This is a genomic window from Ureibacillus sp. 179-F W5.1 NHS, assembly GCF_045369345.1.
Classification (GTDB): Bacteria; Bacillota; Bacilli; order Bacillales_A; family Planococcaceae; genus Ureibacillus; species Ureibacillus halotolerans.
The window spans coordinates 115,344-173,014 of the sequence record NZ_JBIQFG010000001.1; the positions used below are offsets into that span (position 1 = coordinate 115,344).

Annotated in this window: 58 protein-coding genes, 1 tRNA gene and 1 pseudogene (2 of these 60 cut by a window edge); 7 read left to right on the plus strand and 53 right to left on the minus strand. The window is 37.1% G+C overall.

Annotated features, from left to right (window positions below; translation table 11 throughout):
• The 4 genes from smpB to secG all read right to left on the minus strand — a co-directional run.
• Positions 1-227, minus strand: the 5' portion of a protein-coding gene (smpB, locus tag ACH0B5_RS00585) for an SsrA-binding protein SmpB (protein WP_122970796.1). Its footprint begins 241 nt before the window's first position; the window shows 227 of its 468 coding nt (coding positions 1-227); the start codon lies at positions 225-227; its stop codon lies off the left edge, out of view.
• A gap of 99 nt (positions 228-326) precedes the next feature.
• Positions 327-2,696: a ribonuclease R gene (gene rnr / locus ACH0B5_RS00590; RefSeq protein WP_406927260.1), complete on the minus strand. Its 2,370-nt coding sequence runs from the start codon at positions 2,694-2,696 to the stop codon at positions 327-329.
• Positions 2,697-2,744: 48 nt separating this feature from the next.
• Positions 2,745-3,491, minus strand: coding sequence for an alpha/beta hydrolase (locus ACH0B5_RS00595; RefSeq protein ID WP_122970798.1), 747 nt, complete (start codon positions 3,489-3,491; stop codon positions 2,745-2,747).
• 163 nt (positions 3,492-3,654) lie between these two features.
• Positions 3,655-3,882, minus strand: coding sequence for a preprotein translocase subunit SecG (gene secG, locus ACH0B5_RS00600; protein WP_122970799.1), 228 nt, complete (start codon positions 3,880-3,882; stop codon positions 3,655-3,657).
• Between the two features lie 352 nt (positions 3,883-4,234).
• Between secG and ACH0B5_RS00605 the strand changes: the two genes are divergently transcribed.
• On the plus strand, positions 4,235-5,191 hold the full coding sequence (locus ACH0B5_RS00605; RefSeq protein WP_341362591.1) for a bile acid:sodium symporter family protein: 957 nt from the start codon (positions 4,235-4,237) through the stop codon (positions 5,189-5,191).
• Positions 5,192-5,233: 42 nt separating this feature from the next.
• Here the strand turns inward: ACH0B5_RS00605 and ACH0B5_RS00610 are convergent, their stop codons facing one another.
• From ACH0B5_RS00610 to ACH0B5_RS00690, 17 genes are all read right to left on the minus strand, one after another.
• Positions 5,234-5,587 carry a DMT family transporter gene (locus ACH0B5_RS00610; RefSeq protein ID WP_406927261.1) on the minus strand — a complete coding sequence of 118 codons (354 nt, stop codon included), beginning with the start codon at positions 5,585-5,587 and terminating at the stop codon, positions 5,234-5,236.
• Positions 5,584-6,174: a DMT family transporter gene (locus ACH0B5_RS00615; protein ID WP_406927262.1), complete on the minus strand. Its 591-nt coding sequence runs from the start codon at positions 6,172-6,174 to the stop codon at positions 5,584-5,586. The genes ACH0B5_RS00610 and ACH0B5_RS00615 overlap by 4 nt, the downstream gene beginning before the upstream one ends.
• 294 nt (positions 6,175-6,468) lie before the next feature.
• On the minus strand, positions 6,469-8,007 hold the full coding sequence (locus ACH0B5_RS00620) for an acyl-CoA carboxylase subunit beta (protein ID WP_406927263.1): 1,539 nt from the start codon (positions 8,005-8,007) through the stop codon (positions 6,469-6,471).
• Positions 8,008-8,034: 27 nt separating this feature from the next.
• Complete coding sequence (locus ACH0B5_RS00625; RefSeq protein ID WP_406927264.1) at positions 8,035-8,814, minus strand: enoyl-CoA hydratase; 780 nt, start codon at positions 8,812-8,814, stop codon at positions 8,035-8,037.
• Positions 8,815-8,818: 4 nt separating this feature from the next.
• Positions 8,819-9,724: a hydroxymethylglutaryl-CoA lyase gene (locus ACH0B5_RS00630; protein WP_406927265.1), complete on the minus strand. Its 906-nt coding sequence runs from the start codon at positions 9,722-9,724 to the stop codon at positions 8,819-8,821.
• Between the two features lie 12 nt (positions 9,725-9,736).
• Complete coding sequence (locus ACH0B5_RS00635) at positions 9,737-9,949, minus strand: acetyl-CoA carboxylase biotin carboxyl carrier protein subunit (RefSeq protein WP_406927266.1); 213 nt, start codon at positions 9,947-9,949, stop codon at positions 9,737-9,739.
• A gap of 63 nt (positions 9,950-10,012) precedes the next feature.
• On the minus strand, positions 10,013-11,374 hold the full coding sequence (locus tag ACH0B5_RS00640; RefSeq protein ID WP_406927267.1) for an acetyl-CoA carboxylase biotin carboxylase subunit: 1,362 nt from the start codon (positions 11,372-11,374) through the stop codon (positions 10,013-10,015).
• Positions 11,375-11,389: 15 nt separating this feature from the next.
• The gene (locus tag ACH0B5_RS00645) at positions 11,390-13,024 is read right to left on the minus strand and encodes an AMP-binding protein (protein WP_122970807.1); all 1,635 of its coding nucleotides are present in this window, start codon (positions 13,022-13,024) and stop codon (positions 11,390-11,392) included.
• A gap of 33 nt (positions 13,025-13,057) precedes the next feature.
• Positions 13,058-14,200, minus strand: a complete 1,143-nt coding sequence (locus ACH0B5_RS00650; protein WP_341362597.1) for an acyl-CoA dehydrogenase — start codon at positions 14,198-14,200, stop codon at positions 13,058-13,060.
• A 66-nt stretch (positions 14,201-14,266) separates the two neighbouring features.
• The gene (locus ACH0B5_RS00655; protein ID WP_341362598.1) at positions 14,267-14,908 is read right to left on the minus strand and encodes a TetR/AcrR family transcriptional regulator; all 642 of its coding nucleotides are present in this window, start codon (positions 14,906-14,908) and stop codon (positions 14,267-14,269) included.
• 307 nt (positions 14,909-15,215) lie between these two features.
• Complete coding sequence (gene eno / locus ACH0B5_RS00660; protein WP_122970810.1) at positions 15,216-16,508, minus strand: phosphopyruvate hydratase; 1,293 nt, start codon at positions 16,506-16,508, stop codon at positions 15,216-15,218.
• Between the two features lie 64 nt (positions 16,509-16,572).
• Entirely contained in the window at positions 16,573-18,111 is a 1,539-nt protein-coding gene (gpmI, locus tag ACH0B5_RS00665; RefSeq protein ID WP_341362599.1) for a 2,3-bisphosphoglycerate-independent phosphoglycerate mutase, read from the minus strand.
• Positions 18,104-18,865 carry a triose-phosphate isomerase gene (tpiA, locus tag ACH0B5_RS00670; protein ID WP_406927268.1) on the minus strand — a complete coding sequence of 254 codons (762 nt, stop codon included), beginning with the start codon at positions 18,863-18,865 and terminating at the stop codon, positions 18,104-18,106. Before tpiA ends, gpmI begins: the two co-directional genes overlap by 8 nt.
• Before the next feature lie 61 nt (positions 18,866-18,926).
• Positions 18,927-20,111, minus strand: a complete 1,185-nt coding sequence (locus ACH0B5_RS00675; protein WP_406927269.1) for a phosphoglycerate kinase — start codon at positions 20,109-20,111, stop codon at positions 18,927-18,929.
• A 267-nt stretch (positions 20,112-20,378) separates the two neighbouring features.
• Positions 20,379-21,377: a type I glyceraldehyde-3-phosphate dehydrogenase gene (gene gap / locus ACH0B5_RS00680; RefSeq protein ID WP_122970814.1), complete on the minus strand. Its 999-nt coding sequence runs from the start codon at positions 21,375-21,377 to the stop codon at positions 20,379-20,381.
• Between the two features lie 95 nt (positions 21,378-21,472).
• Positions 21,473-22,555 (minus strand): sugar-binding transcriptional regulator, encoded by a 1,083-nt coding sequence (locus tag ACH0B5_RS00685; RefSeq protein WP_241559261.1) that lies wholly within the window; start codon positions 22,553-22,555, stop codon positions 21,473-21,475.
• 108 nt (positions 22,556-22,663) lie between these two features.
• Positions 22,664-22,897 carry a glutaredoxin family protein gene (locus ACH0B5_RS00690; protein ID WP_122970816.1) on the minus strand — a complete coding sequence of 78 codons (234 nt, stop codon included), beginning with the start codon at positions 22,895-22,897 and terminating at the stop codon, positions 22,664-22,666.
• Positions 22,898-23,023: 126 nt separating this feature from the next.
• Here ACH0B5_RS00690 and ACH0B5_RS00695 point away from each other — a divergent pair, with 126 nt between their 5' ends.
• Positions 23,024-23,644, plus strand: coding sequence for a spore coat protein (locus tag ACH0B5_RS00695; protein ID WP_174232638.1), 621 nt, complete (start codon positions 23,024-23,026; stop codon positions 23,642-23,644).
• 47 nt (positions 23,645-23,691) lie between these two features.
• Here ACH0B5_RS00695 and ACH0B5_RS00700 read toward each other — a convergent pair whose 3' ends face one another.
• The 4 genes from ACH0B5_RS00700 to ACH0B5_RS00715 all read right to left on the minus strand — a co-directional run bounded on the left by ACH0B5_RS00700 (position 23,692) and on the right by ACH0B5_RS00715 (position 26,528).
• Positions 23,692-24,414: an amino acid ABC transporter ATP-binding protein gene (locus ACH0B5_RS00700; RefSeq protein ID WP_341362601.1), complete on the minus strand. Its 723-nt coding sequence runs from the start codon at positions 24,412-24,414 to the stop codon at positions 23,692-23,694.
• Complete coding sequence (locus ACH0B5_RS00705) at positions 24,411-25,118, minus strand: amino acid ABC transporter permease (protein ID WP_122970818.1); 708 nt, start codon at positions 25,116-25,118, stop codon at positions 24,411-24,413. Before ACH0B5_RS00705 ends, ACH0B5_RS00700 begins: the two co-directional genes overlap by 4 nt.
• Before the next feature lie 19 nt (positions 25,119-25,137).
• Complete coding sequence (locus ACH0B5_RS00710) at positions 25,138-25,938, minus strand: basic amino acid ABC transporter substrate-binding protein (RefSeq protein ID WP_122970819.1); 801 nt, start codon at positions 25,936-25,938, stop codon at positions 25,138-25,140.
• A 515-nt stretch (positions 25,939-26,453) separates the two neighbouring features.
• A tRNA-Arg gene (locus ACH0B5_RS00715) sits at positions 26,454-26,528 on the minus strand.
• Positions 26,529-26,913: 385 nt separating this feature from the next.
• On the opposite strand from ACH0B5_RS00715, the gene clpP reads away from it, so the two are divergent.
• Positions 26,914-27,510, plus strand: a complete 597-nt coding sequence (gene clpP, locus ACH0B5_RS00720; protein ID WP_122970820.1) for an ATP-dependent Clp endopeptidase proteolytic subunit ClpP — start codon at positions 26,914-26,916, stop codon at positions 27,508-27,510.
• A 121-nt stretch (positions 27,511-27,631) separates the two neighbouring features.
• Here the strand turns inward: clpP and ACH0B5_RS00725 are convergent, their stop codons facing one another.
• The 20 genes from ACH0B5_RS00725 to ACH0B5_RS00820 form a co-directional block, all read right to left on the minus strand.
• On the minus strand, positions 27,632-27,889 hold the full coding sequence (locus ACH0B5_RS00725; RefSeq protein WP_122970821.1) for an HPr family phosphocarrier protein: 258 nt from the start codon (positions 27,887-27,889) through the stop codon (positions 27,632-27,634).
• 100 nt (positions 27,890-27,989) lie between these two features.
• Positions 27,990-28,934 (minus strand): DNA-binding protein WhiA, encoded by a 945-nt coding sequence (gene whiA, locus ACH0B5_RS00730; protein ID WP_122970822.1) that lies wholly within the window; start codon positions 28,932-28,934, stop codon positions 27,990-27,992.
• 73 nt (positions 28,935-29,007) lie between these two features.
• Entirely contained in the window at positions 29,008-29,970 is a 963-nt protein-coding gene (locus ACH0B5_RS00735; RefSeq protein WP_406927270.1) for a gluconeogenesis factor YvcK family protein, read from the minus strand.
• Positions 29,971-29,974: 4 nt separating this feature from the next.
• Positions 29,975-30,859: an RNase adapter RapZ gene (gene rapZ / locus ACH0B5_RS00740; protein WP_122970824.1), complete on the minus strand. Its 885-nt coding sequence runs from the start codon at positions 30,857-30,859 to the stop codon at positions 29,975-29,977.
• A gap of 13 nt (positions 30,860-30,872) precedes the next feature.
• Entirely contained in the window at positions 30,873-31,343 is a 471-nt protein-coding gene (locus tag ACH0B5_RS00745; protein ID WP_122970825.1) for an 8-oxo-dGTP diphosphatase, read from the minus strand.
• Between the two features lie 233 nt (positions 31,344-31,576).
• On the minus strand, positions 31,577-32,524 hold the full coding sequence (gene trxB / locus ACH0B5_RS00750) for a thioredoxin-disulfide reductase (RefSeq protein WP_122970826.1): 948 nt from the start codon (positions 32,522-32,524) through the stop codon (positions 31,577-31,579).
• A 150-nt stretch (positions 32,525-32,674) separates the two neighbouring features.
• Positions 32,675-34,195, minus strand: a complete 1,521-nt coding sequence (locus ACH0B5_RS00755; RefSeq protein ID WP_406927271.1) for a tetratricopeptide repeat protein — start codon at positions 34,193-34,195, stop codon at positions 32,675-32,677.
• 184 nt (positions 34,196-34,379) lie between these two features.
• Positions 34,380-35,015, minus strand: a complete 636-nt coding sequence (hisIE, locus tag ACH0B5_RS00760) for a bifunctional phosphoribosyl-AMP cyclohydrolase/phosphoribosyl-ATP diphosphatase HisIE (RefSeq protein ID WP_122970828.1) — start codon at positions 35,013-35,015, stop codon at positions 34,380-34,382.
• A complete protein-coding gene (gene hisF / locus ACH0B5_RS00765; protein WP_122970829.1) occupies positions 35,012-35,770 on the minus strand; it encodes an imidazole glycerol phosphate synthase subunit HisF in 759 nt (252 codons plus the stop codon). The genes hisIE and hisF overlap by 4 nt, the downstream gene beginning before the upstream one ends.
• On the minus strand, positions 35,764-36,411 hold the full coding sequence (gene hisH / locus ACH0B5_RS00770; protein WP_406927272.1) for an imidazole glycerol phosphate synthase subunit HisH: 648 nt from the start codon (positions 36,409-36,411) through the stop codon (positions 35,764-35,766). Before hisH ends, hisF begins: the two co-directional genes overlap by 7 nt.
• Positions 36,408-37,007 (minus strand): imidazoleglycerol-phosphate dehydratase HisB, encoded by a 600-nt coding sequence (hisB, locus tag ACH0B5_RS00775; RefSeq protein WP_122970831.1) that lies wholly within the window; start codon positions 37,005-37,007, stop codon positions 36,408-36,410. Before hisB ends, hisH begins: the two co-directional genes overlap by 4 nt.
• A 4-nt stretch (positions 37,008-37,011) precedes the next feature.
• Entirely contained in the window at positions 37,012-38,289 is a 1,278-nt protein-coding gene (gene hisD, locus ACH0B5_RS00780; protein ID WP_122970832.1) for a histidinol dehydrogenase, read from the minus strand.
• Positions 38,290-38,304: 15 nt separating this feature from the next.
• Positions 38,305-38,928, minus strand: a complete 624-nt coding sequence (hisG, locus tag ACH0B5_RS00785; protein WP_122970833.1) for an ATP phosphoribosyltransferase — start codon at positions 38,926-38,928, stop codon at positions 38,305-38,307.
• Positions 38,929-38,933: 5 nt separating this feature from the next.
• Entirely contained in the window at positions 38,934-40,091 is a 1,158-nt protein-coding gene (locus tag ACH0B5_RS00790; protein ID WP_122970834.1) for an ATP phosphoribosyltransferase regulatory subunit, read from the minus strand.
• A 239-nt stretch (positions 40,092-40,330) separates the two neighbouring features.
• The gene (locus tag ACH0B5_RS00795) at positions 40,331-40,837 is read right to left on the minus strand and encodes an acyltransferase (protein WP_406927273.1); all 507 of its coding nucleotides are present in this window, start codon (positions 40,835-40,837) and stop codon (positions 40,331-40,333) included.
• Between the two features lie 4 nt (positions 40,838-40,841).
• A complete protein-coding gene (gene ppaX / locus ACH0B5_RS00800; RefSeq protein ID WP_406927274.1) occupies positions 40,842-41,477 on the minus strand; it encodes a pyrophosphatase PpaX in 636 nt (211 codons plus the stop codon).
• Between the two features lie 45 nt (positions 41,478-41,522).
• Positions 41,523-42,344: a prolipoprotein diacylglyceryl transferase gene (gene lgt, locus ACH0B5_RS00805; protein ID WP_122970837.1), complete on the minus strand. Its 822-nt coding sequence runs from the start codon at positions 42,342-42,344 to the stop codon at positions 41,523-41,525.
• 40 nt (positions 42,345-42,384) lie between these two features.
• A complete protein-coding gene (gene hprK, locus ACH0B5_RS00810) occupies positions 42,385-43,323 on the minus strand; it encodes an HPr(Ser) kinase/phosphatase (protein WP_122970838.1) in 939 nt (312 codons plus the stop codon).
• 157 nt (positions 43,324-43,480) lie between these two features.
• Entirely contained in the window at positions 43,481-43,849 is a 369-nt protein-coding gene (gene cccB, locus ACH0B5_RS00815) for a cytochrome c551 (RefSeq protein WP_406927275.1), read from the minus strand.
• 66 nt (positions 43,850-43,915) lie between these two features.
• Complete coding sequence (locus ACH0B5_RS00820) at positions 43,916-44,779, minus strand: YitT family protein (RefSeq protein ID WP_122970840.1); 864 nt, start codon at positions 44,777-44,779, stop codon at positions 43,916-43,918.
• 534 nt (positions 44,780-45,313) lie between these two features.
• Between ACH0B5_RS00820 and ACH0B5_RS00825 the strand changes: the two genes are divergently transcribed.
• Positions 45,314-45,577 carry an autorepressor SdpR family transcription factor gene (locus ACH0B5_RS00825; protein ID WP_406927276.1) on the plus strand — a complete coding sequence of 88 codons (264 nt, stop codon included), beginning with the start codon at positions 45,314-45,316 and terminating at the stop codon, positions 45,575-45,577.
• Between the two features lie 479 nt (positions 45,578-46,056).
• Positions 46,057-46,557 (plus strand): hypothetical protein, encoded by a 501-nt coding sequence (locus ACH0B5_RS00830; RefSeq protein ID WP_122970842.1) that lies wholly within the window; start codon positions 46,057-46,059, stop codon positions 46,555-46,557.
• A gap of 72 nt (positions 46,558-46,629) precedes the next feature.
• Here ACH0B5_RS00830 and ACH0B5_RS00835 read toward each other — a convergent pair whose 3' ends face one another.
• Positions 46,630-47,094: a sporulation delaying protein family toxin gene (locus tag ACH0B5_RS00835; protein ID WP_479680904.1), complete on the minus strand. Its 465-nt coding sequence runs from the start codon at positions 47,092-47,094 to the stop codon at positions 46,630-46,632.
• Here ACH0B5_RS00835 and ACH0B5_RS00840 point away from each other — a divergent pair.
• Both ACH0B5_RS00840 and ACH0B5_RS00845 read left to right on the plus strand, forming a co-directional pair.
• Positions 47,092-47,883 (plus strand): annotated as a pseudogene (locus ACH0B5_RS00840) (sporulation-delaying protein SdpB family protein); the annotation flags it as partial. The gene ACH0B5_RS00835 and the pseudogene ACH0B5_RS00840 sit on opposite strands and share 3 nt — an antisense overlap.
• A gap of 23 nt (positions 47,884-47,906) precedes the next feature.
• Positions 47,907-48,299, plus strand: a complete 393-nt coding sequence (locus tag ACH0B5_RS00845; protein WP_406927277.1) for a thiol-disulfide oxidoreductase DCC family protein — start codon at positions 47,907-47,909, stop codon at positions 48,297-48,299.
• A gap of 657 nt (positions 48,300-48,956) precedes the next feature.
• Here the strand turns inward: ACH0B5_RS00845 and ACH0B5_RS00850 are convergent.
• From ACH0B5_RS00850 to ACH0B5_RS00880, 7 genes are all read right to left on the minus strand, one after another.
• Positions 48,957-49,427 (minus strand): S-ribosylhomocysteine lyase, encoded by a 471-nt coding sequence (locus ACH0B5_RS00850; RefSeq protein WP_318241022.1) that lies wholly within the window; start codon positions 49,425-49,427, stop codon positions 48,957-48,959.
• Between the two features lie 142 nt (positions 49,428-49,569).
• The gene (locus tag ACH0B5_RS00855) at positions 49,570-51,561 is read right to left on the minus strand and encodes a S9 family peptidase (protein WP_122970847.1); all 1,992 of its coding nucleotides are present in this window, start codon (positions 51,559-51,561) and stop codon (positions 49,570-49,572) included.
• 157 nt (positions 51,562-51,718) lie between these two features.
• Complete coding sequence (locus ACH0B5_RS00860; RefSeq protein ID WP_406927278.1) at positions 51,719-53,269, minus strand: fatty acid--CoA ligase family protein; 1,551 nt, start codon at positions 53,267-53,269, stop codon at positions 51,719-51,721.
• A gap of 188 nt (positions 53,270-53,457) precedes the next feature.
• A complete protein-coding gene (locus tag ACH0B5_RS00865; RefSeq protein WP_122970849.1) occupies positions 53,458-55,389 on the minus strand; it encodes an FtsX-like permease family protein in 1,932 nt (643 codons plus the stop codon).
• Entirely contained in the window at positions 55,361-56,137 is a 777-nt protein-coding gene (locus ACH0B5_RS00870; protein ID WP_122970850.1) for an ABC transporter ATP-binding protein, read from the minus strand. The genes ACH0B5_RS00865 and ACH0B5_RS00870 overlap by 29 nt, the downstream gene beginning before the upstream one ends.
• A 27-nt stretch (positions 56,138-56,164) precedes the next feature.
• Positions 56,165-57,142 (minus strand): sensor histidine kinase, encoded by a 978-nt coding sequence (locus ACH0B5_RS00875; RefSeq protein ID WP_122970851.1) that lies wholly within the window; start codon positions 57,140-57,142, stop codon positions 56,165-56,167.
• A protein-coding gene (locus tag ACH0B5_RS00880) for a response regulator transcription factor (RefSeq protein WP_122970852.1) crosses the window boundary here: on the minus strand, positions 57,142-57,671 show its 3' portion. Its footprint extends 175 nt past the window's final position; only the last 530 of its 705 coding nucleotides appear in the window; its start codon lies off the right edge, out of view; it ends in the stop codon at positions 57,142-57,144. Before ACH0B5_RS00880 ends, ACH0B5_RS00875 begins: the two co-directional genes overlap by 1 nt.

Sequence of the window (57,671 nt, forward strand, 5' to 3'; positions counted from 1 at the left end):
TGGTTAAAACGGTTTCCTTGATCATATGGACTAATATGCATATTAGAAATCCATGCTTCGCCGTTTCGAATACGCACGAAGGAATCCTTTAATTGGACTTTTCCTGCGCGGATGGCTTTAATTTCCGTTCCTTGCAACACCATTCCCGCTTCATACGTTTCTTCAATAAAGTAATCATGGCCTGCTTTTTTATTTTGTGCTAATACTTTCCCAGTTCCTTTTGCCATAAAAGGACACCTCCCAATCTACCAATACCAACAAAGTATACTATCTTTTTAAACAAAATAACGTCCAAGTGCAAGCTTTCGCTTACACTTGGGCGATGTTTATCGTCTTTTTGATTTTTTCTTTTTCGATTTTTTCGCAACGCCTTCGTAAAACTTTTGTTTTTGTTTTACTTTACGTCCGGCTGAACCTTTTTCATCTTTCCCTCGGCCAGCGCCACCTTTTTCGTTGCGCTCCTTTTTACCAGGGCGATTACTTCGGCCTTCTCCATCGGCTTTTCTGCCTGCATGAATAACCTTTGGTGCGCTTTTTCGCGTTCTACCACCATAAGATTTCACCATATCGACGATTTCGAAGTCAACCGATGACTCTTCTATAATAACATTGGATACACGAACCTTCACTTCATCCCCAATACGGAATTGGCGGTTCGTATGTTCCCCAATCATCATCATCGAACGTTCATCGAAATGATAATAATCGTCGGTCATATTACTAATGTGGACAAGTCCTTCAATCGTATTTGGTAACTCGACGAAAATACCAAAGTTTGTAATGGAAGAGACAATCCCTTCAAATTCTTCACCAATTTTATCGGACATGAACTGTGCTTTTTTCAATGCATCCGTATCACGCTCTGCATCGACTGCACGGCGTTCCCGTTCGGAAGTATGATCCGCAATTTCATCCATTACTTGTGCCCATTTGAAAGTAGTTTCCTTCGATACATCCCCTTCAACTAAATACGTACGGATTAAGCGGTGAACGATTAAGTCCGGATAACGTCGGATTGGTGATGTGAAATGGGTATAGAAATCCGTCGATAAACCGAAGTGACCAATCGATTCTGGATAATATTTCGCCTGTTGCATCGAACGTAATAACATTGTTGAAATAACCGGCTCTTCTGGCATTCCTTCAATTGCCGTAATAATATCTTGTAACGCCTTTGGATGAACCGAATTTCCTGTTCCTTTAACAACTAAACCGAAATTCGTGACGAATTCAAAGAAGCGTTGTAATTTTTCTGGTTTTGGATCTTCGTGAATCCGATATAAAAACGGCACTTGCATCCAATGGAAATGTTCCGCCACCGTTTCATTCGCTGCTAACATGAACTCTTCGATTAACCGTTCAGATACTGTGCGCTCACGAATAACGATATCCGTAGGCCAGCCATCTTCATCTACTAGCACTTTCGACTCTTTAAAATCAAAGTCAATCGCACCGCGCTCCATTCGTTTGTTCCGTAAAATGGCAGCGAGATCTTTCATATCTTGAAACATCGGCACAAGCTTTTCATATCGTTTAATTAGCTCTTCGTCTTCTTCTTCCAAAATTTTATACACATCGGAATAAGTCATTCGTTCCGTCGTTTTAATGACACTTTGGAAAATTTCATGTTCAATGACTTGTCCGTTTTGGTCAATAATCATTTCACAAGACAAAGTTAAACGATCCACTTGCGGATTCAATGAACAAATACCGTTCGATAATCGGTGAGGAATCATTGGAATCACTCGGTCTGTTAAATAAACACTCGTTGCCCGTTCATAAGCTTCCGTATCGATAATGGAACCTTCTGTTACGTAATAACTAACGTCGGCAATATGAACCCCTAGTTTATACGTACCATCTTCCAACTTCGTAACGGTTACAGCATCGTCCAAGTCTTTTGCATCGGCGCCGTCAATCGTCACTATCGTTTCGTTCCGTAAATCACGACGACCGACTAAATCCGCCTCTGTAATTTCATCTGGCACTTCTCCAGCAGCCTCTACTACTTCTGGTGGAAACTCAGGTGGAATGCCATGTTTATAAAGAATCGATAAAATATCGACACCTGGATCATTTTTATGACCTAAAATTTTCGTAACCATTCCTGTTGCCGATTTAATATCATCTGGCCAATTCGTAATTTCCACAACGACTTTATGGCCATCTACAGCCCCTAAGGAATCCTCTTTCGTTACGAAAATATCCATGTTTAACTTTTTATCATCTGTTACGACAAAACCAAAGCCTCTGTTTGCTTGATATGTACCAACAAATGTCGTTTTACTACGTTCAATTACTTTTGTAACGGTACCTTCTCTTCTGTCTCCCGATGATTCTTTTAATACACGAATTAAGACGATATCTCCGTTTAATGCGCCATTGACTTCATGGGGTGGAATAAAAATATCATCCATGCCTTCTTCATCTGGCGTCACGAAACCGAAGCCTTTTGCATGACCGATGAATTTCCCTCGAAGTAAGTTCATCCGTTCTGGCAATCCGTAACGATTTGAACGGGAACGTACGATTAACCCTTCATCTTCCATGCGGACAAGCATTTTCACTAGCTCTTTAAATTCGTCCGCATCTTCTAATTCAAGCAGCTCTTCCAGTTCATCCACCTTTAGTGGTTTATAATCATCTTGCTTCATTAACTGTAATAGACGCTCTTGTAATTCATTACTTTGTGTCATATAATTTCCCTCCTTTTTGCAATACTAAATACAATGCTGGGTTTACGGTTAGTCTTCCCAATCCAGTGATTGTAAAAATTCATAAACCGTTTCGTGTAGCAACGCTTTTTCTTTATCTAATGTAATAACGTGCCCTGAATGCTCAAACCATTTGATTTCTTTTCTTAAGGATTCCACTTCATCATAAATAATATGAGCAGAATTCGGGTCAATAATTTCATCATTTTTTGATTGTACGACGAGAATCGGTGCATAAACCATATCTAACTCAGATCGAACACTTTCGACAAGTTGTTTTAGTTCCGATAACGACGGCATTCCCTGTTGACGAATCGATTCTACTTCCTGTTCGATGACTGCTTCGTCTTTTCCTTCAAAACGTTTAAAGTCGCCAGCATATTTTAAAACGCCATCAAACATTTTTTCCGTTGTTCTCATGACCATTGGCGAACACATCGTTACAATTCCCTTCACAGGTGTTGATAAACTTAATTTTAATGAAAAGACGCCACCTAATGATAAACCGACGACAGCGATTTTTTCGTAGCCTGCCTCTTTTAATGTGTTATATCCTTTTACAACATCTTGCCACCAATCCTCTGGCGATGTTTCGATTAACTGTTCAGGTGGTACGCCGTGACCTTTATAATGGGGAGCATGGCTTGTATAACCTTTCTTTTCTAAAAACCTTCCGAGCATCCGAACGTCTGAAGAACTGCCTGTAAAACCGTGTAATAATAGTACGGCCCGTTCCCCTGCTTTAAAGAAAAATGGTTTTATTTCAGCATTACGCATATGAAATCCTCCAAAAAATAGTTACGTATACATATTCTGCACATCTCATATTATAAATTAAAACGCCTAACCATGCTCGGTTAGGCGTTGGATAATGTAAATTAAATTCATTTATTTCTAATAGGATTGGCGAAAATTTCACCATTTAATCATGTACAATCGATTAAATTTTCACAATCACTAAAGCTAAAATGAAAAACAATACGGCAAGAACAATCGTTATTCTATGTAAAATTAAATCCATTCCTCTTGCTTTTTGTTTACCGAAAAGTTGCTCAGCTCCACCCGAGATGGCACCTGATAAGCCTGTACTTTTACCTGATTGTAGTAATACGATCACGATTAAAGCAACGCTTACGATAATCAATAATGTTAGTAACAAAGTATGCATAACTCCACCTCCTGAAATAGAAACTTCACAACATAGTCAGTATAGCAAAATTCCACTAAAGATACAATATTCAGACGGAAAATGGTTGGTATAATTTAGTATTCAATAGAAATCTTTCAAAACGGTGTTAGTTTTAATTTGAATGTAAATCTATGAAATTAGGATGATGCCGCCTTTATTCATATTAAGAAAACGCTTTACTGATTTCTATCATTTTTTCTCTTTTATTCTACATTTTTATACTTTTTTTCTCACTTAACGACGATTATTCTTATTTTTCAGAATTTTATTGTAATTACGAAAATATTCTTTTAGAATGATACCCATTCAATAGAAAAGGGGTAACACGAATATGAACGCTTTACAAAAAATTGGGAAATTTGCCGGAAATACTTTTGCCCTTTGGGTTTTAGTAGCTGCCGGATTAGCCCTTTGGATGCCAAATAATTTTACATGGCTTGGTAATTATATAACGCCATTACTCGGCATTGTCATGTTTGGGATGGGGATGACGTTAAAAGTTGAAGATTTTAAACTCATTATGAAGGAACCAAAAGGGGTATTAATTGGGATTGTGTCCCAGTTCGTTATTATGCCATCCTTAGCTTTTGCTTTAGCCAAACTATTCCAACTACAACCGGAAGTTGCCGTTGGAGTCATTTTAGTCGGTTGTTGTCCTGGAGGTACATCTTCCAACGTTATGACGTTCTTATCGAAAGGAAATACGGCCTTATCTGTTACGATTACTTCCTTTACAACATTATTAGCACCATTAGTCACACCTGCTTTAATTTATTTACTCGCTAGTGAATGGTTACCGGTATCATTCTCAGCTATGTTTATGTCGGTTGTACAAGTTGTCTTAATTCCGATTATTTTAGGGATTATTGCTCAATTCGTCTTTAAACCACTTGTGGCAAAAAGTGTAGACATTTTACCGACTGTTTCGGTTATTGCGATTGTATTAATTGTTGCTGCTGTCGTAAGTGGTAGCCGCGACAAAATTTTAGAAACGGGGCTACTTATTTTCGCAGTAGTCATTCTCCATAACGGGCTTGGTTATTTATTTGGCTATTTAATTGGCAAACTATTCAAAATGAAATACGAAGACAAAAAAGCGATTTCCATCGAAGTGGGAATGCAAAATTCCGGTTTAGGCGCCCAATTAGCTATGGCCCACTTTAATCCGGTTTCTGCCGTACCGAGTGCCATCTTTAGTTTCTGGCACAACATTTCCGGACCAATTTTAGCCACTTATTGGAGTTCAAGGGCTTCGAAAATGGCGAAGGAAGAAGAAAAAACAAATTAAATCAACACAAAGAAAGGGTGGAAATCATCTCCACCCTTTTTGTTATGACGATGATGTGGCCTTTTCACTAAAAGTTTCGGCGACGTTCTGTTGTTTTCTTTTTTTCAACCATTCTTCTACCCCACCAGTGCCAATTAAAACACCGATCACAATAAGGAAACATCCGATAATTTGAGAAACGTGAATTTCTTCCCCTAAAATAAGGACAGATGCGATTAAAGCGAAAATCGTACTTAAATTATTAAAAATGGCCGTTTCGGCAGTACCGATTCGTTTAATCATCGAATTAAATAAACTATGCCCTACTGCTGTCGCAAAAATAGCAGAAAATAAAAAGATTCCCCATAATGTCATATCGATCTCGGCAAAACGAATAAATCCTTTCGGTGTCGTCAACACACTAAACAAAATGAGAAAAGGGAGCCAAACGTTAACATATAAGCCGTTACAACGAGCGGTGGTATCGTTAACGTAATCCGACGAATGATGAAAAAACTAAAAGCTTGAACAATAATCGAAGCTAATACATAAAAATCACCTGCAACCAGATTCGTAACAGCTGACATGTCATCGACAACCGCAACCATTATCCCGATAAACCCGATCACAAATCCAATGAAACGTAACACCGTTAGTGAAGTCGACCTTGTCGCTACAGCAATAATCGCGGTAATTAACGGTGCTAAACCTAATATAAGCGAGGACTTGATGGCAGTCGTTTCGAATAATCCGGTCGCTAGTAATGAATGGTGGGCAATGACCCCTAGTAAACTCACTAATAAAAGGAACTTCCATGGCATTTCTTTATAAATCATTTTCTTTTTCATTACGAGTAAAATAAGAAACAGTGTTACTCCAGCAATGAAAATACGTGTTCCTTGCATAACCAACGGAGGGATTTCTACAAGGAGCAATTTTAAAAGGGATACATTAATCCCCCAAAGAAACATCGTTAACACCATAATTGAATAAACTTTAAGCACAGTACTCCCCCTTTTGAATAGAGGTTTCCCTCTTTTGCCAATCTAGGTTTCGGTTGCTAAACCTCCACCTACCTTTAACTTGAATTCTATTATAATACTCGCCTTTTAAATAGCAAGATAAAAAATAAATGGGATGAGGGATAATACTCCTTCGAAGCCTCTTTATCAACCCTATCCAGATTATAATATACTACGGTTATTTGAACTGAAATTTGTGGAAAAATCAGAAAAATTAGGAATAAAAAAGGCTGTTAGCAGAAAGTATGACAACTTTCTGAAACAGCTCTTTTACATTTATACTGGGCTTACTCCGTGTTTGCGCTCGGAGAACAGTAAATATTTTGACATATAAGCTTGTAATCTTGTTGTTAACGCTTCTCGTAATTGGTTCGGTTCAATGACATCATCAATAATTAATTCGGAAGCAAGACGATAGACATCGATTTCTTCTTTATATTCATCTCGTTTTTCTTGAATAAAGGCCGCTTGTTCTTCCTTCGGTAATTGGGCAATTTTGTTCGCGTATACAGCATTAACAGCTGCCTCTGGTCCCATGACAGCAATTTGAGCTGTCGTTAGGGCGATACAGCAATCCGGTTCAAATGCTGGACCTGCCATTGCATAAAGCCCTGCACCATATGCTTTCCGTACAATGACCGTCATTTTCGGTACGGTCGCCTCACTCATGGCAAAAATCATTTTAGCCCCGTGGCGAATGATGCCCGCTTTTTCAACTTGTGTACCAATCATAAAGCCTGGTACATCCGCTAAAAAGACGAGTGGAATATGGAAGGCATCACATAAATTAATAAATTTCGCTGCTTTATCGGCTGAATCGTGGAATAAAACGCCACCTTTTACGCGAGGCTGGTTCGCAATAATACCAACAACTTGCCCATCCATTCGAGCTAGACCAGTAATGATTTCCGCCGCGAATAATTTCTTTACTTCACAAAACGAACCTTCGTCAATAATGCGATCGATGACATCGTACATATTAAAAGGAACATTTTGATTTTCCGGGATAATATCTGCGATTGATTTTTCAAAATTAGCCGGACGCTTCGGTTCTGCCACTGCTGTTTTTTCCCGATAATTGTTTGGGAAGTAGCTTAAATAGTTACGAGCATAGTCGATTGCTTCTTGCTCCGTTTTCGCTAACACATCCCCACAACCGGAAATGGAACAGTGCATTTTTGCGCCGCCCATCGTTTCTAAGTCGACTTTCTCTCCGATAACCATTTCCGCCATACGAGGGGACCCTAAATACATCGATGCATTTCCTTCGACCATGACGACAATATCACAAAAGGCTGGGATGTACGCCCCACCAGCAGCTGAAGGACCGAATAATAAGCAAATTTGCGGGATTTTCCCGGATAATTTTACTTGATTATAAAAAATGCGCCCAGCTCCTCTTCTTCCAGGGAACATTTCAATTTGATCGGTAATCCGTGCCCCTGCTGAATCGACTAAATAAATAAGGGGACAGGCTAACTTTTCAGCCGTTTCTTGAATACGAATAATTTTTTCGACTGTTCGTTTTCCCCAAGAACCTGCTTTTACCGTTGAGTCATTTGCCATGACACAAACGGTACGCCCGAGGATTTTCCCAATACCTGTTACAACTCCATCGGCTGGTAAATCCCCTGCCATACAGTTCGCAAAGGCGCCGTCTTCCACTTGTAAATCATCATCAAACAATAATCTCAATCGATCTCGAACAAATAATTTTCCTTGTTCTGCATTTTTTTCATGATATTTTTGTTGACCACCTTGGTGAATTGTCTCTTTTAATTGGCCATGTCTATTTTCGATAATAATATCACTCATATCCGTTCCCCCTTATTTGTTGCTCGGTTATTTTCCAGAATATTGTGGTTGACGTTTTTCTTGGAACGCCAATAATCCTTCTAATCGATCTTCTGTATGGAGTAATCGATCATAGGCTAAAGATTCAATTTGTAATCCGGTCATTAAATCGACTTCCAGCCCTTTATTAATCGCTGTTTTTGCTTGAATGAGTGAAAGAGGAGCATTTTTCCCCATCTCTAAAGCAAGATGTATCGCTTTATCCATTAATTGTTCGTGCTCTACCACATGCTCCACTAACCCGATTTCGTAAGCTTCCTTCGCATCGATTCTTCTAGCTGTATAAATGAGTTCCTTTGCTTTTCCAATTCCGATTAAACGAGGTAAACGTTGAGTTCCCCCTGCTCCAGGAATAATGCCGAGGGATGTTTCCGTTAAGCCCATTTTCACGTGGCTTGCCGCAATGCGCAGATCACAAGCTAAAGCTAATTCCAAACCGCCACCGAAGGCAACGCCATTTAACACAGCAATGACTGGTTGGGGTAATGCTTCCACTTGGTTCACCGTACTGCCAATTGAGGACACGACTTCTTTTACTTGGTGCTCATTCATCCCTTTTCGCTCTTTTAAATCTGCACCCGCGCAAAATGCTTTCTCTCCATCCCCGGTTAATAACACGACACGAATTTGAGGGTTGTAATGAATTTCATGTAACGTCTCCTGTAATTCTGTAAGTAATTGAACGGACATCGCATTGGCCGCTTCTTTTCGATTTAACGTAATAATTCCAATGCCATGTTCAATCGTTTTGAATTGAACGAGCGTCATCTGCTTACCCCCTTTCCTTTCTAGCAATCTCCATTTGTTTTGATACTAGATTTCTTCCTATTTTTTGTTCGATGAAAAATCCGGCATTTATAATTGATTCCATTTGTACCCCTGTTTCGATGCCCATTTCTGAAAGTAAATAAAGCACATCTTCTGTCGCCACATTTCCCGTTGCTCCCTTTGCATATGGGCATCCACCAAGTCCACCGACAGAACTATCAAAGGTCGTGATCCCCATTTCAAGGGATTTCACAATGTTGGCAATGGCCGTTCCCCGCGTATCATGGAAATGCATCGCAAAGAGGCTTGGAGAGTAATGGTTGAATAAAAGAGTTAATAATTGTTCCACTTGTGTTGGGACCGCAACACCAATCGTATCCCCTAAGGAAACTTCCGTTACCCCCATTTCTAAAAGGGCCTCCACGACTCTTAACACTTTTTCCGGTGCAATCGGCCCTTCAAAAGGACAACCGATAACCGTCGATACATAACCTCGAACGGTTAAATTTGCTTTTTTCGCTTCTTCCACGACTTCCTTTAACACGGGAAATGTCGCATCGATCGTTTTATTAATATTGCTTTGATTATGACTTTCACTTGCTGACATAAAGACACTTGCCTCATCAATCCCTACTTCAAGGGCACGCATGAGCCCTTGGATATTCGGAATAAGGGCTGCGTATGTAACGTCCTTTTGACGTTTAATCGACTTTAGCACTTCCCCAGCATCTGCCAGTTGGGGAATCCATTTTGGATGGACGAAGGATGAGACTTCAATATAGTTCAATCCCGATTGACTTAACTGATCAATCCATTGAATTTTATCCTTCGTTTCAATTAAACCTTTTTCATTTTGTAACCCATCCCTAGGCCCTACTTCTTTAAGAACGACGTTTTGAGGAAGGTTCATCTGTAAACCTCCTTATTCCAGTTCTAAAATATCATCGTCGACATTAATAAAATCGCCTTCATGGGCAAGAATTTTTTTCACTTTCCCGTCTACTTCAGCTGTAATCGGAATTTCCATTTTCATCGATTCTAAAATGGCCACATCTTGCCCTGCTTTTACTTCTTCCCCTTCCGTCACGATGATTTTCCAAACCGTACCTGCCATACTTGCTTTTACTGTTGTCATAAATAATCCCTCCAAATTTTTCATATCAAGGCTTCTAAGTTTTCCTAGAAGCCTCTCCCATTTTTAATTCTTTACATTCTGTATTTGCGGTAAATAATAATCGTTTACAAAACTTGTCGTCGTCATTCCATCAATAAACGGTTGCTGGCAAACGACTTCTAACAACATTGGAATATTCGTTTCAATCCCTATCACTTTATACTGTTGCAATGCATCCGTTAGTCGCCTTACCGTGATATCTCTCGTCTCGCCCCAGACAACTAACTTCCCAATCATCGGATCATAGAAAGGTGTAACGACTGCCCCTGATTCAACCGCCATTTCATGACGAATGCCTTCCCCTTCCGGAAGTTGCAATTCCGTAATCGTTCCCGGCGATGGGAAGAACGTTTTCGGATTTTCCGCATAAATACGTACTTCAATAGCATGACCGTGTTGTTTAATAGATTCCCGCGAAAAGGATAATGGCTTGTTATTTGCAACATGAATTTGCCATTCGACTAAATCTAGTTTTGTAATTTCTTCTGTTACCGGGTGTTCCACTTGTAATCTCGTATTCATTTCTAAGAAATAGAAGTTTTCGTCTCCATCGACTAAAAACTCAATCGTTCCTGCATTTGTATAGCCGATATGTTTTGCCGCCTGTACTGCCGCGTCCAACATTTTCCCCCTCGTTGCTACAGAGATAAATGGGGATGGCGCCTCTTCAACAACCTTTTGATTGCGTCGTTGTACAGAACATTCCCGCTCAAAAAGGGGCACTACATTGCCATGGCTATCGGCGATAATTTGAACTTCCACATGGTGAGGATTTTCAATCAGTTTTTCGATATACATCGTGCCGTCTCCGAAAAATGATTCCGCCCTTTTTTTATTTCCTTCAAAGGCTTTTTCCAATTCCTCTTCCCGATCGATTCGTTGCATCCCGATGCCGCCACCACCAGCAGAAGCCTTCAACATAATCGGAAATCCAATTTTATTTGCAATCTCCTTCGCTTCTTCGATGTTTTCTAACGGCACATCGATTCCTTCGATAATTGGAACCCCTGCCTTTTGCATCGTTTTCCGCGCTTCCAATTTACTGCCCATCGAAGCAATCACTTCAGCCTTCGGACCAATAAAGCGAATGCCTTCCTCTTCACAACGTTTTGCAAATTGGGCGTTTTCTGATAACAAGCCATATCCAGGATGAATCGCATCAGCCTTCGTTTCCTTTGCCACTTCTATGATTTTTTCGATATTTAAATAGCTTAAAGCAACAGGCGGTTTCCCAATTTCAAAAGCTTCATCTGCTTCTTTCACATGAAGGGCGTTGGCATCTGCTTCTGAATAAACGGCAACTGTTTGAATGTTCATCTTTTGACACGTTCGAATAATTCTTCGTGCAATTTCACCACGATTGGCAATTAAAATTTTCGAAATCATTCGCTTCACCTCTCATTATTTAACAAGTTCAGTAAACTGCTCTCTTAGCTTATATTTTTGTATTTTTCCGGAAGCTGTCATTGGATAGCTATCGATAAAGAGAATGTATTTCGGAATTTTATGTTTGGAAATTTTATTATGACAATAATCCCGAATCTCTTCTTCCGTCGCTGTTTCACCTGGACGTAAAATAATGAAGGCAGCTGCTTCTTCACCATATTTTTCATCTGGAACCCCGACCACTTGCACGTCTAAAATTTTTGGCAATGTATAAAGAAACTCTTCAATTTCCCGCGGATAAATATTTTCTCCACCACGAATAATCATGTCCTTTAGACGACCGGTAATACGGACGTAACCATTTTCATCCATTGTGGCAATATCCCCTGTATGCAACCAATTATCGGCATCGATTGCTTCCTCCGTTGCATCCGGATTGTTATAGTATCCTTTCATTACATGGTAGCCGCGAGTACAAAGCTCGCCTTGTGTATTCGGAGGCACTTCTTCATTCGTAATCGGATCTACAATTTTCACTTCAACATTTGGCAATGCTCGACCGACCGTTTCCACTTTTAAGTCAAATGGATCATCTGCCCTCGTTTGGGTAATCACAGGTGAAGATTCCGTTTGACCGTAGCAGATTGTGACATCCTTCATGCCCATTTTTTGAATAACCGCTTTCATCACTTCGACTGGGCAATTGGAGCCTGCCATTACCCCTGTACGTAACGATGACAGGTCATAATCCGAAAAATTCGGTAAATTCAATTCACTAATGAACATCGTTGGTACACCATGCAGTGCAGTACATTTTTCCTTTTCCACCGTTTGTAAAACAACTTCTGGATTGTACTCTTGTACAGGTACCATTGTTCCACCACAACTAACAATGGCTAATGTTCCAATAACACAACCGAAACAATGGAAGAAAGGTACTGGAATACATAGACGGTCTTCATTCGTTAATTTCATACATTCGGCAATGTTCACGGCATTATTAATTAAATTCGAGTGGGTTAACATAACCCCCTTTGGAAAACCAGTTGTTCCGGAAGTGTACTGAATATTAATGACATCCTCATAATGGAGGCTTGCTTTTCGCTCTGCTAGCTGCTCATCCGAAATAAGCGATGCGGCATTTAAAATGTCTGACCAATTGTAAACACCATCGTAGGAATGATCCCCTAATACAATGACATTTTTTAATTTCGGTAACCGTTTTGATTCCAGTTCCCCTGGTTTACAATGGGCTAGTTCCGGACATAGTTCATAAATCGTATCAATGAAACGATGATCTTTTAGTTGTTCGATTAAAATGAGGGTTGTCGAATCCGATTGTTTTAGCAAATACTCCAGTTCCGTCGAACGATAATTCGTATTCACTGTCACAAGGGGTGCCCCCATTTTCCCTGTTCCAAACTGAAGGCTTACCCATTCCGGTGTATTTGTTGTCCAAACGGCGATATGTTCCCCTTTTTCAATGCCTAATGCCATTAAGCCTTTTGCCACTTGATCACAAAGGGCGTCCAACTCTTTATACGTTAATCGTAAATCCCGGTCAGCATAAACAAGTGCTTCATCATTCGGATAGAGCCGTGCTTTTTCTTCTAACAACTGACCAATCGTTTGATAAACTAAATCTGCCATTAAACTCCTCCTCATCGTTCCTTATTTCATATGCTAGCAACCTATTAATCTTGAAATGACAAGACGTTGAATTTCGGACGTTCCTTCCCCAATTTCCATTAGTTTAATATCCCGTAAATGACGTTCCACATCATATTCTTTCATATAGCCATATCCACCATGGATTTGAATCGCTTGATTACAAACTCTAAAGCCCATTTCAGAGGCAAATAATTTCGCCATTGCCGCTTCTTTGCCGAAAGGTTTTTTATTATCTTTTAACCAAGCTGCTTTGTAAACTAAATTCCGCGCTAATTCAATTTCCATCGCCATATCTGCTAATTTAAATTGGATCGCTTGGAATTTTGAAATGGATGTTCCAAATTGCTGTCTTTCCTTTGCGTATTGCAATGCCTTTTCGTAGGCAGCTTGAGCAATCCCAACGGATAATGCCGCAATGGAAATACGACCACCGTCCAACGTGCTTAAAAACTGACTAAATCCTCGTTTTTCGTCACCTAACACATTTTCCTTCGGTACCCGTACATTTTCGAGTACAATTTCACATGTGTTGGAAGCACGAACCCCCATTTTGTCATAGTTACAATTAATTTTGACACCTGGTGTTTCTGTCGGAACAATAATGGACGTAATAATTTTCTTGCCGTCTTCTCTTTCTCCCGTAACCGCTGTAACAATGACTTGTCGAGCGTATCCAGCATTCGTAATCCAACATTTTTCGCCGTTAATGACGTATTCGTCGCCTTCCAACACCGCTTTTGTTCTAGTTCCTCCTGCGTCCGATCCAGCATTTGGCTCCGTTAAACCAAAGGATCCTAACGTTTTCCCTTGCGCCATCGGTACTAGCCATTCTTGTTTTTGTTCCTCTGTTCCAAAGTAGTAAATTGGTGAAGCACCTAAACTAATGGCAGCAGCATAACTTAATCCTGTCCCACCACATGCTTTTCCGATTTCTTCAACCGCAATCGCATAGGAAATTGTATCTCCACCAGAACCGCCATATTCCTCAGGAAACGGAATACCTAATAAGCCGAGCTCTCCCATTTTTTTAAAGCTTTCTACACGGAAAGAAGATGTTTCGTCTAATTTTCGTGCGTACGGTGCAATTTCCTTTTCTGCAAATTCCCGTACCATGTCTCGTATCATTAATTGTTCTTTTGTTAATTCAAAATTCATCCTTTTCTCCCCCTAATACCGACTAGTCGGTTTCAGCATTATAAAAAAATAGACCGACTAGTTGGTTTATTTATTTGATACCCCTGTTGCCATGTTCAACTCGTTTAACTTACGTGCTTCTTGAAATCCTTGTTCCGTTGCTAACGAATGGAAGATTAAATCTTTAAAGATGTCTGTAATTTGTTCCATCGTTAACGGACCATCGGATTTATACCATTTGTACGTCCAGTTAATCATCCCGATAATGGACAATGCTGCGATGTTCGTTGGAATTTCCCTTCGAAAGTCACCGCCTTCTTGCCCCTCTTTGATAACGCTTTCAATTATTTTGCGATAACGGTCGCGTTTGTCATTAATAACCGTTTTATACACATCTTGTAAATAAGCACTTTCCTCGTAAAAAACCGTTATATACGGTTTATACAGATCAAATACTTTTACGAAAGATTGCAATATACCGCTTAACCGGGTGATTGGAGTGGCATTTAGATTATATGATTCCTGTGCCTTTTCAATGACATAGGAAATAAAGACATCATGAATTTCATAAAGTAATTCATCCTTTGATTTAAAATTGTGGTAAAACCCTCCCTTTGAAGTACCAGCTTGTTCCACAATTTGATCTACAGTAACGCCATGGTACCCCTTCTCTTGAAATAACAATAATGAACTTTCCAATATTCGTTGCTTCAATGGTTTCTTATGCATTTGAAATCTACCCTTCTTATCGTTTTACCACTCCACATTCCCCTCACAATCGCATTATTTTTCTCTAATATGTTTATATTCTCTACATTATGAAAATATGACAAAAAACTAAAAAATATTTTTTAATTTTTATAAAGGTAGAAAGATAATAGAAAACAGTTGGCGAAAAACGTTGAATGACGAAGGTTTAAGCGGATTTTTGAAGGTTTAGGCAATGAAGTGATAGATAAAATAGTAGGAATAAAACTATAAAATTCTTTGAACGATAAAAAAATGCTGGCGTCTTTAAAAGACACCAGCATGTTCATTATTTTAAGTTGTAGAAAGATTTTAATCCAAGGAATTGAGCTGTTACACCAAGTTGGTCTTCAATACGAAGAAGTTGGTTGTATTTCGCTACACGGTCTGTACGGGACGGAGCACCTGTTTTAATTTGACCTGCATTTGTTGCAACGGCAATATCTGCAATTGTAGCGTCTTCTGATTCACCAGAGCGGTGAGAAATAACTGCTGTATAACCAGCGCGTTTTGCCATTTCAATCGCATCAAATGTTTCTGTTAACGTACCGATTTGGTTTACTTTAATAAGGATAGAATTTCCTACTCCTTGTTCAATACCTTGAGCTAATTTTTTTGTATTTGTAACAAATAAATCGTCCCCAACTAGTTGAACACGGTTGCCGATACGTTCTGTTAATAATTTATGACCTTTCCAGTCATTTTCATCTAAACCATCTTCAATTGAAATGATTGGGTATTTAGAAGTTAACTCTTCATACCATTCCACCATTTCTTCAGATGTTTTCACAACACCTTCACCAGCTAAATGGTATTTCCCATCTTCTTTATTGAAAAGTTCAGAAGATGCTACGTCCATTGCTAAACGTACTTCTTCTCCTGGTTTGTAACCAGCTTTTTCAATTGCTTCTAAAATAACTGTAATTGCTTCTTCATTTGAACCTAAGTTTGGCGCAAATCCACCTTCGTCACCAACAGCTGTATTGTAACCTTTGTCTTTTAATACCGCTTTTAAGCTATGGAAAATTTCAGCACCGATTCGAAGGGCATGACGGAAACTTTCTGCACCTACAGGCATCACCATGAATTCTTGAATGTCCACATTGTTATCGGCATGGGCACCACCATTTAAAATGTTCATCATAGGTACTGGCAGTTGTTTTGCATTGACGCCGCCAAGGTATTGATATAAAGGAACATCTAAGTAGTCTGCAGCAGCGTGGGCAACCGCTAAAGATACACCAAGGATTGCGTTCGCACCTAATTTCCCTTTATTTTCAGTACCGTCAAGTTCGATTAAAGCTTTGTCGATCACAACTTGATCAAGAACAGAGTAATTACCTTCTAACTCTTCCGCGATAATTGTATTAACGTTTTCTACTGCTTTTAATACACCTTTACCAAGATAACGAGATTTGTCACCGTCGCGTAATTCAACTGCTTCATATTCTCCTGTGGAAGCACCAGATGGCACGATCGCACGACCAAAGGCACCTGATTCAGTAAATACTTCTACCTCAATTGTTGGGTTACCACGGGAATCTAAAACTTCTCGAGCATAAACTTGTGTAATAAATGGCATAATCAATTCTCCTCACTTAATCAATTTGATCTCGGCAAGAAACTTTGCCGGATAGTGTGACTGCTTACTGAATAAAGTCAAATAGTGGTTTACCTGTCATTTCTTGTGGTTGTTTGATACCTAACAATTTTAACATAGTTGGAGCTAGGTCGGCTAAAATGCCTCCATCTCTAATCACTATATTTTGTTTTGTGACAATAACCGGTACAGGATTTGTTGTATGGGCTGTCATCGGTTCTCCTTCAATCGTCACGACTTCATCGGAATTACCGTGGTCAGCCGTAATAATTGCCGCTCCACCTTTAGCTAGTATTGCGTCAACTACTTTTCCTAAACATTCATCCACTGCTTCAATTGCTTTAATCGTCGGTTCAAGCATACCGCTATGGCCGACCATATCTGGATTTGCATAGTTTAAAATAATCGCATCAAACTTATCTTCACGAATGGACTCTAATAAGGCATCTGTTACTTCATATGCACTCATTTCTGGTTTTAAATCATATGTAGCAACCTTAGGGGAGGCGATTAAAATTCTTTCCTCTCCTGGGAATTTTTCTTCCCTTCCCCCACTCATAAAAAATGTGACATGGGGATATTTTTCAGTTTCTGCAATACGAAGCTGCGTTAAACCTTCCCTTGCAATGACTTCACCGACAGTATTGACTAGATCTACATTTTCAAACGCTACATCTGCCTTTACATCGTGACTATAGTGGGTAAACGTAACGAATTTTAAATTTGTCGGATGTTTCTCAGATAATTTAAAGCCGATAAATTGATCGTTCGTAAACACTGTTGATAACTGAATTGCCCGGTCCGGTCTAAAATTGAAAAATACGACCGCATCGTTTGTATCAACTGTCGCAACCGGTTTCCCTTCTTCCGTAATGACAAAAGGAATAACAAACTCGTCTACGACATCACGGGAATAGGATGATTCCACACCGATTTTAGCCGATACGGCCGTTTGACCGATGCCATCTACTAATGCGTTATACGTTAATTGAACCCGTTCCCAACGTTTGTCTCTATCCATTGCATAATAGCGGCCATGAATAGAAGCAAATTTTCCGACACCAATTTCATTCATTTGCTTTTCTGTTTCTTCGATATAGTCAATGGCTGTAGTTGGTCCCACATCCCGGCCATCTAAGAAACCGTGAACGTACACTTCTTCTAAACCATTGGCCTTTGCTAATTTTAATAAAGCAAATAAATGCTCATAGTGACTATGAACACCACCATCAGAAAGAAGTCCCATTAAATGTAGTTTCGAATTATTCGCTTTTGCATGTTCGACCGCAGCTAAAAATTTTTCGTTTTTATAAAAGTCACCTTCACGGATTGATTTATGGATTCTCGTTAAACTTTGATATACGATTCGGCCCGCACCGATGTTTAAGTGACCTACTTCAGAATTTCCCATTTGACCATCCGGTAAACCGACAGCTTCCCCACTAGCTGTTAATGTTGAGTGGGGAAATTGGGACCAGTATCGATCAAAATTCGGTTTTTTACTTTGAGCGACCGCATTTCCGAAGGTCTCATCGCGAAATGCGAAACCGTCTAAAATAATTAATGCAACTGGTTGTTTAGGCATTGACTGCCGCCTCCAATAATTTTAAATAAGAATCTACTTTTAAGCTTGCTCCACCAACAAGGGCTCCATCGATATGTTCCTTCGATAATAATTCATCAATGTTTTCTGGTTTTACACTACCACCATATTGAATGCGAATACTTTCCGCAGCTTCTTGGCCGTATAACCCTTCAACGACTTCACGAATTTTACCGCAAACATGATTCGCATCATCTGCTGTTGCAGTTTTCCCTGTGCCAATTGCCCAAATTGGTTCATAGGCAATGACCATATGTTTTACTTCTTCAGGAGTAAAGCCTTCAAGGGCAGCGGTAACTTGTATCGAAACTTTCTCTTCTGTTTGACCAGACTCTCGCTCTTCCAATGTTTCTCCGCAACAAATAATCGGTACAATCCCGTTGATTAATGCTGCTCGAACTTTTTTATTTACCGCTTCATCCGTTTCGTTGAAATACTCACGACGTTCGGAATGCCCTAAGATGACGTAGTCTACATTAATGGATGCTAGTTGGGAAGGACTAATTTCCCCTGTAAAAGCACCTTCATTTTCAAAATGCATGTTTTGGGCACCGATTGCTAAATCCGTTTCCGTTGCTACATCAACTAACGTTGGTAAATAAAGAGCTGGAGCACAAATTACTGCATCTACTTTGTCTTCAGAAGGAACTTGTTCACGTACTGCCTCTGCGAATTCCACTGCCTCATCAAAACTTTTATACATTTTCCAGTTCCCTGCGATGATCGGTTTGCGCATGAAAATGCCTCCTTAAATTTCCGCTCTGGCGACTACTTTTAATGTACCGCCATAAGCATTTTTATTTATCGTTTAATGCTACGATTCCTGGAAGTTGTTTCCCTTCCATTAACTCAAGTGAAGCGCCGCCACCAGTTGAAATATGATCCATTTGATCGGCTACTTCGAATTTTTCTACCGCAGCTGCAGAATCGCCACCACCAATAATTGTGTAGCCTTCTGTTTCAGACATTGCTTGTGCTACTGTTTTTGTACCATTTGCAAATTTGTCCATTTCAAACACACCCATAGGACCATTCCAAATGATTAGCTTAGATTGTTTAATAATTTCTGCATAACGTTCTGCTGTTTTCGGACCAATATCCAGACCCATCCAGTCTTCTGGAATGTCTTCGATCGAAACAACTTTCGTTTGGGCATCTTTTGAAAATTCATTCGCTACAACAGTATCAATTGGCATATGAAGTTGTACACCTTTTTCTTTTGCCTTTGCGATGAATCCTTGGGCTAACTCAATTTTATCTTCTTCCAATAAGGATTTACCGATGGAATATCCTTGAGCTTTTGTAAATGTGAAAGAAAGTCCTCCACCGATAATTAAATGGTCTACTTTATCTAATAGATTTTCAATAACCCCGATTTTGTCCTTAACCTTTGCGCCACCGATAATGGCAGTAAACGGTCTTTCAGGATTCGATAAAGCCTTCCCTAATACATCTAATTCTTTTTCCATTAATAAGCCAGATACTGCAGGAATGTATTTCGCAATTCCTTCTGTTGATGCATGGGCACGGTGGGCAGCGCCAAAGGCATCATTGACATAAATGTCAGCTAATTTAGCGAAGGATTTAGATAATTCTTCATCATTTTTCTCTTCACCTTTATGGAAACGAACGTTTTCTAATAGGACGATATCGCCTTCTTTCATGTTTCCAACCGTTGTTTCTACTTCTTCCCCAATGGACTCGTCTAATTTAATAACCGGTTGTCCAATTAGTTTCGATAAATGGTGTCCAACTGCTGTTAGGCGTAACTCTTCTTTCACTTCACCCTTTGGTCTGCCTAAATGGGAAGCTAAAATAACTTTTGCTCCTGAATTTACTAATTGTTGGATCGTTGGGATTGCCGCGCGTATACGTGTATCATCTGTAATTTCGCCATTCTCCATCGGAACGTTGAAATCCACACGTACAAATACTCGTTTTCCCTTTACTTCTACATCATTCATTGTCTTCTTTAAAAACATGGAAGAAGCCTCCTTCAAATCAATCGAGAATCGATTTCCTATGGTATTTAAAACTGCTTTTTATAAGTAAGATAAACAATATATCCTTTACCTTACGACGTGAAATGTACGTCTAACCTTCGAAAAAAAAGCGATGGGTAGTTTACTCCATCGCTTTTTACCCCCCATTATTATAAATGGTAATAATTATAAAGGCTATACTTTTTATATACTACAAGGCAAATATGCCACATATTTTTAAAAAGTATGACACATTAAACCTATTCTTTATTGTTGTGTAATGTATTTAGATAAATCTAATAGTCGATTAGAATATCCAATTTCATTGTCGTACCATGCAAGTACTTTAATCATATTATTATCTAATACCATAGTAGATAATCCATCCACAGTTGAAGAATGACGGTTACCGTTGTAGTCGATTGAAACTAAAGGTAATTCGTTATAGTCAAGAATACCTTTTAGCTCACCGCTTGCTGCTTCTTTTAACGCATTATTAACATCTTCTGGTGTTACAGTTGTATTTAACTCAGCCACTAGGTCCACACAAGATACGTTAGGTGTTGGTACACGCATAGAGAAACCATCTAATTTCCCTTTTAATTGCGGTAAAACTTTCGCAACCGCTACGGCAGCACCAGTAGTTGTTGGAATCATTGATACAGCACCTGCACGGGCACGTCTTGGGTCACTATGTGGGAAGTCTAAAATACGTTGGTCATTTGTATAAGAGTGAATTGTTGTCATCAAGCCGCGTTTAATGCCGAATTTTTCATCCAATACTTTCGCAACAGGTGATAAACAGTTTGTTGTACAAGATGCATTGGAAATGACATTTTGACTTGGATCATATTCCGTATGGTTAACGCCCATTACATAAGTTGGCATGTCGCCTTTTGCAGGAGCAGATAAAATCGCTTTTTTCGCACCAGCTTGCACGTGTAATGAAACTTCTTCCATTGAACGGAATCTACCAGTAGATTCAATTACTACATCGATATCTAGCTCACCCCATGGTAAATTCGCAGGGTCTTTTTCAGAAAGAACTTTTACTCTTTTACCATCGACGATGAACGCATTATCTTCTGATTGTACTTCTCCGTTATATATACCGTGAACTGAGTCAAATTTTAAAAGATGAGCCAGTTGATGAGCATCTGATAAGTCATTTACAGCAACAACTTCAAATTCATTCGATTGAATTGCCTCACGAAAAACTAATCTACCAATACGTCCAAACCCGTTAATTGCAATTCTGATTGCCATATCAAATTCCTCCAAATAAAAAATTTATTTATAATATTTCTTAAGGCCTTTAAAAGTTTAGCCTAAATAAAACTTATTTATCCGTGATTTACTTGCTATAAGGAAAGTTCATTCGTTGAACTTTGTAACATTTCATTTGCAGCACCTTCGTCCGTAATTAACGTCGTTTGCTTTGCTGCATTTTTAAAGTAGGCTTGAATCGCTTTCGCTTTCATCGAGCCTCCTGCCACAGCGATAATTTGCGGACTATTTTTCACTTCGTTTAGCTGAATGCCAATCGTATTTATTCGGTATATTACTTCACCAAACTCATCAAAATAATAACCAAAGGCTTCGCCAATCGCATTTTTTTCCTTTAACAAATTGAGTATTTCTTCGCTGGAATGACGTCGGTTCGCCATATCTTTTGCCGTACCGATTCCATGGATGACAATATCAATATGTTCATACAAATCAAGCACTTCTTTTACAACGGGCTCTTCGCTCATCGTTGCGTAGGCTGCTTCACTTAAATTTTCTGGCAAATACAATGTGCGGAAGTCCGCACCACATTTCGAAGCAAATTGGGAAACTAGGGTATTAGCTTGTAAATTCATTTGATTCCCAAAACTACCCCGTGCAGCGACAAAGGTTAACGTGCTGAGCGTTTTTGTCGGTGACAAAAACTTCGGTAGTGATGCAATTGTGCTACCGCCCGTTATGGCAACCTTCTGCTCCTTTTTAGCAATGTTTGTTAAATAGAGAGCTGCTTCTTTTCCTAAATGTTGCTTAATACTTTCATCCGCATCAACATCTCCAGGGACGATGATAACTTTTTCTATCCCTAACAATTGGGCAAGTTTTTTCTCTTTTAAGCTTAAACCGGAAAGTTCTTGGAAAACTTCTTTTAAATTTTCTAAAGCTTCATATCCCTTTTCGGTACATATCATTCCCTTTTGGGACGTTTCAATTAAATTTTGATTCATCAGCAATGTCGTTTCATTCCGAACAGTTCGTTCTGAAACATCTAATGTATCTAATATCGTTCTCCTTCCAACAGGTCCCGATACTGCAATGATTTGAAGTATTCGATACCTTAAAGGAAAGATTGTGGAAAGCTCAGGAATAAGTTGCTGAACTAACTTATAAGGATCATGTTTTATGAAAACACACCTCCAGTTGGGTAGATTTTGTCCCACTAAATATTTTTCGTCCCACATAGGGTAAAAAAATATTCTACGTAAAGTATACAATTTTCTATAAAAATCTACAAATGATTTCAACCATTTTTTTCAAAGCACTTCATTTTAACGATGAAGTGCCTCATAAAGGGTAACATAGTCTAAATTTCCATATTGTATAATTTGATCATCTTTTTCAACGACTGGAATCATCAACATATATTTTTCATGCAATTGTTCATTTTCTTCTATATTAATAACCTCAATATCAAAATCCATATCTTCTTGGACAAGCTTTAATGTAAGCAAACCTTCTTCACATAATAAACAATTTGGTCGACTATAAAAATTGATTTTCATCTTTCTTTTCCTCCACATTCGTTCAACTGTTTATAGCATTACAAAAATGAGCTGAATAATCAAATTGTAACTTACACAAACTAATGTCGTACAATTTGTACACTAAATTCTGGGAGGAAAAAATTTATGGAAAATCAATTCATGAATGAATCTCAAGCAATGCAAGGAAATATGCCACTTTCGATGAACCATGGTGCCCATGAAGTGTTAGACGTTCATGAAGTTCTAAGTGCTTCCATTGGTGCAATGAACACATTTATCTTCTTCCGTCCTCACGTACAAGACCAAGAACTTCTAAATATTTTGGATAGACAATATGCCTTCATGTTAGACGAGTACAATATTACGGCTGAATGTTTCAAAACAGGACAAGATCCAAGTCACCCTACTCGTTCTTACAAAATGCAAATGGGTAACGATACAAAATACGGTTTAACACCTGGCCAACCGAAAAAACCGATGACTTCTGCAAACGAAATCAATGACGGTATTATTTCAGGCTTCTTATTAAACTGTCATAAAATGGGGGCAACTGGTAAAACAACGGCAGCCCTTGAATCAACAAACCCAGTAGTACGTCGTGTATTACAAGACTCTATCCAAAACTGTATCGAAATGGCATACGAATTATCTCTTTACCAAAACAAAAATGGTTACTACCAAGTACCACAACTTTCATCACAAGATATGCAAACGATGTTAAATATGTACGGGCAAGCAGATAAAGCAAAAGATATGCCAAACTAAAATAAACAAATCCATTTGATGGCATCATCAAATGGATTTGTTTTCATTTATAATACTTTTCCTAAAAAGGCTTTCGTTCGTTCATTTTGAGGACGACTAAATAATTCTTCAGGATTTCCTTGTTCCACAATATACCCACCATCCATAAACACGACCCGATCCGCCACTTCTCGGGCAAAGCCCATTTCATGGGTGACAACAACCATCGTCATTCCTTCAACGGCTAATTGTTTCATCACATCTAATACTTCCTTTACCATTTCAGGGTCAAGGGCAGATGTTGGTTCATCAAACAACATCACTTTCGGTTTCATCGCGAGGGCCCGCGCAATGGCTACCCGCTGTTGTTGCCCACCGGAAAGCTGTTCAGGATAATTGTACGCCTTTTCCTTTAAACCTACTTTATCTAATAGTTCCAAGGCAAGGTTTTCCCCATCCTTTTTGTCCATTTTACGTATGAGCATTGGCGCCATCGTAATATTTTCAATCACTGTCATATGGGGAAATAAATTAAACTGTTGAAATACCATTCCGACTTCCGTTCGTATTTCGTTTATGTTCGTTTTCGGATCATTGACCATAACCCCATTAATATAAATCGCGCCATCGGTAATTTCCTCTAATAAATTGATACATCTTAAAAACGTACTTTTACCAGAACCCGATGGACCGATTACACAAACTACTTCCTTTTCATAGACTTCATAGTTAATTCCCTTTAATACTTCTAATTTTCCGTAAGCTTTGTGTAAATTTTCTACTTTTATCATGATGCAATCCGCTCCTCTCGTTTTTTCCGCGGATTGTAATGGATACTAAACCGTCTCTCAACATATGCAATTAGTTTCGCTACAGCATACGTTAAAATTAAATACATAATTGCTGCCACTAAGTAAGGTTCCCAGAAACGTTGGTAAGCGCCTGCTACCACTTTCGCTGCATATAAAATATCATTCGCAGCAATAACCGTTACAAGGGAAGAATCCTTTAATAATGCAATAAATTCATTACCTAATGGTGGAATCATTCGACGAAAGGCTTGAGGTAATATAATTTTCCGCATCGCTTGGCGTTCCGTTAATCCAAGGGAGCGGGCAGCTTCCATTTGACCTTTATCAATCGATTCAATCCCGGCACGGATAATTTCTGCATTATAAGCGGCACTATTTAAAATGAGGGCTGTTATACCGGAAACCAAAAAACCAAAGGATTGACCGAAAACCGCGGGTATAAATGCTAAATGAATGATTAATATTTGAACTAACATTGGCGTTCCACGGAAAAGATCTACATAAATTTTACAAGGCCAATAAACCCATCTTTTTTTAGACGTTTTACCTAACCCTAGTAATAACCCTAGTACGATACCTCCTAAATAACCGCATATCGTTAAAATAATCGTCACCCATAAACCATTTATAAAAAACTCACGGTAGTCCCAGACAATATCCCACCGCATATCTAAGAAGTTCATCTGAAACACCTCCAACTAATTAATCCAGCTCTTGACCTGTAATTTCAGCCAATTTACCATTCTCTTTAATTTTTTGAAGGCCTTCATTTAATTGTTCAAGCACTTCTGTATTTCCCTTTTTCACCATTAACCCGTAATATTCTTTTTCAAAACTATCATCCTCGATCGCTTTTAATTTCGAATCTGGGTTGTTTTTAATATATTCAAGAATGACGGCGTTATCTCCAATAGCCGCATCTACAGTACCATTAATCACTTCTTGAATCGCAATTGGCGTTGTTTCGTAAGGTAAAATATTCGTGCTTGTTTTCCCTTGTAGATCTTGGGCTGCGTAATGACCAGTCGTATTAATTTGTACACCGATTTTTTTATCTTTTAAATCATCAAGTTTAGTAATATCCGAATCTTCTTTTGTGACGATTAATTGGGTAGCCTCATAATACGGTTCTGTGAAATCATAAGTTTCTTTCCGCTCATCCGTTATTGTAATCGCAGAAATACCTAAATCAATTTCTCCATTTGTTATTTGTTGGAATAACGGCTCCCATCCAACGTTATTAATTTCAAACTCTACTCCAATTTCTTCCCCTATTGCTTTCACAATATCAATATCAATACCGACAATATTCCCACTATTGTCAAAGGATTCGAAAGGAGCATAGGCAGCATCTGTACCTACTACTAGTTTCGTTGTTTCCCCTTCAGTACTTGTTGAGTCGGATGATCCGGAAGCTCCATTCTCTTCTGCACCACATGCAGCTAAAATAAGTGAAGCGGCAGCAAAAGGCATCAATAGCTTAAATAAATTTTTCTTTAACATCGTATTCCTCCTTCAAAATAAGTGATTCATATTATTCTATAATCAGAAAATTGAAAATAAAATAAGTTTAGATATCCCCAATTATATAAAGTTCAAAATTTTAATACAACATTTAATTTTCTAAATACTTAAAATAAATTGTAGATTATCGGTTATTTTTTACTAGAAACTATTATAGAAAAGTCGAATATTTATGACTTAAGAGGGGTTTTGTTTAGATTTCTTATTAATGTTCAAATACAAAAAAAGACCCGAGAGTTCTAATTGAACTTTCGGATCTTGTTTCTTTATTCAAACCTCAAACTAAAATTATTCCATTATCGACGCTCATAAATTTATATATGAAAAAATTGGTAATGATAGTTTAAAGAGAATGAATTAGGGATAAAATGAATTGGTACAGTAATTACATTTTATCCCTTATGTTTCATTCCCTCTGAATTTTAATAGGCTGCTAAAACTAGTAAAATTCAGGAAGGTATTACGTATTATATTATATAGTTAAAACAGTAAAATGGCGCCCTCGGAGGGAATCGAACCCCCAGCGGAAGAACCGGAATCTTCTGTGTTATCCATTACACCACGAGGACGTTTAATATGTCACTTGTATCGACTAAAACGATTTTCAGTATAAAATTGAACTTCTAGTAAAAAGCATAGTGTCGATTTATGACCTTTCTATTATACAAATGTATATAAGACAATTCAACTATAAAATTGAAGTTAGGGATAATTTTTTTAAAGAAATACTGAATGATTTCATACACAAAATTGGTTTGAATGCCTTTTCCATTCCCATCTTATAGCTCTACTATCCCCATAGAATAATAGTAATTTTCATTTTAAATTTATTTTATTCACAATTAGTGGTTTATATTTGACCTTCCTTGACTATTCTGTGTATGATATGAGTACAGCTGAAGTGAAAGCTTCAGCACGTAGTAAACGACTAAATCTTTTTAAGGAGGATTTACAATGAATTTAATTCCTACAGTTATCGAACAAACAAATCGCGGTGAACGTGCCTATGACATTTATTCAAGACTTTTAAAAGACCGCATCATTTTACTTGGTAGCGCTATTGATGATAATGTAGCAAACTCCATTGTTGCCCAATTATTATTTTTAGCAGCAGAAGATCCAGATAAAGATATTTCCCTATATATTAACTCACCTGGTGGCTCCATTACAGCTGGTATGGCTATTTACGATACAATGCAATATATTAAGCCTCAAGTTTCTACAATTTGTATCGGCATGGCAGCTTCAATGGGTGCATTCTTACTTACTGCTGGTGAACCAGGTAAACGTTTCGCATTACCAAATGCTGAAGTGATGATTCACCAACCACTTGGTGGAGCTCAAGGGCAAGCAACTGAAATCGAAATTGCTGCAAAACGTATTCTTTTCTTACGTGATAAATTAAACAAAATTTTATCTGAACGTTCTGGTCAACCGTTAGAAAAAATCGCTCAAGATACAGATCGCGATAACTTCATGACAGCAGAACAAGCGAAAGAATATGGTTTAATTGACAATATCATTACTCGTATCGAAGATTCTAAAAAATAATAATCGAAACAAAATGGTGATAAGGAATTTCCTTATCACCATTTTTTTATAAAAAAGGGACGTCTCATTTAAGTATGAGACACCCCCTTAAAGTTGCGAGCGTTTACAAGTTTTCTCATTGTTATTCTTCTCTTTGAATTAAGGATGATAATCCGTCGATAGCCTCTTGTTCATCTTTACCGTCTGCGATAAGTGTAACAGTTGTTCCTCTTGCAATTGCTAAGCTCATAATCCCCATAATGGATTTAGCATTCACTTTTTTCTCGTCTTTTTGTAAATACACTTCTGATTTAAAACGATTTGCTTCTTGTACAAATAAAGCAGCTTGTCTTGCCTGTAAACCAGATTTCAATTTCACTTCTACATTGGTTTCAACCATTTATCGATACTCCCTTTCACACCGTACATAATATAATTTTATCTTATCTAAATTGTATAAAAAGAACAATGTTAGATTACTACAATTTTTTGAACAATCACTATTTTATCGTTTCGCCGCGTCTTAAAGCATCCGCTATTTCGTCAATTTTACGTAAACGATGATTTACCCCCGATTTACTTACAGTTCCAGTGGAAACCATCTCGCCAAGTTCTTTTAAAGTCACATCTTGATACTCAACACGAAGCCGTGCAATTTCTCGTAACTTTTCAGGAAGTTGATCAAGTCCGACCGTATTTTCAATAAATCGGATGTTTTCCACTTGACGAATAGCCGCACCGATTGTTTTGTTTAAGTTCGCCGTTTCACAATTGACGATACGGTTTACACTGTTTCGCATATCCCGTAATATCCGTACATCTTCAAACTTTAGCATCGCCTGTGTGGCGCCAACAATTCCTAAAAAATCAGAAATTTTTTCAGCTTCTTTTAAATAGGTGACAAATCCCTTTTTCCGTTCGATTGTTTTTGCATTTAAATTAAATTGATTCATTAAATCGGCTAATGCTTCCCCATGCTCTTTATATAAAGAATAAATCTCTAGATGATAAGCAGAAGTTTCGGGGTTATTTACAGAGCCACCTGCTAAAAACGCTCCACGCAAATAGGCTCGTTTTTGATTTTTATTTGATAACAACGAACTAGAAATGGAATGATTTAATTGAAAATCCCCAGATAAAATATCTAAATCTGTTAATAGTTCACGAGCACCATCCCGAACCCGGCAAATGTAAACATTATTTTTCTTTAAGCGCATTTTTTTTCGCACTAAAAGTTCCACATTGTATGGATATAATTTTTTAACAATCGTGTACAGTCTTCTTGCAATTGCTGCATTTTCTGTTTGCACGTCTAAACTCAGCTGTCTATTTGTAAAGGATAATGATCCGTTCATTCGTATAAGTGCAGAGACTTCCGCTTTTAAGCAATGCTCATCCGTCTCTACTTGCGTTAACTCTTTTTTTGTTTCGGAAGCAAATGACATCTTTCTCCCCCCTTTTACCTATGTATGAAAACAATCATATCATATATTCCATTCTAGAGTTCGTTTTGCTTACTTACATTCTCTTCAATGTGTAATCATACAACCATTTCGCAATTTTATTGGATTCATGGCGGACAACCCCAGATTGGATTGTTGCGATTTCCTTTTTAATAACTTCCAATCCCATGCTCTTTAATTTTTCTATATCAATCAGAACTGGTTCTGCATTTTCTTCTCGATAATTTTCTTTTATCGGTAAGGGGAGTTCAATCTCATTTACTAAAATGGCATCTAAACAAGGCTTTCCTACATGATCATAAATCGCTTGAACATGATCTGTGGCACGATAACGAATCGTTTCACCCTTTTGTGTCATTAAGTTGCAAATATAAATCCGTTTTCCCTTTGCCTTTACTAAAGTATCTCCAATTTCTTTGACTAATAAATTGGGAATAATACTTGTATATAAACTTCCAGGTCCTACAAGAATAAAATCGGCCTTCTCAATCGCCCGAATCGCTTCCGGGAGCGCTTTTACATCTTCAGGCACTAAATAGACCCGTTTAATTGGAAGATGGGAAGATGGAATTTTAGACTCCCCTTCAATAATAGATCCGTCAACAAGTTCTGCGTTCAATGTAATTTTTTTATTTGCTGCTGGTATTACTTTCCCGTGCACCTTTAAGACCTTACTCATTTCAGCAATCGCATGACTAAAGTCTCCTGTTATATCCGTTAGTGCTGTTAGCATTAAATTTCCTAATGAATGACCACCTAATTCAACGGATTGCGAAAAACGATACTGGAACATTTGCTCAACTAACGGTTCCGTATCAGAAAGGGCAGCAATCACGTTGCGAATATCACCAGGTGGCGGAATATCGTAGTCATCACGGAGTCGACCTGAAGAGCCTCCATCATCGGCAACCGTTACGATTGCAGTAATGTCAAAGGGATATTTTTTCAATCCGCGCAACATTGTTGAAAGGCCCGTTCCACCTCCGATGACTACAATATTCGTTCTCTTTTTTTTCATTACTTCAATCCTTTCTGCGATTGATGTCACGGTGGGTAATGGCAGTTTTGTAATGATCGCTAAATAGTTTCCCGAAATATTCAGCTAATGTTACAGAACGATGTTGACCACCTGTACATCCAAAAGCAATCACTAATTGTGCTTTCCCTTCATGGATATATTGCGGAATCATAAACTCAAACAAATCTTTTAATTTCGTTATTAACATTTGTGTTTCTTCAGAAGCTAATACATAGGATGATACTTCCTCTTGTAAACCTGTCTTTGGACGTAATTCCTCCACATAATACGGATTCGTTAAAAAACGGACATCGAATACTAAATCTGCGTCAATCGGAATTCCATTTTTATATCCAAAGGACATGACATTAATAAAGAACTTTGGCCTGTTCGTATTGGAAAACTCATTGCCAATTCGTTCTCGTAATTCTCTCGGTTTCATATGGGAAGTATTATAGACAAACTTTGCTCGACCTTTTAGTTCAGCAAGCATTGCTCTTTCCTTTTCAATTCCTTCGAGGGGTAATCCTTGAGGAGCTAAAGGGTGAGATCTTCTTGTTTCTTTATAACGTCGAACGAGGGTTTCATTATCAGCATCCAAAAACAATACCCGTGTTTTAACATATGCTTCCTTTTCCAATAAATCTAGGGCATCGATTAATGATTCGAAAAATTCTCCTCCACGCATATCCATTACAGCGGCAATACGTGTAATGTTTCGTTCGGATTCTTTCATTAATGCTAAAAAAGTCGTTAATAGAGCAGGGGGTAAATTATCAATGCAATAATAACCTAAATCTTCAAAGCTTTGGACTGCGACTGTCTTACCAGCTCCGGACATCCCTGTAATAATGACTATCTCATGTGTATAGATATGACTATTACCCATGTGATCATCTCCTCTACTTAAGTTCATTCGACGTTTGCAACCGCTCATCTAGTAACTCAAAATCCTCTGTATATATAAATGTACCATATTGAATCCCTTCATTTAATGCGGCAAACAATAAATTTTTCCGATCGCCTTCAGCCATTGGAAGATTGGATAGATGATCAACCGGGTGCCATTCTAGAACCCCTTCCCTTGTCTGTTCAAAGGGTTGTCCTTCGATACCATGGGCGACAAATGTATAAAGCATCCATTCGTCTTTAACGGTTTCCCCATCTTTAATAACCATCGTATAGACTCCCTTAAGATGTAAATTTTTTGGGGTAACATTTGTTTCCTCTTTAAATTCTCTTAAAGCTGCCTCATAAATGGATTCACCTAATTCCATCTTTCCACCTGGCGCAACATACCAACCTCTTCTAGGCTTTTGGAGAAGTAATACTTCCCCATCTTGAATTGCTAATAAATTTGCAATACGCTGCATTACACCCACCTCAAATCATTTGATACTCCCTTTGTTTTCTATTATACCTTCTATTGGGACTACCTTACAAAATAATACGTTTATAAAATAGATTTCATGCTATTTTCAAATAACAAAAAAAGTTGCTTCCATAACGGAAGCAACTAAAATACTAAAAAAAGGGGGTCAAAGTTTATACCCCCGATTATACATATTCTTTATTGCAAGGAAGTTACAGGAAAATTAAAAGCACATTACTTTTGCCCAATTTTTTCCTTTAGTTCTTCAACATAATGTTGTGCTGATTGAGCTGCGATACTGCCGTCACCAGTTGCTGTTACAATTTGGCGTAGCATTTTATCACGAACATCACCAGCAGCAAAAATTCCTTTTACAGAAGTTTCCATTTTGTCATCTGTTACGATATATCCTTGTTCATTTAATATGCCCAAGTTTTTAAATGGAGCTGTTAGTGGCACCATTCCGATATAAACGAAAACGCCATCTGTTTGGAATTCTTGTTCACTACCATCTACTGTTGAAACTAATGTTACACTTCCTACTTTACCGTCTTTTTCATGAATTTCTTTTAATGTGTGATTCCAAATGAAGTCTACTTTTTCATTTGCAAAGGCACGATCTTGTAAAATCTTTTGAGCACGTAATTTATCACGTCGGTGAACAATCGTTACTTTATCAGCAAAACGAGTTAAATAAACTCCTTCTTCGACTGCTGAATCCCCACCGCCTACAACGATTAAATTCTTTTGTTTAAAGAATGCACCATCACAAACGGCACAGTAACTTACACCGCGGCCACCAAGTTCTTTTTCACCCGGTATACCCATTTTTTTGTACTCGGCACCAGTAGTAATAATGATAGAACGTGTTTTATATTCTTTTGAACCTGCTTTAATTACTTTATATTCTTCACCATCAATAATTTCAGCAACATCACCATAAGCGTATTCTGCGCCGAATTTTTTTGCGTGTTCGAACATTTTTGTAGAAAGTTCAGGTCCTAAAATGGTTTCGAATCCTGGATAGTTTTCAACTTCTTCCGTATTGGCCATTTGCCCACCGGGAATTCCGCGCTCAATCATTAAAGTTGATAAATTTGCACGGGAAGCATAAACCGCTGCTGTCATCCCTGCAGGACCTGCTCCGATAATAATTACGTCATATATTTTTTCTTCAGCCATTAAAAAAGCCTCCTTATAAAGAAGCGACAAATTTCCTTCGCTTTCATTCATTGTATTACTAAAATTTTTTACACACACCGTTATAAAAAATTGTTCTTTACATCTTTCATCCTAGGACATTCCACAACTAACTTCAAATATATTGCCTAGTTAGTCGAAAGGTAAATAGTGAATTAATTCCTCCACATACTTCGTTAACGTTGATACGGAAATATTATATTTTTCAGCATAATGCTTTTTCGTCACTTTTTTACTATTAATAGTTGAAAAGAACATATACTCAACAGCTGCTGCTAAAGCTTTTACATTTTTAAATGGATAATCATTTTTCAATGCCCGTTCACTTAATACAAACCACATTTGGAATAAATATTGTACTTCTAACGTAATCGGGTTCAAGCTTTTATATAATTCCTCCGCAACTTCCATAGAACGAACAAAATATTTTTCCGTATCGTTATCGTTTGTAAATTGATGTTGAAGAGCATAGGCTAAACATAATTTTTCAATACCACTATACTTTGATAGATCGATTAATTTAGGATGTGCGATTATTTCTTGCTTATAAGCTGATTTACTAAGTAAGAAAAATCCAAACATACGATGGGTGCTATATTTACTACTAATTTTTTCAATAATAAATTCCCGATTGTTTTCTAATGATTCGTCATGTTCTTCCGATGCATTTAACCATGGTTCATAGCCATCCTTTGTCGGATCCATTTCCACCAACAACTTCCAAGCTGCTTTTCCTTCTTCTATATGACCAGAAAAATAAGCCGATTGTGCCAACCAAAAGTAAAAGCCTGCATCTCCCGGGAATCCTTTTCTTTTCATGCTTTGTAGCCATTTATAAGCCACTTCATATTCGCCGATTAAAGCTAAAGTAGCTCCTAGCTTATAGCGATTTTCCCAATCATAGGGATTTATTTTCTTCAACATTTCGACTAAAGCGGATAACTCGGATTCATTTTTCTCATAATATGCTATGACAGCCAAATTACATAGGGCATGTAAGTTTCCTAAACTTTCTCGTAAAACATTGTTTAATAGTGCCCTTGCCTGTTCCGTTTCTCCAACATAGAAATAAGCTAAAGATAAATTGTTATAAGCTGGCCATAAGTCTGGGAAGGTTTCGATTAATTGTTCCAACACTTCAATCGCTTCATCAAATTGACCGTTTTCCATTAAACGACGAGCTTTTTCTTGGGCAATTAATTTCTCAGAATCTTCTTCATCAATATGTTCCATTTCCTCTTCTTCATATTGAAGAAATTCCAATATTTCTTCCGCCTCTACGACATACATTCCATCAGGTTCCATTTGCAAATACATTTCCGCAAATTTTTGGGCATCGCGTACCATCCCGATACAACCTGAAATTTCCGCTAAGAAAAATACGTGTTCAGGCTCACTAGGATCCAAACTATATGCTGTATGTATTAGTTCATATGCCTTTTCGAAGTTTTGGGCATCCATTTCTAAAATCCCAAATTGCATTAAAACATGGGCATCATCTGGACTTAGCTCTGCCGCTCGTTTCATATATTTATACGCTTTATCCATTTGATCTTTATCCATAGCTTTCAGCGCTTTATTAAAATAGTAATCTCCATTTGGAATAAAGGATACAACATTATTTAATTTCTCTTTTTGACGTTGTTTTTCCAAAGTAAATCCTCCGAACTTCATACATTACGCCTTGGCGTAACGACCATATACGTTACGAGTAAAAAAGAACTGTAACATAGCAAAAGGAACGTAATAGTACGTTCCTAGGCAAATTAATTTTCATTATACCACAATTACAAATAACGTCATTAAATTCGAATTAATCAGTTTGTTTTTTCAACGATTATTTTTTAGTACTCGCTCTTTTTTCCTCATGACGAGTTTTTAATACTTTTAAAACGTCATACACATTAATTTTTTGTTCTTGTAACAATACGAATAAGTGGTAAAGTAAATCGGCGGCTTCCCATTTCACTTCTTCCGCATCACGATTTTTCGCACCGATTACAACTTCCGTCGCCTCTTCCCCTACTTTTTTACATATTTTATCGATTCCCTTTTCAAATAAATAGGTCGTATAAGCTCCTTCAGGCATTTCGATTTCACGTTGACGGATAACTTCTGCTAAATATGGAATAATGTCAACGGAACCAACTTGATCCTTTTGTACAATTGTTTCAGTAAAGCATGAAGTTGTTCCATTATGACATGCTGGACCAGCAGGCAATACTTCTACTACTAACGCATCCTTGTCACAATCAGTTTTAATGGATACTACTTTTTGTGTATTGCCACTTGTTTCTCCTTTATGCCAAAGTTCTTGTCTTGAACGGGAGTAAAACCAAGTTTCACCTGTTTCGATCGTTTTTTGTAGAGATTCTTCATTCATATATGCAACAGTTAATACTTCTTTAGATTGTGCATCTTGCACAACTGCAGTGATTAACCCTTTGTCATCAAACTTTAATCCTTTTATCATCTGACACAAACTCCTTTTTCGCGCAAGTAAGTTTTCACTTCTGCTACGCTCGTTTCTTTATAGTGGAAAATGGATGCTGCAAGGGCTGCATCGGCATCTACATCTTTTAATACATCAACAAAGTGTTGGGCGTTACCAGCACCACCACTAGCTATTACTGGAACGGTAACAGCATCCCTTACTGCTTTTGTTAACTGTAAATCGAAACCCGTTTTTTCCCCATCTTGATTCATACTCGTTAATAAAATTTCACCTGCGCCTAAACGTACAGCTTCTTTTGCCCATTCGACCACTTGCCATTCCGTTTTGTTACGTCCACCGTGGGTATAAACCATCCATGTCCCATCTTCTTCTGAAAATCTTGCATCAATGGCAACAACAATACACTGGGCTCCAAAGAAATCAGATCCTTCTTTTATTAACTCAGGTCGCTCTAATGCTGACGTATTGACGGAAACTTTATCTGCCCCTGCCCGTAAAATTCGTTTCATATCTTCTAAACTGCGAATTCCTCCCCCTACTGTAAAAGGGATGGCAAGGGTAGAGGCGGTCTTTCTTACGACATCTACCATCGTTTCTCGACCTTCATGGGAAGCGGAAATATCTAAAAATACTAATTCGTCTGCCCCTTGTTCATCATAAAATTTTGCCAGCTCAACCGGGTCTCCGGCATCGCGCAGTTCTACGAATTGAACTCCTTTTACTACCCGTCCTTCCTTCACATCAAGGCAAGGAATGATTCGTTTTGTTAGCATGTTGACACCCCCACCCCTTGTAACCATTGGCGAAGTAAAAATACACCGAAGTCCCCAGATTTCTCAGGGTGGAATTGCATGCCGCATACATTTCCTGCTTGCACAACTCCTGGCACTTTCACATCAAAATAGTCTGCAGTTGCAACTAATTGTTGCGGCTCCGTATTCGTTCCATAAAATGAATGAACAAAATATACGAAACGATTTTCCGGTAATCCTTTCCCCTCTAACCATTTCGGGATAGATTGGAAGTCCAACGTATTCCATCCCATGTGAGGGACACGATATTGCTCACCATTAGCTGTTTCACCAGAGAAGCGGACGATTTTTCCTTTAAAAAATCCAAACCCTTTCGTAGGTGTCACTTCATCACTTTCTTCAAAAAGTAATTGCATACCTAAGCAAATTCCTAATAGCGGTTTTTTCGCCTTTACTTGTTCCTGAATAAATCGATCTAGCCCCGTTTCTGCCAGCCGTTTCATCGCATCTGGAAATGCTCCAACCCCCGGCAAAATGAGTCCGTCGGTTTTAGCCAATTGTTGAACATCGGATGATACAACAACATCACAATCTAGTCTTTTTAATGCTTGTTCAACGCTAAATAAATTGCCCATTCCATAATCAATAACGCCTATTTTCATGTCAACAACCCTTTCGTTGACGGTACTCCTTTTACGCGGGGATCAATTTGTACCGCATCATCAATCGCTCTTGCCAACGCTTTAAATATTGCTTCTATAATATGGTGGGTATTATGACCATAAGGGACAATGACATGGACATTCATGCGGGCTTCCAATGCGAACTTCCATAAAAATTCATGGACAAGCTCTGTGTCAAAGGTACCTACCTTTTGTTTTAATTCCGGTTCAACGCGAAATTCTAAATGAGGTCTATTGGAGCAATCAATGACGACTTGTGCTAATGCGTCATCCATTGGAACAAAAGCATTCCCATATCGTTTGATTCCTTTTTTATCGCCGAGGGCTTCACGTATTACTTGTCCTAAAACGATTCCAATATCTTCTGTCGTATGGTGATCATCGATATGCGTATCTCCATCGGCAACGATCTTCCCGTCAAACAAACCGTGTTTTAGGAATAAATCCAACATATGATCCATAAAAGGAACACCTGTATTAACCTCTGCTTTTCCTTCTCCATCTAAATTGATTTCAACATAAATTTTCGTCTCATTCGTATTCCGTTCTTTTTTTGCAAATCTTCCATCTGTCATTTTATTAATCTCCTTTAGTCCATCCACGGGATTCTACGGCACGGGCATGACCTTCTAACCCTTCCATTCGAGCAAGTCGGGCAATTTTCGGTCCATTTTGTTCCCACGTTTTTTCAGTGTAATAAACAACATTTGTTCTTTTAATAAAATCATCGACATTTAATCCGCTGGCAAAACGGGCTGTACTATTTGTCGGTAAAACATGGTTCGTACCAGCAAAATAATCCCCTACTGGCTCTGAACTGTATCTACCAATAAATATCGCTCCAGCATGGCGGATTTTTAGCGAGTCTTCTTCCGCATGTTGTGTCACAATTTCTAAATGTTCTGGTGCAAGGGAATTCACTGCATCAATTGCTTGCTCCATCGTGTCAGCTATATAAATTTGACCAAAGTTTTCAATCGATTTTCTTGCTATCTCTTCTTTCGGTAAACTTCTTAATTGTTTCTCAACTTCTTCTGCCACAGCTAGAGCTAACCGTTCACTTGTCGTAATTAATACGGCGCACGCTAATGCATCGTGTTCTGCTTGTGATAAGAGATCTGCTGCAATTTCATCTGCGAAGGCTGTGTCATCAGCCAATACAGCAATTTCACTCGGACCGGCTATCATATCAATCGCCACTTCTCCAAACACTTCCCGTTTAGCTAAAGCAACGTAAATATTTCCTGGACCTGTAATTTTATCGACTGGTGCTATACTTTCCGTACCATAGGCTAATGCCGCAATGGCTTGCGCTCCACCAACTTTATAAATTTCGGTAATGCCTAATATAGAAGCTGCCACAAGAACCGCTTCAGGTAGCTTCCCATCTTTTCCGGCAGGGGAAGTAATCACAATCCGCTCCACCCCCGCCACTTGGGCTGGAATAACATTCATGAGTACCGATGACGGGTATGCTGCCAATCCACCTGGAACGTATAATCCAACTGCATCCAATGGGACGATACGTTGGGCTAACCAAGAACCATTTTCTAAAGGAAGCTTGTAACCTTCCCTTTTTTGCGCTTCATGGTAATAACGGATATTCGCTGCAGCCTCTTCTAAATCTGATTTTAATTGTGGGTCAAAGTTTAAAACGGCTTCTTCGATTTCTTGTTTCGATACACGAAAATCTTCTATTTGGATTCCGTCCCACATTTCACTATATTTGCGAAGGGCTGCATCTCCTAAATTCCGCACGTCTTGCAATACTTGGCGAACGGTTAATAGCTGTTGTTCGTTGCCACCCTCCAATTGTCGTTTTAAAGATATTGCGTTCGATAATTTTGTTATTTTCACAAAAAGCCCTTCTCTCTAATTGACCAATTTTTTTAACCGTGTCACTAATTGTTGAATACGTCCACTTTTCATTCGATAACTAACAGGATTTGCAATTAATCTCGAAGACACATCCGCTATATGTTCATATTCAACAAGACCATTTTCCAGTAACGTTCTTCCAGTCGATACAATATCGACAATGCGATCGGCCAACCCAATCATTGGAGCCAATTCGATGGAACCGTTCAATTCTATAATTTCCACTTGTTCGCCAATTTCTTTATAGTAGTTCATCGCAATATTCGGATACTTTGTCGCAATGCGAGGTGCAATTTCGTTCATCGTTGTATTTGGTAATCCGGCAGAGGCGATATAACATTGACTAATCTTCAAATCTAACAATTCATGTACATTACGTCTTAGTTCAAGTAATACATCTTTTCCTGCAATTCCAATATCAGCTACGCCATGTTCCACATATACAGGTACGTCCATTGGCTTTGCTAATATAAAACGGATTTTTTCTTCGGGAATTTCAATCATAAGCTTGCGGGACATTTCCACTTCTTCCGGTAAGTTAAAACCTGCTTCAATAAGCATTTGATAAGCTTCTTCAAAAATTCGTCCCTTTGGCATCGCAATTGTTAAATGAGTCATAATACTTAATCCTCCTGGCTGACATAGACAACCTTTTCAAATTGTTTCGTAAAGGCTTCTTCATCGATTAGCCCTTTTTTCGATTGAACTGTAACGAGTTTTCCTTCTTGTCGTAAGCTGTTTGCTAATTCCAATGCTTTTGTAAATTGACATTCCTCAAAGATGATCGCTACTTGTTGTTCCAAAGTTGGTTTTGTCGGTAAAACTTCTAAAAGTCGATCCACTCGAATTCCAAAGCCGGTTGCCCCAACTTCACTTCCAAAATGATGAAGTAAACCGTCGTACCTTCCACCATTTCCAAGGGCAAAACCACTACCTTCTGCGAACACTTCAAACAACATACCTGTGTAATAATTCATATGACTTGATAATGTGAAATCTAAAGCAACATAAGGTGATAAATCGGCATTCGAAACTAATTCCATTAATTGTTGCACATATGCCAACGCATCATTTTTGCGTACGTATTTTTCAATATGTTCAATGGAAACAATATTTGTCGCTTCACTTATAAACTGTAGTAGCGCATCGGACTTTGTTTTTGGTAAATGAAATTGTTCAACCGCTTCTTCAAACCCTACATAATTTCGTTCCACTAATAATGTGCGAAGTTTTTCTGCTTGCTCATCGCTTTCTGTATAATCCTTTAAAATACAATTTAATACGCCGGCGTGGCCGATTGTAATTTTAAAGGAATGGATACCAAAGGACTGGATTAAATGAATCGCTGTAATAATCGTTTCAGCATCTGCATAAACGGAAGAATCACCGATAATTTCAATGCCCATTTGTCCAAACTCAGCTGGACGGCCCCCCTCTGTTTGTTGAGCACGAAAAACATTGGCAAAATAGGCTAAACGCAATGGGATTTTTTCTTTCAAAAGTTTTGATGTTGCTACACGGGCAATCGGCGTTGTCATATCTGGACGAAGAACAAGGGTATTGCCTTGACTATCCACTAACTTAAATAATGAAGCATCATAAATTGCGGATGCTTTTCCTACAGTATCGAAGTATTCTAAACTTGGTGTTTCAATGAAATCAAATCCACGGGCACGTAGGAATTTCCGACCTGTTTGACGAACTTCTTCTATTTTTTCGTATGTAACGGGGAATGTATCCCGCATTCCTAATGGTTTCTCGAACATTTTTATCGCTGACATCTTTGACACTTCCCATCATTTCTACTTTAACACACTAGAGAATTAGAGAGTTAGTATATGAAAGTATTTTATCTAATTTTCAATAAATAGTCAACATCATTGCTCTTTAAATAGATTGATAATTATAAATAGTAATAATTTTATTATACTCCTTTTCTTAAAGCATCAAGCATTGCTATAGGAAAAGAAAAAGCATCCAAAGTATTTTTGAAAATACTTTGGATGCTTTTTTAACTTTCTTACCTTTTTCTTTCTGCCATTTGTTCAGCAGTATAAATAATACGCATTGGGTTTCCACCAACCATACTCCCCGGCGGAACATCTTTATGAACGAGTGTAGCTGCGGAGACAATGGCTCCATCTCCAATTTCAACACCAGGTAAAATTGTAGTATTGGCACCAATCATCACTTCGTTTCCGATTTTCACATCGCCTAGTCGGTATTCTTCAATTAAATATTCGTGGGCTAAAATGGTCGTATTATACCCAATGATTGTATTCCTTCCAATTGATATTCTTTCAGGAAACATCGAATCAGGCATTACCATTAAAGCAAGAGATGTTTTTTCACCTATTTTCATATGTAAAAACGTACGATATATCCAATTTTTCATCCCCATAAACGGAGTAATACGACCAATTTGAATAAAGATAAAACATTTCATTACTTTCCAAAAGGATACCGTTTTATATACTTTCCATAATGAGTTTGCACCTTGAACAGGATATCGTTCCGTTCTTCTCATACAATTAGGACTCCTTCACAATCGTTAATAAATCCGACATATGTTGTAGCATATAATCAGGATTAAATTGTTGTAAGAATTGCTCTCCCTTTAAAGACCAGGCAACACCAGCTGTTTTAACACCAGCGTTTTTTCCCGCCTCGATATCATGATAGTTATCCCCGATCATGATCACATCCTTTTTACTTACACCTAGTTTATCAATAGCAAGTAATACCGGTTCTGGATCAGGTTTTACCCGTTTTACATCATCTGTGCCTATCCAAAATTCAAATAAATGTTTTGCTCCCATTAAGTTTAAACCTTTTTCAATCGTATCTTTTCTTTTCGTTGAAACAATTGCTAATCGAATACCTTGTTCCTTTAGTTGTTCTAAAGTTGGAACGACTCCTTCGAATTCTTTCACTAATTCATCATGATGTGCTTCATTCCATTGTCGATATTTTTCAATCATTTCCTCAACTTCGTTTGGCGTTAATTGTTCAAAGGTTTCTTTTAATGACGGACCGATAAAATTTATGCAATCTTTTGGCGAATATTGCCCGGGAAATCGTTCTTCTAAAACATGCATAAAGGTTTGTATGATTAATTCATTCGTATCTAATAGTGTTCCATCAAAATCAAACAGTAAAGCTTTCATGGTTCGTAGCTCCTTTAATCGCTATAAAACAACAGATGATAGAATTTATTTTGGATCTAAATAGCGGACTGCAGGTCTTACTTTCATTCTTCTATAAATAATGGCAACAATTCCTATAACGATTGCGAGAATCGATACAACTTGTGCTGAACGTAATTCTCCAACTAAATATAGGCTGTCCGTTCTCATACCTTCTATATAGAAACGTCCGATTGAGTACCAAATCATATAAGAGAAGAAAATTTCCCCACGATGCAAATTGACTTTTCGTAATACAAGTAAAATAATAAGCCCTAAAACATTCCATAATGATTCATATAAAAATGTCGGATGTACATAAGTTCCTAAATCTTGAATGTACATTTGTTCAATAATCCAATTTGGCAACATTAAGTTTTCTAAAAACGCACGGGAAACTGGTCCACCGAAAGCTTCTTGGTTCATAAAGTTACCCCAACGACCAATAATTTGCCCGATTAAAAGACTTGGTGCAACAATATCTGCTACTTTTAAGAAGCTAATTCCACGACTTCTACAGAAAATAAAAGCAGTAATAACCGCACCGATTAATGCACCATGGATGGCAATCCCACCATTCCAAATTTGAATAATTTTTTCCGGATTTGCGCCATAATATTCCCATTTCATTCCAACATAATATAACCGTGCACAAATGATTGAAATAGGGATTGCCCAAATTAACATATCAGCAAGAAAATCATCAGGTAACCCTCGTTTTACCGCTTCCCTTTGACCAACGAAATACGCTAGTACAATGCCACTGGCAATTAAAATTCCATACCATCTTACTTCGATGCTACCTATCGAAAATGCCACTGGATCAATTGCTAGTAATATTTGTTCCATTCATAAGCCCCTCTCAAGTTAAAACTACTAACCCCTTTTGTTAGTAATCATCTATTTCATCTTGATAAGAAATCATCTCATCTAATCTTCTTGAAAACTCTTGCGCTGCATTCACTCCCATTTTTTTCAAACGGTAATTCATAGCCGCAACTTCGATAATAACGGAAACGTTTCTTCCAGGTTGAACTGGAATCGTCAATTTCGTTATTTCTGTATCGATAATTTTCATTTTTTCTTCATCTAACCCTAGACGGTCATACGTTTTATCTGGGTCCCAATTTTCCAGTTCAATAATTAAAGTAATCCGTTTATAAGGTCTAATTGCACTTGCTCCGAATAATGTCATAATATCAATGATTCCAATACCTCGAATTTCGAGCAAATGTTCCAATAAAGGAGGTGCACTTCCAACGATTAAATTTTCAGCTTCTTGTCTAATTTCTACACAATCATCCGCAACTAACCGATGGCCCTTTTTAATGAGCTCCAGTGCCGTTTCACTTTTCCCAACTCCACTTTTCCCAATAATTAATACACCGATTCCGTAAACATCGACCAAAACGCCATGTACAGCAGCGTAAGGAGCCAATTTACTTTCTAAATAGTTCGTTAATCGACCTGAAAATTGAGTCGTCTTCATATCCGTTAATAATACTGGGACATTCGTTTCATTGGAAGCGTCGATTAATTCCTTTGGCACTTCCATCCCTCTAGAAACGATAATAGCAGGTGTATCTTGTGAGCAGAGTTTTAACATACGTTCTTTTTTCAATTCCGTTGGGAGCATTTCAAAAAAAGATAATTCGGTTTTACCAATTAACTGCACTCGGTTCGCCGGATAATGGGTAAAATAACCAGCCATTTCAAGTCCAGGTCTAGAAATATCACTCGTCGTAATATATCGGCCGATTCCTTCATGCCCACTTACTAACGTTAAATTAAATTTTTCAATTACCTCTTTTGTTGTTACTTGAATCATCAGTATACTCCCCTACCTTTTTACTGGCATATAGTAACTATTTTAGCATGATAGAGGAAGTTTGTATTTAAAATATACTTGACTTCACGAAATCACAACATATAAAAAAGACAAAGTCAACAAGGACCTTGTCTTTCATATATTTATTTTCTAAAGCTTACTTTTGTGTCGCTAACCATGCTGCAGCTGCTTCCGCATCTTCTCCTTGAAGCAACCCGCCAGGCATTCCACCTCTACCATTTAAAATAACGTCTAAAATTTCATCTTCAGAAAGACGCGTACCGACGTCAGCTAATGAAGGTGTGTTCCCCATACCTTGTAGGTTACCGCCGTGACAAGTAACACAAGAGTCCATTACAATCTCTTCACCTGCTCCAGTGTCGGCAGTACCCCCATTGTCAGTTGTTTCTTCTGTTGTTGTGTCGTCTGTACCTGTGTTAGTATCGTTTGCTTCATCGTCACCGCCGCCACAAGCAGCTAAAAATAGTGCAGATCCGAATGCAAGTGCTAACCATGTTTTCTTCATTTTGAACCCCTCCAAAATTTTTAAATAGGTGGATACCATTGGTCATTATACCAAATTTAAACCTGTTTAAACCCGTTTAAAACCTTCTCCTAACACTTCATACGCATCAGAAACAATGACAAATGCAGTGGCATCAACCGTTTGAATAACCTGTTTCAGCTTTGTGAACTCTGTTTGATAGACGACTACCATTAACATAAGTCGTTGTTCTCCCGTATATCCCCCGAAGCTAGGCATCTTCGTTACACCACGGTTGATTTCCTTATAGATAGCATCTCGCATTTCATCTTGTTTATTCGTAATAATATAGACCATTTTTGATTGACTAAATCCTAACTGAACAATGTCAATTGTTTTCGTCGTCACATACAATCCGATTAATGCATAAAGGCCTTTTTCTAAATCAAATACGATGGCAGCACTTAAAGCGATCAAACCATCAATCATTAGAACGCTTGTCCCTAATGTGAGCCCGGTATATTTTGTAATAATTTGGGCTAATAAATCGGTACCTCCAGTTGAAGCCTTTCCTTTAAATACTAAGCCGATACCTAATCCGACAACAATGCCTCCAAAAAGAGCAGCCAGTAACGAATTCGTTGTGAGCGCATCCATCTCCTCAAACAAAATGACGAAAAATGGTAATGCGATTGTTCCGATAAACGATTTTAAACCAAAGTTTTTACCTAAAATAACAACACCAGCTATGAAAAGGGGTATATTAAAAGCATATTGCACAATCCCTGCATTCCATCCAAAAAGACCGTGCAAAATCGTACTAATTCCACTAACCCCGCCTGATGCAACTTGATTTGGAAATAAAAAAGCATTAAATCCAAAGGCAATTATGGCAGCCCCAAGAAGAACATAAATATATTCCATCACGATTATTTTTGGCGAATTCATTACAATCTTATTATGTTTACCCATACAGTTCCTCACTCACATCGTTTCTCAATTTTCTCTGCATGATTATAACAAAAGCAGTAAAAAAAGAGAAATTTAATAAAGTCTACATACCGGACAGATCACTCTAACCTAAAAATACTATTTTTTGAAGGTAAAAAAACTGTAAGACTCCATCAAAGGTGTAATACTTAATTTCTTAAGTCACAGCCTTTTGAATCAAACCAAATTTATAAAGATTTTTATTATTGCTGATTGCCAATAAAATGCCTTAGAATATGCCTCTTCTACAGATCTTTTGTCAATATTCTAAGTCTAATTTGAAAATTAGACTTTCTAAAAACGATGTTCATCTATAAACCGTCATTTTCTCATTTTTCACATCACTAACCGGTTCATATAAAAAGGAGGTTGCACAATAATAGGTGTACTTCACTAACGTGAATTTAAATTTACTTACTATTTAACATTTATCAATTCCTGTATTTGACAATTGATTAAAATTAATCAAAAATTTATTTAGATAATATTCTAAATATCTAAAGAAGGTGTATTATATTGCCCGATGTATTTAAAGGCTTAGCTGATCCCACTAGGAGAGAAATACTCTCTTTATTAAAAGATAGAGATTTAAATGTAGGTGAAATTGCAAAACACTTCCCAATTTCCATGGCAAGTCTTTCACACCACTTAAATATTCTTTATAAAGCAAGGTTAGTTACTAAAATTAAAAAAGGACAGTTTGTATATTATTCCTTAAACACAACAATTGTAGAGGATGTCATCTTAAAATTGGTGTCTTTGCAAAAAAAGGAGGAGTAAATTTTGGATATATTAAATTACTATGCTTTAATAATTTTTTTACTTCTTTGTGCATTTTTATTTTTTCAGCTAAATTACTATAGATTTGGAAGAGCACATAACTTATTCTCATTAATCTCACTAATACTAATCGTAACATTAATCTTTAATTTATCTAATAAAACTAATAATGTTACTTTGTACTCCTTACTCACCTTCTATATAGGATTATTATTATTACTCTTGGGGAATTATTTCACTCACAGTTTAGGGAAAAAGATAGGAAGAATGTTTACAACAGTTCATTTGAATAAATATAGATTAAGAAGAAGAATTGGTTTAATATCTATAATTTGTGGTTTATTATATATAGTTCTGTCATATTTTAATTTTAATAATTATTATGTTCTATATATATCAGTTTGGACTTTGATGCCGTTACTAGGAATTTTAACCATCTTTATAATTATAAAATATTCAAATTTGAAGGAGGTCTGAATATGAGGTCAATAACAAGGGGCTTGCATATTTTTTTCAGTTTAACTGTTTTTTTCCAATTAATCGTGATCAGCTATGTCATTATAAGTAATAATAATCCTCAAGTACCAATTCACTTCTCTTTCGGTGGAACTGCTGATTCGTTTGGAAATGCTTCTGAATATTATTTACTAATAGGGATTAACATTTTAGTATATATCATTACATTTCTACTTGGAAAAAAGGTAAAGGTAGACATGAAAAAATTTCACAGTACTTTTAAGACTAACGAAGATGAAATAAATGCCCAAAATAACATAAAAACAAAAATTCAGGTATTCTTACAAGTGTTAAGCACAAATTTTTCTTTATTTATTTCTGTATTAATTGCATTATTATTAAATAATATTATAAATGATGTAACAAGTGGAAATATTAATAGTATAGGTATTGTTGCCTTCTTCCTCTCTAATCTGATCATTATCATTGTAGGTTTAATTTGGATAAATACCTTTGATAAATAGTTAAAATACCTCGATATGATTGAAATGGAAAAGGCATTCTCCTCAAAGAGTATGCCTTTTCTAAAAAATGCCCTATTTTCCCGATTGTTCTGTCAACATATCCAATGTTTCTACAGCTGCTTGTTCAATAGCATACGCCTGTTGAACGGAACTTGATGTATATGCAACATATTTCCATATACCTGTTGTAATTGCAGCCCCAGTTTGTAGAACTACGCCCTGAACACCGCCAACATATAAGTATACGCCTGCTACTACAACTAAAACGCATACTGTTGGACCACATGCTTGAGGTGTAACTACATCTTCCTCAGTTAATACCTCTGTTTTATTTCCGCTATCTTCGGCATAAGAAACAATTAACTTTTCTCCCTCTGCTAATGTCTCAACCAGTTTATTTGGGTCCTTATTTTCAATAGAGCTTTTTAGCTCATCAAAATATGTAGGATCCACTTCCTCGATGTACTCAACAATAGCGACGGCAGCTTTCTCCCCTTCTTTTGATTTTGCCTTTTTGGTGACGTATCTTGCGAATATTTAACTGCTCCTTCTGCATTTTGTGTTGCTGACCATTTTAACATTTCTCTAGAATTAATTAGATTTTTAATGATCCTCTGCCTCTTTATTATCGCAAGTGGCTGGAGACCCCAATATACCGGTATTATTCATTGGTATATAGCATATACCCTTCAGTGGTCAGCTACTACAATAGACGGTGGAGAACAGATAAATACCGTCCTTACTTTTTTGTTAATTCCAATCACACTTTTGGATAGAAGAAAGAATCATTTTTACAAAACTGTTGAAAATTGTAACAATTTTTATAGCAAATATATAACTTGGCTATTTATGATATTAATAAAAATTCAGGTGGGTATTATATATCTTAATGCTGCTTTAGAACGATTAAAAAATCCTGAATGGGCAGATGGAACTGCACTATATTATTTCTTTAGTGATCCAATTTTCGGCTTACCTCCTTATCAATTAAATGTATTAGAACCATTATTAAATAGCCCATTCATTATTCTGGTAACATGGGCAGTCACTGTTTTCGAATTGTTTTTGGTTATCTGTATGTTTGCTTCAAGTCCACTTAAAAGATTTGGACACAATTTAGGGATTATTTTTCACATTGGGATTATTTTTACGATTGGGATTGTAACTTTTGGAATCACAATGTGTGCAGCTGTTATATTGTATTTAAGACAGTGGAATAACGAATATTCATTTACAAAAGTAAAAAAGACATTGAAAAAATATATTAATTTGAAAAACACTAAACGTTTCTTTGTAGATAGTTCAGGACGGAGTATCTTTAAGTAAAAAATAAAAAAGGATTGAAAAAAATGAGCGGGATTATTTTATTTGATGGGGATTGTAACTTTTGTGATTGTGCAGTTCAATTCATAATTAAAAATGATAAAAAAGGCTATTTTAAATTTGCATCATTACAGAGTAAAATCGGGATTTGTTTATTAAATAAGTATAGTGCGCCACATGATATTGATAGTATTTTTCTGTTGGAAAATAATAAATATCATTATAAATCTTCTGCAGTACTTCGAATTTGCAAAAATTTAAAAGGATGGTATAAGACGGGGTATATATTGATAATCATCCCTAAACCATTAAGAGATTTCATTTATAATATTGTTGCAAAAAACCGCTATAGGTGGTTTGGTAAAAGAGAAACTTGTATGATTCCTTCTCCAGAAGTTCGCAAACGTTTCTTAGATTAATATGGACTAAATGGAGATTATATTTTTTCAAGAAAAAAGCATAGTTCTTAACAATTAAAGAACGGTCACAGAGTATCGAAATATACAAATTATTACCAAACTTTAATGTTACTTTTTGAATTTTTTTAATTTTAATACTAATTTTACATCAGTTATTTGTCAGAATATGATTTACTGAATAAAAAAATAATAGACAAAGTCGTCGAAAGCGACTTTGTCTAGAGTATAAGACCAGTCTTTAATAATTAAGGAAAGGCTGGTCATTTTAGTTTGTTATTTATTTCACTGATGACATTTTGAGTTTAATATAGACTTGGGATAATTAATTTGTAAATACCAGGAGATAGGTCTATTTCATCTTCATCGAAGAATCTCTCTTTTTTAATGGGTGTATACTTTGGATTTTACTACAACCATTCATCTTCCTTATATCAAATTTTGATTCATTAAATAAAAAAATGTTATAAAAGTGTTCGATAATATATTAGCGACACTAAGGAAAAGAATAGTTCTCAAAAAGAACAGTGTTTGCTAAGTTAAAAGAATCAGTAATAAAGTAAAAACAACAAAATTAGTAGCAAAATTTGAGAATTAAACTCAGATTGTAGACAAACTAGAATTTTCAAGTTTGCCTACAATCTGAAGTAATAATTTTTCTTATTGTTCCTCTTTAAAAACCGTTGACCATTCGCTGCGTTTTTCTAACATTTCTTTTGCAAGATTTTGGGCACCTTCTAAACTATGGTTTGCTGCCCAGCCACATTGCACTTCATTACAAGCTGGAACTTCCGTAGCGTTAACAACATCTTGTAATGTCTTTTCTAAAATCGTTAACACTTCTTCATAGTCATCATGGTTAATCATCGTTAAATAAAAACCTGTTTGGCATCCCATCGGACTCATATCGACTACAAAGTCCGTATGGTTACGAATATTTTCTGCCATAAGGTGCTCTATTGAGTGAAGAGCATCCATTTTCATATGTTCTTCGTTTGGTTGTTTGAAACGGACATCATATTTACGGACAACATCGCCATTTTGCCCTTCCTTAATCCCGGCAAGTCTTACATATGGCGCTGCCACTTTTGTATGATCTAAATTGAAACTTTCAACATTCATTTTTGGCACGATTTTATACCTCATTTCTAATTTCCTTGATTGTAAACGAGCAATCATGAATAGTAGACGGATATTCAACTCTCATTTATCTATACTATTTTACAGGTTTGGCTTATTTCTGTCACTGGTGACAACACCATTCCTTCAAATTTTATAAATAGTTTTTAAACCATGTAATAATTTGAGTTAAACGCTCGATTCGTAGGCTCGGTGTACCTGTACGAGATAAGTTATGATTATTGTCAGGGAATCGAACGAAACTCGTTTCTTTCCCCATCGATTTTAATGTAATAAATAATTGTTCGGCTTGTTCAATTGGACAGCGGAAATCCAGTTCACTATGCAATATTAATAACGGTGTTTCAATATTATTCGCGTATTTTAATGGAGAATGATGCCATAGCTTTTCTGGATCTGTCATATCGGCACCAATTTGCCACGGTGTAAAATAATAACCAATATCAGAAACGCCAAAGAAACTAATCCAGTTAGATATGCTTCGTTGCGTTACCGCTGCTTTAAAACGGTTCGTATGACCGACAATCCAATTTGTCATAAATCCACCGTAAGAACCTCCTGTAACTCCTAGGCGTTCTGCATCAATCCAAGAATGCTCGCGAAGGACTTCATCCAAACCAGCCATAATGTCTTCATAATCTCCTCCACCATAATCACCGCGCACTGCATCAACAAACGTTTGACTATAGCCATGGCTTCCCCTTGGATTTACATAAAGTACACCGTAACCTTGAGCTGCTAACAGTTGCATTTCATGGAAGAATGTATTGGCATACATCGTATGAGGACCACCATGAATTTCAACAATTAATGGATACTTTTCCCCATCTTTAAATTGGCTAGGTTTCATTAACCAACCATGGACAGATACATCATTTGTACTTGTGTAGTAAAAGGATTCTGGTTTTACAAGTTCAACTTCTTCTAACCATTCATCATTAAAGTGCGTGATTTGATTTCGTTCGCCCTTCGCAATATCAACTTTATATAACTCCCCTGGGGAAACAGGATTCGATACACAAACTAATGCAATTTGACCATTTTTGTAAATGGCATAATCATATGCGTGCTCCCCTTCTGGTGTCGCAGGATAAACAGCCCCATCTAAACTTGCATAATATAATTGAACATCCCCCGTTGTAGAAAGTTGGAAATATAAGTCGTTGTCTTTCGTCCAAACTACATCTGGAGCTGCAACCCCTTGCTGAACATCGGCAACAGCATAATCACCTACAGGGCTATCAATGCTTTCTGTTAAATTTTGAGTTAACTCAGTCTCCGTATCATAAATATACACGTTGGAGTGGGTCGCGTTTTTATAAGTTGCATCGCTTCCAACATAGGCTATATATCTACCATCATATGAATATTTTGCCCCGCCATAGTAACCTTCCTGGTCTACTAATACCGTTCTGTTTTTCGTTTCAACATCTACAATAAATAATCGATTATTAAATTCGTAATCAGGCTGATCATGATGTTTTATACCGATAATAAGTTTTTTTCCGTCAGGAGAAATATCATTTAAAGAGTAAGAATCTTTCCCTTCTGTAAACTGTTGAATGGAGTTATCTTTTAAAGAAACAAAGCCAATTTGGGAGGAAACCTTTTGTTTAACAAGCCCATGTCCCTTTACCCCATCCATTTTATAACGCATTTTGTGTACAGTATAAGCTTCTAGTTTTTCCTTTTCTTCCTCTTTTTTCACCTTTTCAGCAAAGGTTGCCCCTTCCTTCAAGCTACTCGTAAACCATATTTTTTCCCCACATGGTGACCATAAAAATGATTGGATTCCTTCTTCAAGGTCTGTTATTTTTTTTGCTTCGCCACCACTTTTATTTATCATATAAAGTTGATTTTTTTCATTACGATTGGAAATGAAGGCAACTTGTTTTCCATCTGGTGACCATTTAGGATTTGAAATTCGTTCCTTTTCAAAAGTCCATTGAACGACTTCATTAGAATCTACATTTACATAATATAAATGGTTAAAATATTGATCCTCTTTTTCATCAATAAACGTATTAAGAAAGACAGCTTCCTTTTCTGTCGGAGAAAATTGTGGGTTTGTAATGGACTGAATTTTAAACAAATCCTCTTTTTTCAGCTTTCTTTTTGTAACCATTTGTTCCACCATCCTTTTCAATATTTCGATTTCCGTAATATAAAGTTTATCACGACGACCATTTATGTCAAACTATTTTTAATTATCAAAAATATAGAATCTAATAGAAAATAAAAAAGATTATCCCCCTTATTGGAGATAATCTCTTTCCATCTATTTATTTCGCTCTCTCAAATTCTTTTAAGGAACGGCGTAATATTTTCCCTGTCGAATTTTTCGGTAGTTCATCTAACAGCTCGATTACAGTCGGAACTTTATATTTCACAAGACGATTGGAACAATACTGTTGTAATTCTGCAATAGACGTATTATTTTCTTTTAATACAACATAGGCATGTACTGCTTCTCCTAAATTGGAATCAGGCATACCGACGACTGCCGCTTCTAACACATTCGGATGAGAGAATAATACTTCTTCCACTTCACGGGGATACACATTAAATCCGCCCACAATAATCATATCTTTTTTCCGATCGACAATATAGAAGTAATCTTCTTCATCCTTTTTCGCCAAATCACCAGTATATAACCATTCACCACGAATCGCATTATACGTTTCTTCTGGCATTTTATAATAGCCTTTCATCACATTCGGACCACGAACAATTAATTCGCCTACTTCTCCAACTGGGACCTCATTTCCATTTTCATCAACAATTTTATTATCAACATTTGGAATGGACATCCCAATCGATCCAGCTTTACGTTCCCGATCCAATGGATTGAAACATGTTACGGGTGAAGCTTCTGACAAACCATAACCTTCTGAAACGCGTACTTTAAATTTCTCTTCAAAATTATAAAGAACTTGAACAGGTAATGGTGCCCCACCTGAAACGGCTAGACGTAAGTGTGAGAAATTTTCCGTATTGCCATCAAATTGATAAAGAAAATTGAACATTGTCGGTACACCTGCAAATACTGTTGCCTGTTCCCTTCCAGCAAGTTCATAAATTTCACTTGGACTAAATTTTGGCGCTAATAGTACCGTAGCCCCTTGAAGTAACGGCGCATTGACAACAACCGTTAAGGCAAACACGTGAAATACAGGTAGAGTAGCAATAACTCGGTCATCCGGATTCATTTCTAAATAATGCCCAACATCCCGTGCGTTGGAGTACAGGTTGCGATGGGTTAACATAGCTCCCTTTGGATAGCCCGTCGTTCCTGAAGTATATAAAATAATTGCCACATCATCCTCTTCCACATGAACTGGATCTATGGAGGATGTAGCCTCCCCTAGTACTTCAGAAAATAAAAACGTCTTTTCCTTTGCTATTGAAGAAAGGGATTCTATTCGTTCCTCTATATTCAATGATGTTTCACAAATAATGTACTTTTCTACCTGTGGTAATACGTTTACCCCCGCTTCTACGAATGGTAGTAAACTATCAAGGGCGATGACTACTTTCACATCACCATTTTGAATAATGTACGATATTTCTTCCTGCGTATACGTTGGATTTACTGGTATTGCAGTTGCTCCGATTCGCATTGTCGCATACAACGAAATTAAAAAATGTGGAGTATTTCCTAATAAAAACGCCACATGATCTCCCTTTTCCACCCCAAGTTGTTGTAATGCCCATGCAAAACGACTTACTGTTTGTTCGAACTCACCGTATGTAGTGTCACTCCCTAAAAAATGATATGCACGTCTTTCGGGTTGTTCTAATGCTGTTTGTCGAACACGTTCAACTAAATTCAAAACACCCTTCCCCCTTTGCGCTTAACTCCCTTTTGCTACGAAATTGACAAAAGGGAGATGAAAATGAATTACTATTCATTTTCTAAATATTATAAATTATTTATATTAATAAAACAATCTATTTTAGTATTTTATTACATTTTTCTCTTCGAAAACGAAAAATTATTCTACTAATAACATTTATTTTGTTAATCTCGAACATGAGCTAAATAGCGCCATCGAATTAAATAAAAATAAATAAGTTGCAAAAGGATTAATAGGCTAAAGGAGATAACAACTTCTTTAACAATTGATATATTAGCAAAATCTCTCAATAAATTTTGCAGCGTAAAGAATGCAAAAAGACTATGGAATAGTGCAACACCCCATGGTAAGAAAAATTGAGGTAATAGGTGTTTCGTAACAAGGGATTTCAGCTCACTATTGGAGATCCCCATACGTTTTAACACATCGAATTTTTTCTTATCAGCTTCTAAATTCGTATGCAATTTAAAGTAAATAAAACTACCTGCTGCTAATAAAAAGACTGCTGCTACTAGTAAGCCTACTAAAGTAAGTAATGAATACGTAGATAAAAGATACGAATAATTTAATCCTGCATTTTCAAAATAATAAGGTAAATGATATTCATCTTTTAAATACTCCTTCGAAACCTTTTGTTGAATATTAAATCCGACTTCATTCGCTTCAATCCACTGGGGAATATCGAACGTATATAAATGATACCCTGGTTCTACTTCAGGGAATCCACTATATGGATGTACTAGTTGTTTAAAATCTTCATCACTAATAATAATGGCATTTAAACCAACGATAGTTCTTGGAAAGATTAACTTTGGATATACTTCGTCAATATGGATAGGTACATTGTTTTCAACTAAAACAGTGTCTACTGTTCGTTTGGCCAATTTCTTAATCGAATCTTCCGAATAAGGAATAAACATTCCTTCCCCCTTCGATAAGTTAATTAACGGATAGCCATAAGAAAATAATAAACTATTAATATCAGACTCACTAAAAACTTCCACTTCATAATTGGTGAAAGATGATGTCTGCTTTAACACAGTAAATTGGGTAAGTTGATAAGATAATCCTTTATGCTCTAACTCCGATACGATGGATTGAATATGTTTATGTTCATACGGATTATCGATATGCCCTTTATAAATTAACCCTAAAGGATTCAGTTTATCGTATTGGGATGTATAAGATGAAAAAGCAGCAAGCAATCCAATCGATAAAAAGGCTAATGTAGATACCATCGTCATAATAAAGTAAATTTTTCCGTTGTTTTTAAAAATAAACGTCTGTTCTGCAATCGGTAGCATTCGGGATTTTTTCCAATAAAGACTTTTTCTCCCCTTTACCCTGGCAAAGAAATATTGGGTCGTATGGGCGAAAAAGTAATACGTACCAATCGTAATAAAAATCGGAATTAATACTGAAAAAATTTCGAAGGTTCCCCGTGTAGTAAGAAGAGCTAAACAGTAGCTCAAAACGATGAAGATAAGCCCAAGTATCGCTTTGTTTTTCGTATAGTCCACCTGTATTTCAACACTTTTTGGTCCATTAAATACATCAATAATATTTTTCTCCGGTGCAAAATGGAAACAAAATAACGAAATAAAAATGAAAGCACTTAAATAAACACCAATCGTTAATAAAAATGGTTCCCATGAAAGATAAAGGGGTAGATCTTCCAAAAATAAAATTTCCCGGACAATCATAAAGAAAAATTTAGAAAAGGAAAATCCAAAAATAATCCCTAACACAATAGAAATGGAGCCGATAATAATCGTCTCCAAAAAAATGAGCTTCGAAAGCTGTCTTCTCTCCATCCCTAAGTGAAGCAAAATCGCAAATTCTTTCGATCTAGCTTCTAAAAAAGCTTTCATCGAATAGAAAATAAAAAACCAAGAAAACAGCACTAAAATGATTTCAGCAATGACCATCCAAAGAATTGGGACATTCCCTAAAAAGCCATTCTCCGTTGCGGGATGGAACATCAGCATCGAATATATAAAGAAAACAAATACGGAAAAAAAGCTTGCCATAAAGAAAGCGGCATAAATTCGAATATTTCGTATCACATTACGGTAAGCGAATTGATGAAAGGTCACCTACTTGTCCTCCCCCTAGTAAGCTCAGCACATTTAGTATTCGTTGGAAAAATGTTTGGCGTCTATCATCCCGATGAATTTCATTGAAAAATTCACCATCTTTTATAAATAACACCCGATCACAAAAACTCGCGGCAATTGGGTCATGGGTAACCATAATAATTGTTGCCCGTTTTTCTTCATTGATTTTACTTAACAGCTCTAGCACTTCACGGGAATTATTTGAGTCTAAATTCCCTGTCGGTTCATCAGCTAAAATAATCGTAGGCTCATGAATTAACGCCCTCGCAATAGCTACCTTTTGGGCTTGTCCACCGGAAATTTCATTCGGTCTTTTATGTAAGTAGGAAGTTAAATCGAGCCTTTTAGCTAAATTTTTCAACCTTTCTTCCATCATCTCTACCGGCTTTTGATCGAGAGTTAAAGGTAAAATGATATTTTCCTCTACCGTTAACATAGGCAACAAATTAAAATCTTGAAAAACAAATCCTAGTTCCCTTCTTCTAAAATAGGCTAGTTCATTTGGACTTAAGCTTTGTGGCTTCATATCATTGAAAATAATTTCACCGGAAGTGGGACGATCAATCGTCGAGATTAAATTTAATAACGTGGATTTCCCGCTACCTGAGGGACCCATTACAGCTAAAAACTCCCCTTGCTCCACATCAAAGGAAAGCTGATTTAATGCTCGATTCGTTACTTTTCCTTCATATACTTTTGTTACATCTTTCACTTGTAATATTGGCATTGTTCCATTCCCTCATATCAAATAGTATTAGAAAGTTAGTATGATAGTCGTTCCTACCCCTACTTCAGATTCAATCAATAATTCGTGCCCTAATTTCTCACATATTTCCTTCGCTAAATATAATCCCATCCCCGTAGATTCGCCGGTTTTACGCCCGTTTTCCCCTGTGAAAAAGGCTTTCGTCACTCGGGTCAAATCTGACTTTGGAATACCTATTCCTTCATCTTTTACGGTTAACGTCACTTTCGATTCATTCTTTGTTGCGGACACGATGATGCGTTTATTTTGTTCAAATGTATACTTCACGGCATTTGTAATAAATTGACCTAAAATAAATTTTAACCATTTCGAATCACTGGCAACCGTTAAATCTTCATCAATATGGGTTTCTGGAAAGACTCGATTTGTTATAAATAAACGTTTGTTGTCGTTTATAGTTGCATTGACGATTTGTTTTAAGTTTACTTGTTCGACTTGCATATCATCTTCGAACTTATCGAGTCTTGCATTCATTAACACCATTTCCAGTCCACGTCTTAACCGTTCTACTTCCTCCTGGACACTGTTTTTATCAAGAGGGCCATCTTCTTGCAACAACAACTCCAATACGGCAATAGGTGTTTTCATTTGATGAATCCATTGGTTTAAAAACTTTTCATGTCTTGTTTGAGTGGCATACAAAGCTTGTACTTCATGTTGATACACTCGATATAGTTCTTGTAAAAATTGTTCCGTTTGAAAATGTTCCGGGGATTTAGCGTTTTTCTGTAGGGCGTCTTCCATCGTGAAAGGTAATTGGGTAATCTTATTCAAATATCGATGACGGAAAAAATAGCGAACTCCTAAATAGGAAACCGTTAATATTAAACTAATAATAATTGTATAGATAGCGGTATTAATATTTCGAAATCCATCCAACCAATAAACGGATAATATAAAAAGAACGATAAATAGCTCAAAAACTACTAATGACCAATTATCCTTTATAAATAACTTTAACCCCATTACATTTCCTCCGCATTCAACACGAAACGATATCCTGCCCCACGAACCGTTTCAATGACCGAAAGAACGCCGTAATCAGCTAATTTTTTTCGAACACGGGTCATGTTAACGTTCAACGTATTTTCATCGACGAAAGTTTGGTCATCCCAAAGTTCTTCCAGCAATTTTTCCCTTGATACGACTTTTGGAGATTGACCCATAAGTAAATCTAAAATAATACATTCTTTCTTTTGCAACGGAATTTCAATTTCCCTTAAATGCAATTCCATTCTTTCTAAATAAAGGGTTAACTGTCCTAAAATGATTGTTCGTTCTTCTTGTCTAGAAGAATATTCACCATATGTTCTTCTTAAATGACTTTTAATTTTCGCTAAAACAATTTCATAATTAAAAGGCTTTGTAATAAAATCATCCCCGCCATTTTCTAAGGCAAAAATTTGATCCATTTCCCCAGAACGAGCTGAGATGAAAATAATTGGACACTTTGTATATTGTCTTAACTGTCGGCACCAATAATAGCCATCATAAG

What these genes read in the sequence shown, in the direction of transcription:
- rnr (WP_406927260.1), bottom strand. Translation starts at nt 2,696, where the DNA reads ATGACACAAAGTAATGAATTACAAGAGCGTCTATTACAGTTAATGAAG.
- ACH0B5_RS00595 (WP_122970798.1), bottom strand. Translation starts at nt 3,491, where the DNA reads ATGCGTAATGCTGAAATAAAACCATTTTTCTTTAAAGCAGGGGAACGG.
- secG (WP_122970799.1), bottom strand. Translation starts at nt 3,882, where the DNA reads ATGCATACTTTGTTACTAACATTATTGATTATCGTAAGCGTTGCTTTA.
- ACH0B5_RS00605 (WP_341362591.1), top strand. Translation starts at nt 4,235, where the DNA reads ATGAACGCTTTACAAAAAATTGGGAAATTTGCCGGAAATACTTTTGCC.
- ACH0B5_RS00620 (WP_406927263.1), bottom strand. Translation starts at nt 8,007, where the DNA reads ATGAGTGATATTATTATCGAAAATAGACATGGCCAATTAAAAGAGACA.
- ACH0B5_RS00625 (WP_406927264.1), bottom strand. Translation starts at nt 8,814, where the DNA reads ATGACGCTCGTTCAATTCAAAACGATTGAACATGGCATTGGAATTATT.
- ACH0B5_RS00630 (WP_406927265.1), bottom strand. Translation starts at nt 9,724, where the DNA reads ATGAACCTTCCTCAAAACGTCGTTCTTAAAGAAGTAGGGCCTAGGGAT.
- ACH0B5_RS00635 (WP_406927266.1), bottom strand. Translation starts at nt 9,949, where the DNA reads ATGACAACAGTAAAAGCAAGTATGGCAGGTACGGTTTGGAAAATCATC.
- ACH0B5_RS00640 (WP_406927267.1), bottom strand. Translation starts at nt 11,374, where the DNA reads ATGATTTCGAAAATTTTAATTGCCAATCGTGGTGAAATTGCACGAAGA.
- ACH0B5_RS00645 (WP_122970807.1), bottom strand. Translation starts at nt 13,024, where the DNA reads ATGGCAGATTTAGTTTATCAAACGATTGGTCAGTTGTTAGAAGAAAAA.
- ACH0B5_RS00650 (WP_341362597.1), bottom strand. Translation starts at nt 14,200, where the DNA reads ATGAATTTTGAATTAACAAAAGAACAATTAATGATACGAGACATGGTA.
- ACH0B5_RS00655 (WP_341362598.1), bottom strand. Translation starts at nt 14,908, where the DNA reads ATGCATAAGAAACCATTGAAGCAACGAATATTGGAAAGTTCATTATTG.
- eno (WP_122970810.1), bottom strand. Translation starts at nt 16,508, where the DNA reads ATGCCATTTATTACACAAGTTTATGCTCGAGAAGTTTTAGATTCCCGT.
- gpmI (WP_341362599.1), bottom strand. Translation starts at nt 18,111, where the DNA reads ATGCCTAAACAACCAGTTGCATTAATTATTTTAGACGGTTTCGCATTT.
- tpiA (WP_406927268.1), bottom strand. Translation starts at nt 18,865, where the DNA reads ATGCGCAAACCGATCATCGCAGGGAACTGGAAAATGTATAAAAGTTTT.
- ACH0B5_RS00675 (WP_406927269.1), bottom strand. Translation starts at nt 20,111, where the DNA reads ATGTTTTTAAAGAAGACAATGAATGATGTAGAAGTAAAGGGAAAACGA.
- gap (WP_122970814.1), bottom strand. Translation starts at nt 21,377, where the DNA reads ATGGCAATCAGAATTGCAATTAACGGGTTTGGACGTATTGGTAGATTA.
- ACH0B5_RS00690 (WP_122970816.1), bottom strand. Translation starts at nt 22,897, where the DNA reads ATGAAAATCAATTTTTATAGTCGACCAAATTGTTTATTATGTGAAGAA.
- ACH0B5_RS00695 (WP_174232638.1), top strand. Translation starts at nt 23,024, where the DNA reads ATGGAAAATCAATTCATGAATGAATCTCAAGCAATGCAAGGAAATATG.
- ACH0B5_RS00700 (WP_341362601.1), bottom strand. Translation starts at nt 24,414, where the DNA reads ATGATAAAAGTAGAAAATTTACACAAAGCTTACGGAAAATTAGAAGTA.
- ACH0B5_RS00705 (WP_122970818.1), bottom strand. Translation starts at nt 25,118, where the DNA reads ATGAACTTCTTAGATATGCGGTGGGATATTGTCTGGGACTACCGTGAG.
- ACH0B5_RS00710 (WP_122970819.1), bottom strand. Translation starts at nt 25,938, where the DNA reads ATGTTAAAGAAAAATTTATTTAAGCTATTGATGCCTTTTGCTGCCGCT.
- clpP (WP_122970820.1), top strand. Translation starts at nt 26,914, where the DNA reads ATGAATTTAATTCCTACAGTTATCGAACAAACAAATCGCGGTGAACGT.
- ACH0B5_RS00725 (WP_122970821.1), bottom strand. Translation starts at nt 27,889, where the DNA reads ATGGTTGAAACCAATGTAGAAGTGAAATTGAAATCTGGTTTACAGGCA.
- whiA (WP_122970822.1), bottom strand. Translation starts at nt 28,934, where the DNA reads ATGTCATTTGCTTCCGAAACAAAAAAAGAGTTAACGCAAGTAGAGACG.
- ACH0B5_RS00735 (WP_406927270.1), bottom strand. Translation starts at nt 29,970, where the DNA reads ATGAAAAAAAAGAGAACGAATATTGTAGTCATCGGAGGTGGAACGGGC.
- rapZ (WP_122970824.1), bottom strand. Translation starts at nt 30,859, where the DNA reads ATGGGTAATAGTCATATCTATACACATGAGATAGTCATTATTACAGGG.
- ACH0B5_RS00745 (WP_122970825.1), bottom strand. Translation starts at nt 31,343, where the DNA reads ATGCAGCGTATTGCAAATTTATTAGCAATTCAAGATGGGGAAGTATTA.
- trxB (WP_122970826.1), bottom strand. Translation starts at nt 32,524, where the DNA reads ATGGCTGAAGAAAAAATATATGACGTAATTATTATCGGAGCAGGTCCT.
- hisIE (WP_122970828.1), bottom strand. Translation starts at nt 35,015, where the DNA reads ATGATAAAAGGATTAAAGTTTGATGACAAAGGGTTAATCACTGCAGTT.
- hisF (WP_122970829.1), bottom strand. Translation starts at nt 35,770, where the DNA reads ATGCTAACAAAACGAATCATTCCTTGCCTTGATGTGAAGGAAGGACGG.
- hisH (WP_406927272.1), bottom strand. Translation starts at nt 36,411, where the DNA reads ATGAAAATAGGCGTTATTGATTATGGAATGGGCAATTTATTTAGCGTT.
- hisB (WP_122970831.1), bottom strand. Translation starts at nt 37,007, where the DNA reads ATGACAGATGGAAGATTTGCAAAAAAAGAACGGAATACGAATGAGACG.
- hisG (WP_122970833.1), bottom strand. Translation starts at nt 38,928, where the DNA reads ATGACTCATTTAACAATTGCGATGCCAAAGGGACGAATTTTTGAAGAA.
- ACH0B5_RS00790 (WP_122970834.1), bottom strand. Translation starts at nt 40,091, where the DNA reads ATGTCAGCGATAAAAATGTTCGAGAAACCATTAGGAATGCGGGATACA.
- ACH0B5_RS00795 (WP_406927273.1), bottom strand. Translation starts at nt 40,837, where the DNA reads ATGAGAAGAACGGAACGATATCCTGTTCAAGGTGCAAACTCATTATGG.
- ppaX (WP_406927274.1), bottom strand. Translation starts at nt 41,477, where the DNA reads ATGAAAGCTTTACTGTTTGATTTTGATGGAACACTATTAGATACGAAT.
- lgt (WP_122970837.1), bottom strand. Translation starts at nt 42,344, where the DNA reads ATGGAACAAATATTACTAGCAATTGATCCAGTGGCATTTTCGATAGGT.
- hprK (WP_122970838.1), bottom strand. Translation starts at nt 43,323, where the DNA reads ATGATTCAAGTAACAACAAAAGAGGTAATTGAAAAATTTAATTTAACG.
- cccB (WP_406927275.1), bottom strand. Translation starts at nt 43,849, where the DNA reads ATGAAGAAAACATGGTTAGCACTTGCATTCGGATCTGCACTATTTTTA.
- ACH0B5_RS00820 (WP_122970840.1), bottom strand. Translation starts at nt 44,779, where the DNA reads ATGGGTAAACATAATAAGATTGTAATGAATTCGCCAAAAATAATCGTG.
- ACH0B5_RS00830 (WP_122970842.1), top strand. Translation starts at nt 46,057, where the DNA reads ATGAGGTCAATAACAAGGGGCTTGCATATTTTTTTCAGTTTAACTGTT.
- ACH0B5_RS00845 (WP_406927277.1), top strand. Translation starts at nt 47,907, where the DNA reads ATGAGCGGGATTATTTTATTTGATGGGGATTGTAACTTTTGTGATTGT.
- ACH0B5_RS00855 (WP_122970847.1), bottom strand. Translation starts at nt 51,561, where the DNA reads ATGGTTACAAAAAGAAAGCTGAAAAAAGAGGATTTGTTTAAAATTCAG.
- ACH0B5_RS00870 (WP_122970850.1), bottom strand. Translation starts at nt 56,137, where the DNA reads ATGCCAATATTACAAGTGAAAGATGTAACAAAAGTATATGAAGGAAAA.
- ACH0B5_RS00875 (WP_122970851.1), bottom strand. Translation starts at nt 57,142, where the DNA reads ATGGGGTTAAAGTTATTTATAAAGGATAATTGGTCATTAGTAGTTTTT.